This window comes from Heyndrickxia sp. FW510-T9, from assembly GCF_058781025.1.
Genome location: NZ_JBYSWK010000001.1, coordinates 115,344 through 173,014 on the forward strand (window position 1 = coordinate 115,344; position 57,671 = coordinate 173,014).

Here is a 57,671-nt window from a genome sequence, read left to right on the forward strand (position 1 = left end):
ATATGCTCAAACTATCGCTTTTGCGACTTTAGTGTTAGCCCAGCTTATTCATGTATTTGATTGCAGGAGTGAACGATCGATTTTTGCTAGGAATCCATTTGGTAATTTATTTCTTGTGGGAGCAGTTCTTTCGTCAGTGATATTAATGCTTGCTGTTATCTATATTCCATCCCTTCAACCGATTTTTCACACTATCCCAATCATTCCGAGGGATTGGTTATTAATCGTAGGAATGAGCTCGATACCAACATTTATGTTAGCAGGTTCACTTTTTATGAGAAAAAAAGAGTAAACTATGCTACAATAGTAGAAGTAATAGGATTATCCTGTTACTTCTTTTTTTCTACAGATTCGAAATTTACAATAGAATTGATTATTTCCTTTTTGATAAGGTCAAAATAGATTATTAGTTGTTGGGGGATTGTTATGTCTATTAAGCTAATTAATATTGGTTTTGGCAATATTGTATCAGCCAACAGGATGATTTCCATTGTAAGTCCGGAATCAGCACCAATAAAGCGTCTAGTTCAAGACGCAAGAGACCGCGGAAATCTAATTGATGCTACATATGGGAGAAGAACGAGAGCTGTTATTATAATGGATAGTGATCATGTTATACTGTCTGCGGTACAGCCTGAAACAGTAGCTCATCGGTTAAGTTATAAGGATGACAATGGAGAAGAAGGGTAGGATTTTTTTTGATGAAGGAAAAAGGTTTATTAATTGTTCTTTCCGGTCCGTCAGGCGTTGGAAAGGGAACTGTAAGAAAGGCAATATTTTCTCAAGGTAATACTCAGTTTGAATACTCTATTTCCATGACTACTCGAAAACCACGTATTGGGGAAGTAAATGGAGTAGATTATTTTTTTAAATCGAGGGCTGAATTCGAGGAATTAATTGCTCAAGATAAATTATTGGAGTATGCTGAATACGTTGGTAACTATTACGGAACCCCAGTTGATTATGTTAGAGAGACATTAGATGCTGGAAAGGATGTTTTCTTAGAAATTGAAGTACAAGGTGCGAAACAAGTAAGGGAAAAGTTTCCCGAAGGGCTTTTTATTTTCCTTGCACCACCAAGCTTAAATGAGTTACAATCTAGGATTGTAACGAGAGGTACTGAAACGGATGAGTTAATCCAAAATAGAATGAAAGAAGCAAGAAAAGAAATTGAACTCATGAGCCTATATGATTATGTTGTTGTAAATGATCAAGTAGAAGCTGCATGTAATCGAATTAACGAAATTGTGCAAGCGGAACATTGTAGAACCACCCGAGTAGCACCAAGATATCAAAAAATGCTGGAGGTAGAATAGTATGTTATATCCATCTATTGACGAATTGCTGAAAATTATTGATTCAAAGTATTCTTTAGTAACAGTTGCTGCAAAGCGTGCACGTAATCTTCAGGAAGTTGGCGGCGGCGGTTTATTAAATGACTTTGTTTCTCAAAAGTATGTGGGAAAAGCATTAGAAGAAATTTATGCGAAGAAATTGGTCATCAACACTAATGATGATAACATACAAGGTTAAGCTATGAAACAACCTATCAAATAATAGGTTGTTTTTTCTTTTAACATGATCATAAATACTTCATAATAGAAAGAAAAGCAGAATTGCCGTAGCCCTAGCTTATGAATGAGTGAACTTTCAAGTGTCAAATTCAACTTCATTGTCTTCGAGGAAAAATTAAAGGAAAACAGCGAGTTAGTTCACAAACGATGATCTTAACCGTAGAGAAAAGAAGTAGAAATCTGCTAGAAGATAGGTGCTGTAGCTGGACAGAAATTAAGAAATTTCGGAGGTTACCATGTTAAATAAAAATATATTATTATGTGTCACTGGTGGAATTGCCGTATATAAAGCAGCCGCATTGACAAGTAAATTAATTCAATCTGGAGCTAATGTGAAAGTAATTATGTCTAAGTCAGCATGTCAGTTTGTCACTCCATTAACATTCCAGGCACTATCTAGAAATGATGTTTATATTGATACTTTTGATGAAAAGCATCCGGAAGTGATCGCCCATATTGATTTAGCGGATTGGGCGGACTTAAGTATAGTTGCTCCTGCAACTGCGAATGTGATAGGAAAATTAGCAAATGGAATTGCAGATGACATGATCACCACAACTTTATTGGCGACAACTGCTTCTGTCTGGATTGCGCCTGCTATGAATGTACATATGTATAATCATCCCGCTGTAATCAATAATATTGAAACTCTTGCAGGTTTTGGATATCAATTTGTTGAACCGAATGAAGGTTTTTTAGCTTGTGGGTATGTCGGAAAAGGCAGATTGGAAGAACCCGAGAAGATTGTTTCTCTAATCACAAATTACTTTCACTCTAATAATAATTTGTTAGCCGGTCATACAATCCTCATAACTGCTGGACCGACAAAAGAAATGATTGACCCTGTCCGGTATTTAACGAATCGCTCCTCCGGCAAAATGGGGTATGCCCTTGCGGAAGAAGCTGTGAAAATGGGTGCAAATGTAATACTAATTACTAATGTTGAATTTACCTCTATACCAAGAGGTGTACAGGTTGAAAAAATTATTAGTGCTGAGGATATGTATCGCACGGTTATGGAGAATTATAAACAAGCAACCATTATTATAAAAAGTGCAGCCGTGGCAGATTACCGACCAAAGGAAGCTTCTAAACAAAAACTGAAGAAAAAAACTGGAAATTTATTCATTGAATTCGAAAGAACGAAAGATATTTTATTTGAACTTGGTAAGAAAGAGGACAAGCCGTTTTTAGTAGGTTTTGCAGCCGAAACTGAGAAACTGGATGAGTATGCTTGGGGTAAATTAGAACGAAAAAATGCAGATATGATCGTTGCTAATGATGTAAGCAAGGAAGGCGCTGGTTTTGAAGGGGACACAAATATTGTTACTATTTTTAAAAAGAATTATGAAAAGAAGGAACTGCCGCTATTAAGCAAAAACCAAACTGCTAGAGAAATTTTATTAGAGATACACAAGGATTTGAAAGAAGGAGTTAAGGGAAATGCAAATAGCTAGCGTAATTGTTGATGTTCCAACAATGCGTACGGATAAAACATATGATTATTTAATACCGGAACAATGGAAGGACAGTATTCAAGAAGGAACAAGGGTTACCGTACCATTTGGGCCTCGTTCCATTCAAGGGTTTGTTGTTGGTATTAAAAACCATTCTGAAACAAATAAATTAAAAGCAATCATAGAACCTCTGGATCTAGTACCGGTTTTAAATGAAGAATTATTACAGTTGGGACAATGGCTTACAGATAATACATTATGCTTGAAAGTTTCCGCATACCAAGCAATGCTCCCTTCAGCAATGAAGGCAAAGTATAAAAAAAGTCTTCACCTTATTAATCAAGATCCAAATTTACTTGAAATATTTGGACATAAAGATGAAATAACTTGGGAAGAAGCGGAAGAAAGAAATGTACTACAGCAGTTACAAAAAGAAGTGAAAAAAGGGAATGTTGAGGTTCGCTATATTGTCAAAAGCAAAGGGAATAAAAAATGGATTCGTTCGTTTCATCTTCTTATTTCATGGGATGAATTGACAAATCTTCTATCTAACTACCCAAATAACGCTGTTAAACAAAAAAGTATATTAGAATATTTTAAGACGACTGGCAAGGATCGTTTAACTATAAATGAAATTACTGAAGGAACTGGAGCTACACTACCAGCAGTACGCCCTTTAGTACAAAAAGGTTATTTATTGGAAAAAAACGAGGAAGTATATCGGGATCCATATCAAGATAGAGTGTTTAAACGGACGGAACCACTTAAGTTAACAGATGAACAGCAGCAAGTAATAGGTCCCATCATTCGTTCTATAGAAGAAAAACGTCACGAAACATTCCTCTTATATGGAGTTACAGGTAGCGGCAAAACGGAAGTTTACTTGCAATCAATTCAAAAGGTAATAGATAACGGTCAGGAAGCAATTGTTCTTGTTCCCGAAATTGCCTTAACTCCGCAAATGGTTCACCGTTTTAAAGGAAGATTTGGAGATGATGTAGCAGTCCTCCATAGTGGATTATCGGTGGGAGAGCATTATGATGAATGGAGAAAAATCCAAAGGAATGAAGTGAAAGTGGTTGTAGGCGCAAGGTCTGCGATTTATGCACCTTTTGAAAAGCTCGGAATCATTATTATTGACGAAGAACATGAAACGAGCTACAAACAAGAGGAGAATCCTAGGTACCACGCACGTGATGTCGCTATTTTTCGAGGGAACTACCATAGATGTCCTGTTATTCTTGGGAGTGCAACCCCTTCCCTTGAATCATTTGCTAGAGCGCAAAAAGGTGTATACACACTCCTATCTATGACTAGAAGGATGAATAATAAAGATTTGCCAAAGGTTTCAATCGTAGATATGAGAGAAGAGCTAAGGGAAGGGAATCGTTCTATTTTTTCACGTGAATTATTTTCAATGCTGCAAGATCGCCTTGAGAATAAACAGCAATCCGTTTTATTTTTAAATCGGCGTGGACATTCATCTTTTGTCATGTGCCGGGACTGCGGTTATGTAATGCAGTGCCCTAATTGTGATATTTCCTTGACTTATCATCGTCATTCAAACCAAATGAAATGTCATTACTGTGGATATGAAGCACTTGTACCAAAAACATGTCCAGACTGTAGTAGTGAGCATATTCGTTATTTTGGAACGGGTACACAAAAGGTAGAAGAGGAACTTGGCAAACTTATACCTGAGGCAAGAGTGATTCGAATGGATGTTGATACGACGAGCAGGAAAGGTGCGCATGAAAGATTGTTGCAGCAATTTCAAGAAGGAAAAGCAGATATATTATTAGGAACGCAAATGATTGCAAAGGGTCTTGACTTTCCTAACATCACTTTAGTAGGTGTGCTAAGTGCCGATACGATGTTACATTTACCAGATTTTCGCTCATCAGAAAAAACATTTCAACTATTAACCCAAGTGAGTGGGAGAGCTGGGCGGCATGAGCTTGAAGGGGAAGTCGTTATTCAAACGTACACTCCGGAGCATTATAGTATAGAATTAGCTGGGTTACAAGACTATAATCGCTTTTATAAGCAAGAAATGATAATGCGAAAAATCGGCTCATATCCACCATTCTATTATTTAGCATTAATAACTGTTAGTCATGAAGAACTAATGAAAGTTGTAGCGATTACGGAGAAGATAACTAAGTTTATTCGCTCGAAAATTTCCGAGGAATCGATTATTTTAGGTCCTGTTACTTCCCCTATTTCTCGATTAAATAATAGATATCGTTATCAATGTCTGATAAAATACAAGCGGGAACCAGACTTAGCCAAAAATCTTCGTTCAGTTCTCGAACATTTTAGCAATCAAAAACAATCGGAAGGACTAACAATCTCGATAGATGTCAATCCTTATATGATGATGTAATAATATATGGATCTTTTTTTAAATTTTGTTGCTTTTGTAAAGAAAATCTTAAAAAGCTTCTTCATTCGCCTAAAGAATAGGTTTCCTTTTTAAGAAAAGATGCCCCGAGACTAATTCTAAGTGAGGATTTAAACCAGATTACGAATAATAACAGGTTAGAATTGGGTTTTGAATTTTAATCACGTTATAATTTGCTTTTGAATTCTAACAATTTATTCGAAAACACCCAATATAGATTATACGAAAAGAGGAAGCAACTATGGCAATACTCCCAATTGTAAAACATCCTGCAGATATATTGGAGACAGAATGCAAACCGGTGAAACTGTTCGATCGCAATTTAAAAGCATTGGTGAAGAATATGTATGAAACCATGTTAGAGGCTGACGGTGTTGGCTTAGCTGCTCCGCAAATTGGCGTCGATCTCCAAATTGCTGTTGTAGATGTTGGTGATGAACTAGGAAGAATTGATTTAATAAATCCTGTTATTTTAGAGACAAAAGGTGAACAAACAGATGTAGAGGGCTGTTTAAGCTTTCCGGGTTTATATGGAACTGTTTCGCGCCCTTTTTATGTGAAGGTCCAAGCACAAGATGTAAAGGGTAGAACATTCATTATTGAGGCTGAAGAGTTTCTTGCACGCGCAATTCAACATGAAATTGATCATTTACACGGAATTTTATTCACAACAAAGATTTTGAATTATGTTAATGAAGAAGAGTTAGAGGAGATGGAAAACGGATGACAAAGATTATTTTTATGGGAACTCCCGACTTCTCAGTTCCTGTCTTGGAAAGATTAATAAGCGATAAATACGATGTAGCGGCTGTAGTTACACAGCCTGATCGTCCGGTTGGTAGAAAGCGTGTTTTAACGCCTCCACCAGTGAAGGCCGCTGCGCAAAAATATAATATTCCCGTTTACCAACCGGAGAAAATAAAAGATCCAGAAGAACTTGATAAAATACTTAACCTAAATCCTGACGTAATTGTCACTGCAGCATATGGCCAAATATTGCCTAAAAAGTTATTAGAAGCACCGAAATTCGGGTGTATTAATGTCCATGCATCTCTTTTACCAGAACTTCGCGGTGGTGCACCAATCCATTATGCTATTTTACAAGGAAAAGAGAAAACAGGCATAACCATTATGTATATGGTGGAGAAATTAGATGCCGGAGATATTATTAGTCATGTGGAAGTTCCAATACTTGAAACTGACCATGTCGGTAGTTTACATGAAAAGCTTAGTGTAGCTGGAGCTGACCTGTTATCGGAAACATTGCCAAAGCTATTAAAAAATGAAATCATACCTATTAAACAGGAGGAATCACTGGCTACCTTTGCCTCCAATATTAAACGAGATCAGGAAAAAATTAATTGGGACAGAAGTGGTGAAGAAATATATAATCAAATTCGCGGACTCCATCCTTGGCCAGTTGCTTATACCATGATGGAAGGTGAGGTTTTAAAGATATGGTGGGGGGAGAAGGTTTCGATTAAGAAAAAAACCCCGAATCTTCCAGGTACTATAATTGATATATTGAAAGACGGTTTCGTCGTTAGTACAGCAAATGATATTGCCATTAAAATTACGGAGCTACAGCCGTCAGGGAAAAAGAAAATTTACGCTGAAAGCTTTCTCAATGGAATAGATAAAGCCTATTTAGAAGGTAAAATTCTAGGAGACTAAATACAAATGCCAAAAAAAAATGTGAGAGAAGCAACATTAGACATCCTTGAATCAATTGAAAAACACCAATCATACAGTAATCTATTATTGAATCAAGTTATTGAGAAAAATGGTATAACTGGTCCAGATGTTGGATTACTTACTGAAATTACATATGGTACCTTGCAAAGGAAATACGCGTTAGATTTCTATTTGAAGCCATTTTTGCAAAAGAAAATAGAACCTTGGGTACAAAATCTTTTAAGGCTTTCTCTTTATCAAATGCTTTATTTAGACAAAATACCTGACCGTGCTGTTATATTTGAATCAGTTGAAATTGCAAAAAGACGTGGTCACCGTGGAATAGCAGGGATGGTCAATGGCGTATTAAGAGCTATTCAGAGAAAGGGTGTTCCTTCCCTTGATGATATTCTTGATCCTATGGAAAGACTTTCTATTGAAACGAGTCACCCAAAATGGTTGGTGGAAAGATGGACAAACCAATTTGGTTTTGATAAAACAAAGAAGATGTGTGAAACAAATTTAATTGCTCCACTGCAAACAGCAAGGGTAAATGTTACAAGAACAACACGTGAAGAAGTGATTGAGCTTTTAGAAAAAGAAGGTTTTCTTGTAGAAAAGAGCCCTTTGTTAAATGAAGCAATTAGATCATTAAAAGGAAATCTTGTCCATTCTAAATGTTTTAAAAATGGACTTATAACCATTCAGGATGAGAGTTCCATGCTTGTTGCTAATGTAATGGAAATTGAACCAAATCAAATGATTTTAGATTGTTGCGCAGCTCCAGGGGGAAAAACCACACATATAGCAGAAAAGTTAAATGGAACTGGTAAAGTAATCGCACATGATCTTCATGCGCATAAAATAAAACTCATAAAGGAAAATGCAGAACGACTAGGTTTAAGCAATGTCGATAGCATCGCAATGGACAGCCGTAAAATTAGTGAAAATTATCAAAAAGGTACATTTGATCGAGTTTTAGTAGATGCACCTTGTTCAGGTCTCGGTGTTTTAAGAAGAAAACCAGATATAAAATATGTAAAGTCTCTGCATGATATTGAAACTTTACAGACGATTCAGCATTCTATATTAACAGAAGCTGCACAATTAGTTAAGTCTGGCGGCATACTTACATATAGCACTTGTACAGTAGACAAAGAAGAAAACGAAGGTACTGTACAATATTTTCTAGAAAATTATCCTGAATTCGAGGCTTATACTATCCAAGTCCCTACCGTAATCAAGCCGTTTGTTCGAGATAATTACCTGCAAATATTCCCGCAAGATTTTGGAAGTGACGGATTTTTTATTGCATGTTTCAAAAAGAAATAACATGAAAGATATTTTAAACTTTAATAGGAATATCCACAGAATTTTGCAGGAAAAATTATTATTCTAGTCGTAAATGTAAAGCAAGTACTTTGGCAATACAAAAGGCCCTATATGGATTCATGATCACGAAATGAGGTGAGCGGACAATGGGATATGTTGTAAAGACAGACGCTGGGAGAGTTCGTCAGAATAATGAGGATAATGCTGAAGTTATTATAAGTGACTCTGGTATTTTTCTTGCCATCGTTGCAGATGGTATGGGTGGACATAATGCAGGAGATATTGCTAGTGAAATGACAGTGAATGAATTAAAAAAGAGCTGGAAAAAAACTTTCCCAGTAGCGGAAGTAGATGCAGCGGTTTCAGAAAAATGGCTCCGTAACACGATTGCTGAGGTAAACACCAAAATATATCTACACGCTAAAACTGACAGTAGTCTTGAAGGAATGGGGACAACATTAGTAGTTGCGATTTGTACTAATGAATTTATTACAATTGCTAATATTGGTGATAGTCGCGGTTATCTTTTAAATGAAACTGGATTTCAACAATTGACGGAAGACCACACACTCGTAAATGAATTAGTTAAAACAGGACAAATATCAAAGGAAGATGCTCAACATCATCCAAGGAAAAACTGGATATTAAAGGCAATTGGCACAGATTTAAAAGTTGATGTCGATATAAAAACAATATTAGTAGATAATGGTGACTGCTTATTGTTATGTTCTGATGGATTATATGATAAAGTAACAGACTTAGAAATAAAAAACATGTTATGTAAGGAAGTCCATACCATGGATGAGAAAGCACAAGCTATGATCAACTTAGCAAACGAAAACGGTGGAGAGGATAATATTACAATAGTTATGATTGATTTCCCCTTACCCGATGAAAGCGGGGTGTAATGAATGCTGATTGGTAAAAGAATTAATGACCGCTATAAAATCATGGATATGATTGGCGGCGGCGGTATGGCAAACGTTTATTTAGCACGTGATATGATACTAGACCGAGATGTAGCACTTAAAATCCTACGTTTAGATTTTGCAAATGAACAGGAATTTATTCATCGTTTTCAAAGAGAGGCACAATCTGCCACAAGTTTGGCACATCCAAACATAGTAAATATATATGATATTGGTGAGGAAGACGATATATATTATATAGTAATGGAATTTGTTGATGGTATGACTTTGAAGCAATACATACAGCAACATTACCCCATTTCTGTGGAAAAAGCACTAGACATAATGCAGCAGCTTACGTCTGCAATATCTCATGCACATCAACATCACATTATTCATCGTGATATTAAGCCGCAAAATATCTTAATTGATCACTCTGGGGTTGTGAAAATTACAGATTTTGGCATTGCGATGGCATTATCTGCTACTTCGATAACTCAAACTAATTCTGTTTTAGGTTCCGTACATTATTTATCTCCTGAACAAGCAAGAGGTGGTATGGCTACCCGTAAATCAGATATATATTCTCTTGGAATCGTAATGTTTGAATTGCTAACAGGAAGACTACCTTTTTCGGGGGAATCAGCAGTTTCTATTGCACTTAAACATTTGCAATCAGAAACACCTTCACCTAGAAGATGGAATTCAGCCATTCCTCAAAGTGTAGAAAATATTATTCTAAAAGCTACGGCAAAGGATCCGTTTCATCGTTATAAAAATGTCGAGGAAATGGAAGATGATATTAGAACTGCTTTATATCCAGATCGAGTAAATGAAGCTAAATTTTCTATCCCTGAAGATAATGATGCAACAAAAGTAATCCCTATTATTACAGATTTAAATTCTGTTCCTAATCGCAATGATGAAAAAACAAAGATTCATGGAAATGGTATTATCAATCAAGAAAATGATGATGAAGATGATGCAATTAATGATAAGAAAAAAGGAAAGAATAAAAAGCAAAAGAAGAAAAGAAGAAAATGGCCATGGATTATTAGTTCTGTTATTATTTTGCTGCTCTTATTTGCAGGATTAGTTTTTGCCTTTTTACCGGGAATACTAGGACCAAAAGAAATAGATGTACCAGATGTAACAGATAAACCAATTGATGATGCTATTGCCATTTTAAAGGACAAGGGCTTTGAGATTGGTCAAACAATAAAAACCCCTAATGAAGATATTGCTGAAGATCATATTATTAAAACAGATCCGAAATTTGGACAATCAGTTAAGGAAGGATCTACCATTAATCTTTTTGTGAGTACGGGTAAAGAAAAATACTCGCTTGTGGATTATAAAGGGCAGCAATATGATTCGGTATTCCAAATATTAAATGAACAAGGTTTTAAAAATATCATCAAGAATGAAGTATACGATGATAATACAGAAGGAACCATCATTGACCAAGACCCAACTCCTGGGTCAGAAGTAGTACCTGGAGATACAGTTATTACTTTTACGGTTAGCAAAGGTCAAGAAAAAATTACTTTAAAAGATTTAACCGATTATAACGAAAAAAGCTTAAAGGATTATGCAGATGAAACAGGTTTAAAAATAGATATGTCACAGCAGGATTATTCCGATTCCGCACCGGAAGGTACTGTAATAAGCCAGTCTCCTGATGCCGGAACAGAGTTGGTAAAAGGAGATAAAGTGAAAGTGGTTATTTCGAAAGGTCCAAAACCAATCCCGCCGAAAACTGTTGAAGTGGAGATCGACATTCCGTATGAACCTACAGAGGAAGGCAAGCCACAAACAGTGCAAATTTATATTGAAGACATGGACCATACAATGTTAGAACCTGCCGATACATTTGATATTACCGAAAACACGAAGAAAGTCTATGAAGTTAGAATTGAAAAAGGAAAACAAGCAGCTTACAGGGTTGTACGTGATGGTACGACCATAAAGACAGCTCCTGTTCTATATCCTGGAGATTAACCCATAGGTGCTGAAGATAAATGTAACTAGTTAAAGGAGTGATGCAATGCCGAGGGGAAAAATCATTAAGGCATTAAGCGGTTTTTATTATGTCCTTAACGAAGGAAATTTGATTCAATGTCGCGGAAGAGGGGTTTTTCGGAAAAATAAAATAACCCCTTTAGTTGGTGACTATGTAGAATATCAAGCGGAAAATGACCGTGAAGGATATATTATGGAAATATTTCCAAGAGAAAATGAACTAATACGTCCGCCAATATCTAATGTGGATCAAGCAATTTTATTGTTTTCCGCAAAAGAGCCGGATTTCAGTACAGCTTTATTAGACCGTTTTTTGGTGTTAGTGGAGGCGAGTGAAATCACGCCAATCATATGTATTTCCAAAATGGACCTTTTACAGGATAACGAAATGGAAGCAATTGAATCTTATGTAAACGAATATAGAACTATTGGATACGATGTGTTTCTTACATCTTCGAAAATGAATGAAGGTGTAAATCTAATCCTTGAAAAATTAAAAGGGAAAACAAGTGTTTTTGCCGGCCAATCAGGTGTTGGAAAATCCTCTCTTTTAAATGCCCTTAATCCAAATTTATCTATAAAAACGGATGATATATCCACTCATTTAGGACGAGGGAAACATACTACTAGGCATGTTGAATTAATAGAAATTGCAGATGGGGAAGGTCTAGTCGCTGATACTCCTGGATTCAGTTCTCTTGATTTTGACGAGCTTGAAGCTGAACATTTAGATAATTGTTTTCCAGAGATGGAATCACGTAAGTCTGAATGTAAGTTTCGCGGCTGTCTCCACCTTAATGAGCCTAAATGTGCAGTGAAGACTGCAGTAGAAGAGAAAGAAATACCGGAATATCGTTATCAGCATTATTTGCAGTTCTTACAAGAAATAAAAGATAGAAAGCCGAGGTATTAATAATGTTTAAAATTGCTCCATCTATTCTATCTGCTAACTTTTCTAAATTAGCTGAGGAAATTAAGGATGTTGAAATTGGTGGTGCAGATTATATTCATATTGATGTGATGGATGGACATTTTGTTCCGAATATTACGATGGGTCCAATCGTAGTAGAGGCTATTCGCCCGATTACTAATCTCCCACTAGATGTTCATTTAATGATTCAGAATCCCGATCAATATATCGAAGCGTTTGCAAAGGCTGGCGCAGATTATATTTCTGTCCATGTAGAAGCTTGCAAGCATCTTCACCGAACCATTCAACATATTAAATCTCTAGGAGTGAAAGCGGGTGTAGTTTTAAATCCAGCCACTCCAATTGAAATGATACAACATGTGATAAAAGATGTAGATATGGTGCTGCTAATGACGGTCAATCCGGGATTCGGTGGACAAAGTTTTATTTCATCAGTATTACCAAAAATAAAAATGGTAAAGGAATTAGCGAATCAACATGGGTTAAACTTAGAGATTGAGGTCGATGGTGGGATCAATCCTGAAACTGCTAAGCAATGTGTTGCTGCAGGAGCAAATGTACTAGTAGCTGGATCGGCTATATATAATCATGTAAATAGAGAAGAAGCCATAAATAATTTAAAAAATATAAATTAAAAAGTCAGCTTATTGCTGACTTTTTTTATAAAATTTAAGGTGGTAAACTGATGAATAAAATTATCCATATAGTTGCAGGCGGACCAGTTGAAAATATCCCTAATCTTTCTGAATTTCAACAATCAGAGTCCATTTGGGTCGGAGTTGATTACGGAGTATTTCATTTGATTAAGAATGGGATAATTCCTGACATAGCATTCGGTGATTTTGATTCTGTTTCGGAAAAGGAATGGGAAATCATAAAAGCAAATACTAAGAAAATTATGGAGTATATTCCTGAGAAGGATGAAACAGATTTAGAATTAGCATTAGAGTGGGCATTGCAGAGTCTTCCATCCAAAATTAATATATTTGGTGCAACAGGTGGAAGAGCAGATCATTATTTTGCGAATGTATTCATGTTAATTCGTGAAGAGTGCTTACATGCAAACTGTGAAATTGAAATAATTGACTGTCAAAATAGGGTCAGTGCCTATTTACCAGGATCATACATTGTTAAGAAAAGGAATGATTTAAAGTACATATCTTTTCTTCCTTTAACAACTGAAATAAAGGACATAACTTTATTAGGTTTTAAATATCCCCTCCTAAATAGAACTGTAAAACAAGGCACTACATTATGTATTAGTAATGAACTTCTTAAAGATTCCGGTACTTTTTCTTTTCGTTCGGGCATATTATTGATGGTAAGAAGTAAAGACAATTAATCGCCGAGCCCGATTTTTAATGGGTACCGTACTTATTCTTTTATTATTGAATATAATAGTACCGAAATCTTGAGAATGTTTAAATTCAATCCCTTGATACACGAATGATATTCTTTATCAAAGAAATTGGAAACATTAATCCTAGGGATCTAAGCGTTTTCTTAGAATCAGTGTTTGCTTTTAGATTGACGAGGAGGGAAATAAATGAAATTTTATACGATTAAACTGCCTAGATTTATTGGTGGCATTGTTCGTGCCATGTTAGGAACTTTTAAAAAAGGCTAGAAAACAGTTAAATAAAAAAGGAATTTATTAGCACCCATATTGGGTGCGTTTATTTTGTATAGGAGGATAGTAGTAAGTAAAGAGAAAAGAAAAACATCCATGAAGTCCATGGATGTTTTTACATTTTTTTATTAAACGCGCTCTACTTTTCCTGATCTTAATGCTCTAGCAGAAACCCAAACACGCTTAGGCTTACCATCAATAAGAATACGAACTTTTTGAAGATTTGCACCCCAAGTACGTTTATTAGCATTCATCGCATGTGAGCGAGAATTTCCAGAAGTAGTCTTACGTCCAGTGATTACACATTTTTTTGGCATATAATTCCCCTCCTTACTACTGAAGTAAACATATCATTTGTTTCATCACTTCAATATTCATCATAAAAGATACCTTAATAATTTATCATACAACCTATAATAATGCAATACGCAAGCAATATACTTTCAAGGAATTAATCTTGACAAAACGAAAAGCGGAGGCGACTGTCCATCGACGTACAAACTGTAGGGCTTCGACGCAAGATTTAGGAAACACGACGAGGGACGAGTCGATGTTGACTTATCGTAGGGAGGAGACCGGAAGTTTGCTAGTCGATAGGAGCCGGAGCTAGACAAAAAGAGATTCGACTTTAAAAAACAGCTATAGTATAGTAAAATGACGATAGCTTCTTATATTCCGCAATATTAACTAGGGGGAACGGATAATGTCCATTGAAATGAAAACGGCTTATGGTCAAATAGATATTTCAAATGATGTAATTGCAACAATTGCCGGAGGTGCGGCAGTGGATTGCTATGGTATCGTTGGGATGGCCTCTAAGAATCAAATCAAAGATGGCATTACAGACATTTTACGCAAGGATAATTTCTCACGTGGTGTCATTGTTCGCCAAGAAAACAATGAAGTACATATTGAAATGTATATAATAGTAAGCTATGGAACGAAAATTTCCGAAATAGCTCACAATGTACAATCAAAAGTTAAATATATATTAAATAAGACGGTAGGCTTATCAGTCGACTCAATTAATATTTTTGTTCAAGGAGTTCGGGTTTCAAACCCGTAATAAGGGAGGATACATTAGTGGCAATTACATCATTGGATGGAAAACGTTTTGCAGAAATGGTCATTAGCGGAGCCAATAACTTATCCGCAAATGCAATTAAAGTGGATGCATTGAACGTATTTCCCGTTCCTGACGGTGATACTGGAACGAATATGAATTTATCAATGACCTCTGGTGCAAAAGAAGTCCAAAAAAATGTACAAGACCATATAGGAATTGTTGCAGCTGCTCTTTCGAAAGGTTTATTAATGGGGGCACGTGGGAATTCTGGTGTAATACTTTCACAGCTATTTCGTGGTTTTGGAAAATATATTGAAACTAAGGACTCTATAACGAGTGTTGAATTTGCTTCAGCTCTCGAAGCAGGTGTTAATTCTGCATATAAAGCCGTCATGAAACCAGTAGAGGGGACTATTTTAACAGTAGCGAAAGATGCTGCAAAAAAAGCTTTACAAGTTGCAAAAAAGCAAAACGATATTGTAATAGTAATGGAAGAAACAGTACAAGAAGCAAAGGCGTCTTTAAATCGAACCCCAGATTTGCTTCCAGTCTTAAAGGAAGTTGGAGTGGTAGACAGCGGTGGTCAAGGACTTGTTTGTGTATATGACGGATTTCTTGCGGAATTAAAGGGGGAGTCCATTCATTCAACTACTACCGTAAATTCTTCCATGACAGAATTAGTAAGTGCAGAACACCATAAAAATGTGCAAGGTTTTATGAATACCGAAGATATTAAATATGGGTATTGTACGGAGATAATGGTAAAATTAGACGAAGAAAAACTTCGAAAACATCCATTTTCAGAGGAGGAATTTCGTAATGATTTAAATCATTATGGGGATTCTTTGTTAGTTATTTCCGATGATGAACTTGTGAAAGTTCATATTCATTCAGAAACTCCCGGTGATGTTTTAACTTATGGTCAGAAATACGGTAGCTTAATAAAAATAAAAATTGAAAATATGCGGGAACAACATAGTTCAATAGTTGAAAAGACACAAAATACTTTAAATACCACACAAGCTCTAACAGAAAAAAAAGAATTCGGTATTGTGACCGTTTCAATGGGTGAAGGAATAGCCCAAGTTTTTCAAAGCATTGGTGCCAATGCAGTTATTGAAGGTGGACAAACAATGAATCCAAGTACGGAGGATTTGTTAAAAGCTATCAAAGAAGCAAATGGAAAGAAAGTATTTATACTGCCTAATAACAAGAATATTATCATGGCTGCTGAACAAGCCGCTCAAGTTGCTGAGGAAGAAGTTGTCGTAATCCCGTCCAAAACGGTACCACAAGGAATGTCTGCGTTATTAGCGTTTAATCCATCTGCGGATATGGAAGACAATAAAAAATCGATGATAGATGCAATGCAGCATGTGAAGACCGGCCAAATTACGTATGCTGTTCGTGATACAACCATTGACGGTATATCTATAAATAAAAATGACTTCATGGGAATCGATGAAGGAAAAATTGTGGAAACCAATCAAGATTTATTTTTAACCGCAAAAGGATTATTACAACAAATGTTGGATGAAGATAGTGAAATTCTTACCGTTATGTACGGTGAAGATGTGGGCGAAGAACAGATTAACATACTTGTCGCATTTATAAATGAAAATTATGAAGATATAGAAGTAGAGGTTCATAATGGAAAACAACCAATTTATTCTTATATCTTTGCAGTAGAATAAGTGGTTAAATAGATATGTAGCCAGTATACCCTTTAGTGACAAGATGCATAAAATAAAGAAGAATAATTCTTCCTTATATATGAGGGGAGTAATGTTTAATGAAGTACAAAAGCGTATTTGATATAATTGGTCCTGTAATGATTGGACCTTCCAGTTCCCATACTGCTGGTGCGGCAAGAATCGGAAGAGTAGCACGGAATCTTTTTGGAAAAGAGCCAAAATGGGTAAAAATATATTTGTATGGTTCATTTGCTAAAACATATAAAGGTCATGGTACAGATGTTGCGATCATTGGAGGTCTCTTAGATTTCGATACTTTTGATGAGCGAATAATCTCTGCTATTGATATTGCAAAAGAAAAAAATATGGCGATTGAATTTATCGAATCAGATGCGGTCCCTGAACATCCTAATACAGCGAAAGTTCAAATTGGTGATGATTCCAATGAATTAGAGCTTGTCGGAATTTCGATTGGTGGCGGGAAGATTGAGATTACTGAATTAAATGGATTTCCACTAAAATTATCAGGTCATCATCCAGCAATTTTGGTTGTCCACAATGACCGATATGGTGCAATTGCTTCAGTTGCCAACATCATTTCTAAATATGAAATCAATATTGGTTATATGGACGTTTCTCGAAAAGAGAAGGGGAAAATGGCATTAATGACCATTGAAGTAGATCAAAATATTAGTCAAGAATTAATTGATGAAATTCAAGCATTGCCAATTGTTACTCAAGTTGCAAGAATTGTAGAATAGGCTGCTAATTTCATATAAGTATATTTATGGTAGCGTTTGCAAAGGCTCTTTTCTTAAACTTTGTTGTTTTTGTATACGAAATTCAAAGTAATAACCTTACTTGGATTAAAAATAATTAAACGCGGAAAGAAAAGATGCCCCGAAACCAAGCTTACTAAGGATTTATAGCCAATGGCGAAAGGCAATAATTATTGCGGAAGCAGCCTTATATAATGAATAAAAAGGGGGTTCTCCCATGTTTCGAAATGTTGCAGAATTAATTGAGTTAGCCGAATCCCAAAATAAAAAAATTTCCGAAATTATGATTGAACAAGAAATGGAAATTACGGGAAGAACACGTGAAGAAATATTTAATCAAATGGAAAAAAGTTTGCAAGTAATGGAAGAAGCAATTGAACGCGGAATTCGCGGAGTTACTTCACATTCCGGTTTAACAGGCGGGGATGCTGTCTTGCTTCAAAAATATATTGAAAAAGGTAATTTCTTATCTGGTGAGACTATTCTTGACGCTGTTAGTAAAGCGGTTGCAACCAATGAAGTAAATGCTGCAATGGGGACTATTTGTGCTACTCCTACTGCCGGATCGGCAGGGGTTGTACCTGGGACTTTATTTGCAGTAAAAAACAAGCTTAATCCGACCAGAGAGCAAATGGTTCACTTCTTATTTACATCCGGTGCATTTGGTTTTGTCGTAGCGAACAATGCCTTTATATCTGGTGCTGCAGGAGGGTGTCAAGCAGAGGTCGGTTCTGCGGCTGGAATGGCTGCAGCTGCTATAGTGGAAATGGCTGGCGGTACACCTTTCCAATGTGCCCATGCTATGGCAATAACTTTAAAGAATATGTTAGGTCTAGTTTGTGATCCGGTTGCTGGGCTAGTTGAAGTACCATGTATTAAACGAAATGCAATGGGAGCTGCGAATGCAATGGTTGCAGCAGATATGGCATTAGCGGGTGTGACTAGCAGAATTCCTTGTGATGAAGTAATTGATGCTATGTTTAAAATTGGGCAAAGAATGCCTACAGCGTTTAAGGAAACGGCTGAAGGAGGATTAGCGGATACACCAACAGGTCGAAAATTAGAAGCAAAAATCTTTGGGATGCCGCTGCAGTATGATGAATAAATCATTACAAGACTCTGTTTCTGTAATAAAAGGTGTAGGTGAAGAAGCTGAAAGTAACTTAGCAGTTATGGGGATATTTACTGTTAAGGACTTACTTGAGCATTTCCCATATCGCTATGAAGACTATCGTTTGCGCGAATTACAAGAGGTAAAACACGAAGAAAAAATAACGGTAGAAGGGAAGGTTCATAGTGAGCCTTCTCTTGTCTTTTATAATCGAAAGCGTTCAAGATTAACAGTCCATTTATTAGTAGAAAGATATTTAATTAAAGTTATCTTTTTTAATCAAGCATACTTAAAAAAGAAAATAATTATCCAGGATACAATTACCGTCACAGGGAAATGGGATCAACATCGGCAAACAATAACAGCCGGGGAAATGAAAAATGGTCCATATCAAATGACAACTGAATTTGAGCCTGTATATGCTGTCAGGGGTAATCTTTCTGTAAAACAATTGCGAAAGTTTATCAAAATTGCTTATCAATCATATAGCAATGAAATAGAAGAAAATATTCCGGAATTTCTCAGACAAAAATATAAACTTCTTGATAGGAAGGAAACCATTTTTTCGTTACATTTCCCTAAATCGCAAGCAGAAATGAAGCAAGCACGGAGAAGGATGGTATATGAAGAATTTTTGTTTTTTCAACTAAAAATGCAGGCTTTACGCAAGTTTGAAAGAGAAAATTCCGGTGGGGATTCTCAACATTATGATTTATCAAAGGTAAAAGGTTTTATTTCATCTTTACCGTTTAAATTAACAAATGCCCAAAAACGTGTCGTAAATGAAATTTGTACAGACTTAAAATCCTCTATCAGGATGAATCGCTTACTACAAGGGGACGTAGGCTCTGGAAAGACGGCTGTCGCAGCTATCGTACTTTATGCCACTGTCACTGCTGGTTACCAAGGCGCATTAATGGTGCCAACCGAAATTTTAGCCGAACAGCATGCAGATTCATTATTTCAACTATTAGAGCCAATGGGTGTAAAATTAGCTTTGCTAACTAGCTCTGTAAAAGGAAAGAAAAGAAAAGTAATCCTCGAACGATTAAATAATGGGGAAATTGATATCCTAATAGGAACACATGCATTAATCCAACACGATGTTTCCTTTCAAAAACTAGGTCTTGTAATTACCGATGAACAACATCGTTTTGGAGTTGAGCAACGAAGAATTTTAAGGGAAAAAGGGGAAACTCCTGATGTTCTCTTTATGACAGCTACTCCAATACCGCGAACTTTAGCGATCACGGCATTTGGTGAAATGGATGTTTCAACCATCGACGAAATGCCCGCGGGTAGGAAAACAATTGAAACTTATTGGGTGAAGCATGAAGTTTTAGAACGAGTGTTAGGATTTGTTGAAAAAGAATTATCACAAGGCAGACAAGCTTATATTATTTGTCCTTTAATTGAAGAATCCGAAAAGTTAGATGTTCAAAATGCAATTGACGTATATGATATGCTTTCCAATTACTATAGAAATCGCTACCAAGTTGGTCTTATGCACGGGAGACTTCCTGCTCAGGAAAAAGATGAAGTAATGAATTTATTTAGTAAAAATGAGGTGCAAATTCTTGTTTCCACAACTGTAGTGGAGGTTGGAGTAAATGTTCCCAATGCTACCATAATGGTCATATATGATGCAGAGAGATTTGGGTTATCCCAGCTTCATCAGCTTCGCGGACGTGTTGGGAGAGGAAACGAACAATCATATTGCATTTTATTAGCAGATCCAAAATCAGATGTTGGCAAAGAAAGAATGAAAATCATGACCGAAACAAATGATGGTTTTGTATTAAGTGAAAAAGATCTTGAGCTAAGAGGACCTGGTGATTTTTTTGGGAAAAAGCAAAGCGGTTTGCCAGAGTTTAAAGTAGCTGATATGGTTCATGATTATCGAACATTAGAAACGGCTAGAAAAGATGCGATGGAATTAATTCATTTTAACGATTTTTGGACAAATCCAGAATATAAAGGCTTAAGAAGCTTTTTAGAACACTCGGGAATAATGGATGGCGAAAAACTAGATTAATAGGGAGAGAGGGGATGAGGTGAATCTTGCATTCTTCTCTTCCTTTTTATATACTACTATTAGTACCAAGTCCTAATATCGTGTGGTGTTAAAAATGAGAATGGCAAAAAAAGAACGGCAAAAGCAATTACAAATAACTATTAAGGAAAATCCCTTTATTACAGATGAAGAGTTGTCGGAAAAATTTAACGTAAGTGTGCAAACTATTCGACTAGATCGCTTGGAATTATCGATTCCTGAGCTTCGGGAAAGAATAAAAAATGTTGCGGAGAAACAATTTGGTGATGAAGTTAAAGCTCTTCCAATCGACGAGGTAATTGGAGAAATCATCGATATTGAACTGGATAAGAGTGCAATTTCTATTTTTGACGTTCGAAAAGAACATGTTTTTAAACGAAATTCCATCGCCCGTGGCCACCATCTTTTTGCCCAGGCTAATTCTTTAGCGGTTGCAGTAATAAATGATGAATTAGCCTTAACAAGTAAAGCAAATATTTATTTTACCCATTCTGTAAAAGAAGGGGAGAGGGTCATTGCAAAGGCAAAAGTGCTAGAACCAAAGGGGAACGATCGGTCTATCGTTGAAGTGAAAAGCTATGTGGGAAATAGACTAGTGTTTACAGGTGATTTTGAAATGTATCGAAACAGTAAATATGATGATTCGCATGTGAAATCGAACTAAAAAGGATGAATATACAATGAAAATTGCAATAGACGCTATGGGTGGAGACCACGCTCCAAAAGAGATTATTTTGGGCGTTAATAAAGCAATCCAAGAATTTAAAGATGTTGAAATCCTTTTATACGGGGATGAATCTCAAATAAATCAATACTTACAATCAAATGAGAGAGTACAAATTATACATACTGAGGAAGTAATATCAGGTACAGATGAACCAGTTAAAGCAGTAAGAAGAAAAAAGAATGCGTCTATGGTATTAATGGCACAAGCTGTTGCAAATGGTGAGGCAGATGCTTGTATTTCAGCTGGGAATACCGGTGCATTAATGGCTTCCGGGCTTTTTATTGTGGGAAGAATCGAAGGGATTGAACGCCCTGCGCTTGCTCCAACCTTGCCTACTATTGATGGGAAAGGTTTTGTTATGCTAGACCTTGGAGCAAATGCTGAAGCGAAACCAGAACATCTTGTTCAGTATGCTATTATGGGTTCTATTTATGCAAATAAGGTACGGGGAATAAATAATCCGAGAGTTGGCCTTCTTAATATTGGAACGGAAGAAAAGAAGGGGAATGAGCTAACAAAAACAGCTTTTGAATTATTAAAGGAAGTTGACATAAATTTTGTTGGAAACATTGAATCTCGTGATTTGCTAAATGGTCCTGCAGATGTTGTGGTAACAGATGGGTTTACAGGCAATATGGTTTTGAAATCCATTGAAGGTACTGCCTCTTCCGTCTTCTCGTTATTAAAGCAGACACTAACAAGCAGTTTCAAAAGCAAAATTGCAGCCCTTTTGGTAAAATCAGATTTGCTTGAGCTAAAAAATATGATGGATTATTCGGAGTATGGAGGAGCTGGGTTATTCGGAATTAAAGCCCCTGTCATTAAAGCACATGGGTCATCTAATGCAAATGCTTTATATAATGCAGTTCGCCAAGCTCGTGAAATGGTTCTTCATGATGTTTCAAAAACGATAAAAGATGCTATTAATTAAGGTTCTTTTCTTAAACTTTGTTGCTTTTATATATGAAATTTAGCTAACAAAGTTAATAGCTTTGAAAATGAATAGTTTTGTAAGAAAAGATGCCTCGAAACCAAGCCCGCTTAGGCTTTAAATCAAATTACTACACGTAAAAATTTATGCGAAAACCGACTTTATTAAGAACTTTTTAAGGAGTGTTGAACAATGAAAAAGATAGCTTATGTATTTCCAGGACAAGGATCCCAATCAGTAGGGATGGGACAATCTGTTGCAGAGGCAGATGCTAACGCAAAAACAATATTTGAAAAAGCTGACAGTCGTTTAGGATATTCTCTTTCCGATATTATTTTTAACGGCCCAATTGAAACTCTCACTTTAACTTCAAATGCACAACCAGCGTTGTTAACAACTAGCATTGCTATCATGCAATGTTTGCAAACTTCTGGTATTAAGCCAGACTATACTGCTGGACATAGTTTAGGAGAATATACAGCATTAGTAGCAGCTGGAGCTATTTCTTTTGAAGATGCCGTTTATGCTGTACATAAGCGTGGAGAGTATATGGAAGAAGCAGTTCCGAATGGGGAAGGAACAATGGCTGCTGTATTAGGCTTAGATCGACAAATATTAAAAGAAGTGACTGAGGAAGTTACGGAAAAAGGAAACTCTGTACAGCTAGCAAATCTTAATTGCCCTGGACAAATCGTTATTTCTGGTACTGTCAAAGGTGTTGAGGAAGCATCCGCATTGGCGAAGGAAAAAGGAGCAAAGCGTGCACTTCCATTGCAAGTAAGTGGTCCTTTTCATTCTCAATTAATGAAGCCTGCTGCTGAAAAATTTAAACAAGTGCTACAGGAGATAAATGTTGAAGATGCACAAATACCTGTCATTGCTAATGTTACAGCAGAACCAATGACAAATTCGGAAGAAATCAAAGTGAAACTTATAGAGCAATTATACTCTCCTGTTCAATGGGAAGATTCAGTACGAAAAATGATAGAACTTGGTGTAGATACATTTGTTGAAATAGGTCAAGGAAAAGTGTTATCAGGACTAATTAAAAAGATTAACAAAGATGTAAAGGTATACTCCATTCAAGATATGGAAAGTTGTGCCCAAGTAGTAGAAGAATTGAAAGCTTAACAAAAGGAGGAGAATATGAATGAAATTAGAAGGTAAAGTAGCATTAGTTACAGGTGCTTCACGTGGTATCGGACGAGAGATTGCTTTAGAATTTGCAAAAGAAGGTGCAGATGTTGTTGTCAATTATGCCGGTAGTGAAGCTAAGGCAAAGGAAGTTGCAGAAGAAATTCAAGCAATGGGTCGCAAGTCTCTCGTTTATCAATGTAATGTAGCAAATAGTGAAGAAGTTCAAAATATGGTGAAGGATACGATCCAACATTTTGGGAAATTGGATATACTCGTGAATAATGCGGGGATAACAAGAGATAATTTGCTAATGAGGATGAAAGATGATGAGTGGGATGATGTTATCAATACGAATTTGAAAAGTGTATTTTTAACAACAAAGGCTGTTACACGTCAAATGATGAAACAGCGCTCTGGAAAAATCGTTAATGTTGCTTCTATTGTTGCTATTAGCGGTAATCCGGGTCAAGCTAATTATGTTGCCGCTAAATCTGGAGTTATTGGCCTAACAAAGACTACTGCTAAAGAACTTGCATCAAGGGGAATTACCGCAAATGCAATTGCACCAGGCTTTATTACAACTGATATGACAGAAAAGCTTCCAGAGGATGTGAAGGCTGAAATGCTAAAACAAATTCCTTTAGCGCGTTTAGGACAACCGCAGGAAGTTGCAAAAGTAGCAGTTTTTCTAGCTTCAGAAGATTCGAATTATGTAACTGGTCAAACGATCCATGTAGACGGCGGAATGGTAATGTAGCTTAACAGCCATTTAAAGAAAAATTGTTCCAAATGGAAGTTTCACTTTATTATTAGGACAAAATCCACTATAATGTCTTGAGGGGAGGTGAACCAAATGTCAGATGTTTTAGAACGTGTAACAAAAATTATTATTGATCGTCTTGGTGTGGAAGAATCTCAAGTTAAACTAGAAGCTTCTTTCAAGGATGATCTTGGAGCAGATTCCCTAGATGTTGTGGAACTTGTAATGGAACTTGAGGATGAATTTGATATGGAAATTTCTGACGATGATGCTGAGAAAATTGCAACAGTTGGAGACGCTGTTAATTACATACAAAGTCAGCAATAATCGTTCACATGACTACAGTGTCCCGTTTATTATAAACGGGGCTTTTCTATTAGAAAAACGGAAACGACTTGATCATTGACTTACGGACAATTGAAATTAAAGTGCAAATTTCACCTATTGAAATTAAAGTGCCAATTTCACATGATGAGGGCTTAGGCTGAGATAAAGGAAACTTGGTAAGCCTAAAGGTGAGAAGCTGTTTACTTATCGTAGGGAGGACACGGAAGTCCACTTGTGGATAGCAGTTGTAGCTAGACAATTAAAGGACAAACACATTATGTACCGCGAGATCAAATAGCGCTTCTAAACAAACCGAAAAGTTTAGAGGCGGCATTTGCTTATCGGGATACGACAGCTGCTCGTAAAGTGTTATTTTCGATGTGTAACAATTACTATAATGTAATATTTGGAGACAAAGTATTTTGAAAATCTTGAGCACTTTTTGCACTTCCCTAAATTTTTTAATAAAATTTAAATGTAGTTTTGATAATTGACTTTTATATCAAGGTGGAGAATATATGCGTAAGACAAATAGAGAAAAAGAAAAAATTGATTTTTTAATAACAACTGAAAAATTCAAGCAGCTCCAAGAAAAAATTAAAATCCAATTTTCTAATACTAAGTTATTAATGCAAGCCTTTACTCATTCATCATATGTGAATGAGCACCGTAAAAAAACACATCAGGATAATGAGAGATTAGAATTTCTAGGTGATGCTGTTTTAGAATTAACCGTTTCACAGTACCTTTTTAACCACTTTCCAACAATGAGCGAAGGAAAGTTAACGAAGCTTCGTGCAGCCATTGTTTGTGAACCTGCCCTTGTAACTTTCGCCAATGACTTAAATTTTGGTGAATATATTCTGCTCGGTAAAGGCGAGGAAATGACAGGCGGTCGTAGCAGGCCAGCCCTTTTGGCAGATGTGTTTGAAGCTTTTATCGGCGCATTATTCCTTGATCAAGGACTTGAAACAGTGATTCAGTTTTTGGAAAAAATTATTTTTCCGAAAGTAAATGAAGGTGCTTTTTCTCATGTGATGGATTTTAAAAGTCAATTACAAGAAATTGTACAAAAAGATTCTTCAGGCTTGTTAGAGTATACCGTATTAGATGAGAGAGGTCCTGCACATAATAGAGAATTTGTTTCAAGAGTTTCCTTAAATAATCTTGAACTCGGAATTGGAACTGGCAGATCAAAAAAAGAAGCAGAACAACATGCTGCTCAAATTGCTCTTAGCACACTAAATAAAATTTAAGCTGAACAAATTTTGTCATGTAATAAAAAGATAATAGCAAACTTAAGGAGGGAAAACATTGTTCCTCAAACGTTTAGATATAATTGGTTTTAAATCGTTTGCTGAAAGAATTTCTGTTGATTTTGTAACAGGTGTGACAGCAGTCGTTGGACCGAATGGTAGTGGTAAAAGTAATATAATTGATGCCATTAGATGGGTATTAGGAGAACAGTCAGCAAAATCTCTTCGTGGAGGAAAGATGGAAGATGTCATCTTTGCAGGCAGTGATACTAGAAAATCGCTAAATTTCGCGGAGGTTTCCCTTACTTTAGATAACGAGGATCATCAACTACCACTAGAATACAATGAGGTTAGTGTTACGAGAAGAGTTTATCGAACTGGAGACAGTGAGTTTTATATTAATAAACAAAACTGTCGTTTAAAGGATATCATTGATTTATTTATGGATTCTGGATTGGGACGTGAGGCTTTTTCCATCATTAGTCAGGGGAAGGTAGAAGAAATCCTGAATAGTAAACCGGAAGAACGCCGTACGATTTTTGAAGAAGCTGCAGGTGTTTTAAAATATAAAAATCGTAAAAAAAAGGCTGAATCCAAACTTAACGAAACCCAGGAAAATTTAAACAGAGTAAACGATATTCTTCATGAACTCGAGAATCAAGTTGAACCATTAAAAATTCAAGCATCATTAGCGAGAGATTATCTGGATAAAAAAGAAGAGCTTAAAAATGTAGAGGTAGCCCTTACGGTTAAAGAAATAGAATCCCTTCATGAAAATTGGGATACATTAAACAAACAACAGGAGAAATATCAAGATCAAGAGATGGCGATGTCTACTAAACTTCAAAAGGAAGAAGCCAATCTGATGGAAATGCGTGACCATCTTTCTGCACTTGATGAATCTATAAGTGATCTCCAAAATGTTTTAGTAACAGCTACAGAAGAACTTGAAAAATTAGAAGGGCGTAAGGAAGTTTTAAAAGAAAGAAAGAAGAATGCTACTCATAATAAAGATCAATTGCAAAAAAATATTTTAGAAACAACTGACAAAATAAAAAAATTAGAAGAACAAACCACTCTTCTAAAAAAAGAATATGATAAAAATGTTCAAGAAGCTGCACAAATTAAACGTAATTTGAAAGAAAAAAATGATCAATTAAACACATTCAATATTAATATTGAGGAAACGATTGAGTCATTAAAAGGGGATTACATTGAATTATTAAATGAACAAGCTTCAGGGAAAAACGAACTGTCATTATTAGGACAACAATTAAAGATTCAATCAACTAAAAAAAGTAAATTAGACGAAGATAATCAAAAATATATACAACAACGCAAATTAATTCAAGAAGAAAAGCAGGATGTAGAAAAGCGACTGAATGATGTAGTTGTACAATTAGAAGAGCATGTACATAAATATCGGGAAAAACAAAAGACAGTGGAAGAGCTTAAAAATCAATATCAAAAACAAGAAACAACTCTTTATCAAGCGTATCAATTTTTACAAAAAGCAAAATCAAGAAAAGAAACATTAGAGGAAATGGAAGAGGATTATACTGGCTTTTTCCAAGGTGTTCGCGAGGTGCTTAAGGCAAAGAATTCTAAGCTTGAAGGTATTGAAGGAGCGGTTGCGGAATTAATACAGGTTCCAAAAGAATTTGAGTCTGCAATTGACACTGCACTTGGTGGTGCAATGCAGAACATCGTTGTATTAACTGAAGAAAATGGGCGGGGGGCGATTCAGTATTTAAAGAATAATCGCTTTGGTCGTGCGACTTTCTTACCGCTTAATATCATTAAAGGTAAATCAGTTCCATCTCCACAAGTTGAGATCATTAGCAAACATACAGATTTTGTAGGGATTGCTTCAGAATTAATCTCTACAGATGAAAAATACCAATCTATTGTATCGAACCTTCTGGGGAATGTCGTTATAACAAAGACTCTACATGGTGCTAATCAAATCGCAAAGCTTCTCCAATATCGATACCGGCTTGTTACTCTAGATGGAGATGTAGTAAATCCAGGTGGGTCAATGACCGGAGGAACGACGAAGCAAACAAATAATTCCTTAATAAGTAGAAAAGGAGAACTAGAGGAATTAAAAAAGAAGCTTCATTCGATGGAGGAAAAAACTTCTCAGCTTGAGCAAATTGTCAAAACTATTAAGCATGATGTTTCAGTAGAAGAAAACTCGCTAGAAGAAATAAGAAAGCATGGAGAACAGCTTCGGTTTACTGAGCAAGAATGGAAGTCAGAACTAAGGCAAATAGAATTAGCGGAAAAAAATATGAATGAACGATTGATGATTTATGATATGGAAAAATCTGAGTCGTTAATGACAACGGAGTCTGTTGAGGCGCGAATATTAGAGTTAGAAGAACACCTGCAGAAAGTTTCCGAAAATATTGCTGGGTTAGAAAAAGAAATAGAAGAGTTAACACTTAAGAAGAATAACGATATCTCATCGAAGGATGAATTATTAAGTGAAATTAGTGATCTAAAAGCAAACCTTGCTGTAAAAAATGAGCAGCTTGTAATGAGTAGAGAGAATCTTGAACGCATACAAACAGAATACGTTGAAATTGTAAAGAAAAATACTTCATATACAGATGAATTAAATTGGATAGAAAACGAAATGTCCAATAACAATTTCGGTGAAGAAGAACTATCGATTGCGGCTGAAATGAAAAGGATGGACAAGCTTGAAACAACAAAGTTCATCTCTATAAGAAGAGAAGAACGAGTGCAAATGCAAACGAAGTTAGAGGATTTGGAACTTAATTTGAAAGAATTAAAGCGTCAGCATAAAGGGCTTATAGAGGTTTTAAAAGACGTAGAAGTAAAAATTAATCGCCTCGATGTTGACTTGGAAAATCGCCTTGCACGCCTTCGAGAAGAGTATTTATTAAGCTTTGAAGCTGCCAAACAGGATTTCTCACTAGATTTATCTTTGGAGGATGCTAGGAAAAAGGTAAAACTAATAAAGCTTGCTATAGATGAGCTTGGTACTGTTAATATTGGTGCTATTGAAGAATATGACCGAGTATCGGAAAGATATAACTTTCTGATGGAGCAGCAAGCAGATTTACTAGAGGCAAAAGAAACGCTTTTCCAAGTGATAGATGAAATGGACGAAGAGATGAAGCGTAGGTTTGAAGAAACGTTCGCAGCTATCCGTATTCATTTTGAACCAACTTTTCAAGCTCTTTTTGGAGGAGGACGTGCTGAGCTAAAACTCACTGAACCGAATGATTTATTAAATACAGGTGTGGATATTGTGGCACAGCCACCTGGTAAAAAACTGCAAAACTTAGGATTATTATCTGGAGGAGAGCGGGCACTTACTGCGATTGCGCTTTTATTTTCAATATTAAAAGTTCGCCCTGTACCATTTTGTATTCTTGATGAGGTTGAGGCTGCGCTAGATGAAGCAAATGTATTTCGCTTTAGTAAATATTTAAAACAATTTAGCCAGGAAACTCAGTTTATCGTGATTACACATCGGAAAGGGACAATGGAGGAAGCGGATGTTCTTTATGGAATTACCATGCAAGAATCTGGTGTCTCGAAGCTTGTATCAGTTAGGTTAGAAGATACGAATGAACTTGAGAGTCCAGTTGTTCCTGTATAATTAAGACCCTCCAAATGATACTGCTCTTTCAATTTTTTATTAACTAGTGATTGGAAGTTAGGTAAGGTTAAGATTTATATGATTATTCGTTATTAATTTGCTAAAATATACTATATTTTATAAAGTAATTTCTCACATAATGAGGGAGTGAGTCTAGTTGAGTTTTTTTCAAAAATTAAAAGACAAGTTTTCGAAATCAACGGATACAGTTACAGAAAAATTTAAAGATGGTTTATCCAAAACAAGAAATAATTTTGCGAATAAGGTAAATGATCTGGTCGCACGCTATCGAAAAGTTGATGAAGATTTTTTTGAAGAGCTAGAAGAAATTTTAATACAAGCTGATGTAGGTTTTAACACAGTTATGGAATTAATAGATGAATTAAAGATGGAAGTGAAAAGAAAGAATATTTCAAACCCATCAGAGGTTCAGTCCGTTATTTCTGAAAAACTTGTGGAAATATATGAAGGTGGAGAAAAAGCATCTAACCATATTAACCTACAAGAGAACGATCTTACTGTTATTCTTTTTGTTGGTGTCAACGGAGTTGGAAAGACAACAACAATTGGCAAGCTTGCCCATATGTATAAGCAGCAAGGAAAGAATGTTATTTTAGCTGCAGGGGACACTTTCCGAGCAGGAGCGATTGATCAGCTGGAGGTTTGGGGAAATCGCGTTGGCGTGGATGTAGTAAAACATAGCGAAGGATCCGATCCTGCCGCTGTTATGTTTGATGCTATTCAATCTGCTCGTGCAAAGAAAGCGGATATCTTGCTATGTGATACAGCAGGACGTCTGCAAAATAAAGTGAATTTGATGAATGAATTAGAAAAAGTAAAGCGTGTCATTGAAAGAGAAATCCCTGGAGCACCACATGAAGTGTTGCTAGTATTAGATGCGACTACTGGTCAAAATGCATTGCTTCAAGCAAAAACATTTAAAGAAGTCACGAATGTAACCGGAATTGTGCTAAGTAAACTAGATGGAACAGCAAAAGGTGGAATTGTTCTTGCTATCCGCAATGAACTAAATATTCCAGTTAAATTTGTAGGTCTTGGTGAAAAAATGGATGACTTACAAGAATTTGATCCAGAAAAATATGTGTATGGATTATTCTCGACAATTATTGAAAATGAAGTAGAATAATCACCGTTTTTTTCATATGTAAAGTTTTTGTCTTGACAAACGTTGAAAAAATATGTATTCTTCATATGTAAAGCTTTTTCACTTAACAAGGGGAGGATAATCATGCTTGAAAAAACAACAAGAATGAATTACTTGTTTGATTTTTATCAATCGCTGTTGACTCCAAAGCAGCGAAGCTATATGTCCTTCTACTATTTAGATGATTTTTCCCTTGGTGAAATTGCCGAAGAATTTGAGGTTAGCCGGCAAGCGGTTTTCGATAATATCAAACGTACTGAAAACATGCTCGAGGAATATGAAGAAAAGCTATTATTATTCCAAAAGTTCAAAGAGCGCACGAAAATATTAAATACTTTAAGAGATATTCTTGGTAAAGACGAATTATCAAATAAACTATTACCTTTTATTGATGCGCTAGAGAAATTAGATTAGGAGGCGGCATGTATGGCATTTGAGGGATTAGCCGACCGACTGCAGAATACGATACAGAAAATACGCGGCAAGGGAAAAGTTTCGGAAAGCGATGTAAAGGAAATGATGCGTGAAGTACGTCTTGCATTATTAGAGGCAGACGTAAACTTCAAAGTCGTGAAAGAATTTATTAAAAAAGTAAGTGAACGTTCTGTTGGTCAAGAGGTAATGAAAAGCCTAACTCCTGGTCAACAAGTCATTAAAGTGGTAAAGGAAGAACTTACCAACTTAATGGGCGGAGAACAAAGTCAAATAGCTGTTTCTAAGCGCCCTCCAACTGTTATTATGATGGTTGGTTTGCAAGGTGCCGGTAAAACAACGACCACTGGTAAGCTTGCGAATCTTTTAAGAAAAAAGCATAATCGTAATCCTTTACTAGTAGCAGCTGACATTTATCGTCCTGCAGCTATAAAACAATTAGAGACACTTGGTAAACAACTAGGTATGCCTGTTTTTTCACTTGGTGATCAAGTAAGTCCTGTCGAAATTGCAAGACAAGCTATCGAAAAAGCAAAAGTGGACCATAATGATTATGTACTCATTGATACAGCTGGGCGTCTGCATATAGATGGCGAGCTAATGAATGAGTTGAAGGAAATTAAAGAGTTATCGACTCCAGAAGAAATCTTTCTAGTTGTCGATGCTATGACAGGTCAAGATGCAGTAAATGTTGCTGATAGTTTCAATGAACAATTAGGTATTACAGGAGTCGTCTTAACAAAATTAGATGGCGATACTCGTGGTGGTGCAGCACTTTCCATTCGCTCTGTTACTGGAAAACCGATTAAATTTGTCGGTATGGGGGAAAAACTGGATGCTTTAGAAGCCTTTCATCCAGAAAGAATGGCTTCCAGAATCCTTGGAATGGGCGATGTTCTTACTTTAATTGAAAAAGCTCAAGCTAATGTTGATGAAGAAAAAGCAAAAGAACTTGAGCAAAAAATGCGAACAGCATCGTTTACCTTTGATGACTTCTTAGATCAGTTAAGCCAGGTAAGAAAAATGGGTCCATTGGATGAACTATTAAAAATGATGCCTGGTGCTAATAAAATTAAAGGATTGAATAATCTTCAAATTGATGACAAACAAATTAGTCATGTTGAAGCCATTATAAAATCCATGACAAAAGCGGAAAAAATCAATCCTGAAATTATTAATTCTGGCCGCAGGAAACGAATAGCGAAAGGGAGCGGAAGAACCGTACAAGAGGTAAACCGTCTTTTAAAGCAATTCGAAGAAATGAAAAAAATGATGAAGCAAATGACTAGTATGCAAAAAGGGAAAAAGAAAGGTTTTAAATTCCCGTTTATGTAAGTCTTAAAGTTAGTAATAAGGAAACCAAGGCATTGCTATCATAAGTAACAAAGATAGTAATATGTTTGTTCCCTTTTACCTATAAATAAAAAGTGTTAAGAAAAAACACTTTACAAACAAAATACTTTTTTGATATCATATTATCTTGTGTAAAACTATTCGGAGGTGCTATTTAAAATGGCAGTAAAAATTCGTTTAAAACGTATGGGAGCAAACAAATCTCCTTTCTATCGTATTGTAGTTGCAGATTCTCGTTCACCACGTGATGGACGTTTCATCGAAACAGTAGGTACTTACAATCCAGTTGCTCAACCAGCTGAAGTGAAAATTGATGAAGAATTAGCGCTTAAATGGTTACAAACTGGTGCAAAACCATCTGATACAGTACGTAACTTATTCTCTAAACAAGGCATCATGGAAAAATTCCACAACGCGAAATACAGCAAGTAACTGTGTGAATCAACATGCAAAATTTGATTATTCAAATTGTTAAGCCCTTAGTCGATCACCCGGATGCTGTTCGGGTAGAATTGGTCGAGGATCCCAACCAAATAACTTATAATCTTTCTGTTCATCAGGAGGATATCGGTAAAGTGATTGGGAAAAAGGGCCGTGTTGCAAAAGCAATACGAACTGTTGTCTATGCCGGTGCTGGTTTACAACAACATAAGAAAATTTATTTGGAAATTGTAGAGTGATTTTTTTGATGATTGTACATTCCAAATAGATTAAGACAGCAATGAATAGATGTTTTGAAACATCATGAAAAGGGAGGAGAAATTAGCCTCCCTTTTTACATATCTGAAAATCTTATGGCCAATATAATAAATTAAAGTATAGTCTACTAATTGGAGGTAGATGATGAAGATATTGCAATCGGTAATTGTAAAACAAGTTTTGACGGAAACTAGTAAAAATAAATTATTCCATTCATATCAAGAGAAAAAATTATTGTTTCAAAAAGAATGCGACCAGCTGCGTTTTGAATTAAAAAAACTGGAAAAAACAAAAAAATTCCCTCCAACTAGTTTAAAAAATCACTTTGAAAAGGAAATTAATATTAGACAAGAAAAAGTAAAGTTGGTCGAGTTTCAAATGGAACAACTGAGTATCCTACCACTAGGAAGTGAAGTGACTGAACAAAATATCCAATCTGTTATTGATATAGAAATCGGAGATGATTGGAATCAAATTTGTACTGAGAAAATGATTATTGTGAAAGATGGGTACATCACAGAAATACGATAGAGGTGAAAAAGATGTGGTTTAATGTTGGAAAAATCGTTAATACACATGGATTAAATGGTGAAGTTCGTGTTATTTCGATTACAGATTTCAAGGAAGAAAGATTTAAAATCGGAAACACTCTTTCTTTATTTATGAACGAACAATCGAAACCGATTAATTTAGTTGTAAAAAGCCATCGTATACATAAAAATTTTGACCTGCTTACCTTTGAAGGTTACGGAAATATTAATGAGGTTGAAAAATGGAAAAATGGTATTTTGAAAATATCTCAAGAGCATTTAGGAACGTTGAATGAAGGAGAATTTTATTTTCATGAAATAGTTGGGTGTCAAGTGATGACAACAGGTAATGAAATTGTTGGTGTAGTGAAGGAAATTCTTACTCCAGGGGCTAACGATGTGTGGGTAGTAAAAGGGGAAAAAGGAAAGGAATATCTAATACCTTACATTGAACCTATTGTTAAACAAATAAATGTACAGGAAAAGCGAATTATCATTGAGCCAATGGAAGGGCTATTATCATGAAGATAGATATTTTGACTTTATTTCCTGAGATGTTTAATGGAGTACTCGGAACGTCGATCTTAAAAAAAGCAAGGGAAAAAAACATTGTCAAATATAATGTTATCAACTATAGAGAATTTGCTGATAACAAGCATCAAACAGTGGATGATTACCCATATGGTGGTGGAGCAGGTATGGTTCTAAAACCACAACCAATATTTGATGCGGTGGAAAGCCTTAAGCAAGGAGAAAAAAAACCTCGAATTATATTGCTGTGTCCTCAAGGTGAGACTTTTAAGCAATCAAAGGCGGAAGAATTGTCACACGAAGATCATTTAATTTTTATTTGCGGACACTATGAGGGCTATGATGAAAGAATAAGGGAATATGTAGTAACAGATGAGATTTCCATAGGTGATTTTGTATTAACTGGCGGTGAGCTTGGCGCAATGGTATTAGTGGATAGCATTGTTCGCTTATTGCCTGGCGCACTTGGAAATGATGATTCGCCTGTATTAGATTCTTTTTCGACTGGATTACTAGAGCATCCTCATTATACAAGGCCAGCAGATTTTAGAGGAATGAAAGTGCCTGATATTCTATTGTCAGGTGACCATCGGAAAATAGAGAAATGGCGTGAAAAAGCATCATTAAAACGTACATATTTGAGAAGGAAAGATTTACTAGAAGGATATTCCTTGACCGATGAACAACAAAAATGGATAGACGAATGGGAAGAAGAAAATAAATAATAAACTAGTTTGTCCAGTTCCAGCGCCAATCAACTAGCGTATTTCTATGTTTTCTATCTATGTAAGCTGGAATCGGTCGTGGACTACTTCGTCTTATATCCTAAATCTTGCGTCGAAGACTACGAATTTCGTACGTTAGTTCGGTGGTGCTACTACATTTCTTATTGCATTATATCTATTGATATGTTAATATTACTTTTGTGATTTAAGACCAAATCACGTTAAAACGATGTTCCGCTACAATGATTGATATGTATGAGCATCTGTTGGAAGGAGTTGAAATCGATGCACAAAATTATTGAAGAAATTACAAAAGATCAACTTCGCAGTGATGTTCCTGCATTCCGTCCTGGGGATACAGTACGTGTTCATGTTAAGGTTATTGAGGGTACTCGTGAACGTGTACAGTTATTTGAAGGTGTTGTTATCAAGCGCCGCGGTGGTGGAATCAGCGAAACTTTCACAGTTCGTAAAATTTCTTATGGTGTAGGTGTTGAGCGTACGTTCCCAGTACACACTCCTAAGATTGCGAAACTAGAAGTAGTGCGTCGCGGTAAAGTTCGTCGTGCGAAACTTTACTATCTACGTAGTTTACGTGGTAAAGCCGCTCGTATTAAAGAAATCCGCTAATTGTAAGTGTAGGTGGCTATTAGTAGAATTTAATCTACAATCGTTATCATACTTATCAATGAAAAACGTTTTGAAAAGGGGCTTGGAGACAAGTCCCTTTTCGTTCATATAAATACATATAGATAACAGTGTTTCTTCTTTTTATACTAGATTATTTCAATTAAAAAATGGTTATATAATAATAGAGAGTTTTAAATAATTTGCATAACCAAATTCATATTCAAAATTACATATCATATAAAAATTCTGGGTGGTGGAGATATGGCAAAACGAAAAAATGAATTATGGGAGTGGACAAAAGCACTTCTAATAGCAGTAGGTCTTGCAGTAATTATACGATATTTTTTATTTGCACCAATTGTTGTGGATGGTTTATCGATGATGCCAACCTTACATGATGGGGATCGAATGATTGTGAATAAGCTCGGTAATCCTAGTCGGTTCGATATCGTAGTATTTCACGCACCAGAAAAAAAAGATTACATCAAAAGGGTTATTGGTCTCCCAGGTGATCGAATCGAATATAAGGATGATGTATTATACATTAATGGGAAAGCCTATAAGGAACCTTATTTAGATAAATATAAAAAAATAACGCAAGGACCATTGACAGAGGATTTCACCTTAAAGGAACTAATTGGTCGAGATACTGTTCCAAAGGGAGAGATTTTTGTCATGGGGGATAATCGTAGACAGAGTAAGGATAGCAGAAGTATTGGCCCTATTCCTATATCAAAAGTAATTGGAAATACAAAATTAATATACTGGCCAATTAAAGATATCCGATTTGCAAAATAAATGTTTTTGGAGTTGAAAATAAATGACCATTCAATGGTTCCCTGGTCATATGGCAAAGGCTCGCAGGGAAGTAACCGAAAAATTAAAACTGGTTGATATAATATTTGAATTAGTGGACGCGAGAATTCCAATTTCATCCGCAAATCCAATGCTAGATGATATTGTTCAGCAAAAACCAAGGTTAATTTTATTAAATAAAGCAGATATGGCTGATTCCGATATGACGAAACAATGGATCCAGTATTATGCAGATAATGGACAAAAGGCGTTGTCTATCAATTCGCAGGCTGGTAGCGGTATGGAGACAATCGTGAAAGCTTCTCAGCAAATTTTAAAATCGAAATTTGATCGGATGCAAGCAAGAGGAATAAAGCCACGGGCTATACGTGCGATGATCATTGGTATTCCAAATGTCGGTAAATCTACTTTGATTAATAGGCTAGCGGGTAAGAATATTGCAAAGACGGGTAATACCCCTGGTGTGACAAGATCACAACAATGGATTAAAGTCGGTAAACAATTAGAATTACTTGATACGCCTGGAATCTTATGGCCTAAATTTGAGGATGAGATTGTTGGGTATAAATTAGCGCTCACTGGAGCAATTAAAGATACAATCTTAAACCTACAGGATATTGCTGTTTTTGGGCTTCGATTTTTAGAGGAACATTATCCTAACCAATTAAAGGAACGCTATCAGTATGATCAAATACCTCTTGAAATATTAAATATATTTAATCACATTGGAAAATTGCGCGGCTGTCTAATGTCAGGTGGAGAAGTGAATTATGATAAGACAGCTGAAACGATCATTCGTGATCTTCGTTCTTTAAAAATCGGTAGATTAACTTTTGATTTTCCTGAAGAAAACTTGAAGTATCATGATGAGTGAGGAAGTACATGAGGACTTTTACGATAAAAGAAATTGCTGATCAATTGCAAAATGTAGATTCACTTGAAAATCCTTTTCTTAAACAAATAGAACAAGATACAAGAAAAGGTGTACAAAATCTTATTCGAAAAAAGTATGAAGCAATAAAAAAGACTGAAGCGGAACGTGTGTATTTTTATGAAAAGATGAAGTATGAAAATGAGTTGAAGATGCAGGGATTTCAGCTTATTGCTGGTATAGATGAAGTCGGCAGAGGTCCATTAGCGGGACCAGTTGTAGCTGGTGCAGTAATATTATCAGATGATTTTTATTTAGGCGGAATTAATGATTCGAAACAATTAACCGAGCAAAAGCGTGAAGAATATTTTAATATTATTATGAATGAAGCTGTTTCCGTTGGAATTGGTATTATTTATCCAGAGGAAATAGATAAAATCAATATTTACGAGGCAACCAAGAAGGCAATGTATGCAGCAATAGATAATTTAAGTAATTATCCCGAATACTGCTTGATTGATGCAATGAAACTAACTTTGCCGATAGCGCAAAGTTCTATTATAAAAGGCGATACAAAGAGTGTTTCAATTGCTGCAGCATCTATTGTTGCAAAAGTTACACGTGACCGAATGATGGTGGAATATAGTAAGCAATTTCCTGATTATTATTTTGACAAGAATATGGGATATGGAACGAAAGAGCATTTACATGCACTGAATAAATATGGACCTTGTCCTATCCACAGAAAATCGTTTGCACCAATTAAAGATATGAACTAAAAAACTCAACCTTTTAAGGTTGAGTTTTTTTATTATAAAGAAGCACGATAGATGGCTAATACATCTTCACGATTTAATTTAGTGAAATTACCAAACGCACCATTAGCCATTGCTCTATCTGCCATTACATCCATTTTATTGTCATCAATATCATAATCCGCTAAACGAGATGGTGCACCGATACTGTTCCAAAAATCACGAAGTTTTTGGATTCCTTCTAGTCCTATTTCTTCATCTGTTTTTCCATCTGGAGTTACATCAAATACACGTACAGCTAATTGTTTGAAACGAGAAGGTAAAACATGTAAATTATGCTTCATCCAGTTAGGGAATAGAATCGCTAAACCACCGCCATGTGGAATATCATATACAGCAGATACAGCATGCTCAAGATTATGGGTTGCCCAATCTCCTCGATATCCCATATTTAAAATACCGTTTAAAGCCATTGTTCCACAGTAAAGGATAGTAGAACGGTATTCAAAGTTCTCCAAATCAGCTAAAAGCTTTGGAGCTGTCTCCATTACGGTTTTTAATAAACTCTCGCACATACGGTCTTGAAACTCAGTATTTTCCGTAAGATGAAAAAAGTGTTCTAATACATGGGACATAATATCTACCATTCCATAAACGGTTTGATCCCTAGGAACAGTATATGTATTTACTGGATCAAGAATAGAAAACTTAGGGAATGTTGCAGGGCTTCCCCATCCGTATTTTTCATTTGTTTCCCAATTGGTAATAACAGATCCTGAATTCATTTCAGAGCCAGTAGCTGCAAGGGTAAGAACCGTTCCAAATGGAAGTGCTTCCTCCGCGAACGCTTTTTTAATAACAAGATCCCATGCATCACCATTATATTTGGATGCAGCTGCAATAAGCTTTGTACAGTCAATAACACTGCCGCCTCCAACTGCTAATAGAAACTCTATACCTTCTTTTTTACAAATGTCTACCCCTTTACGGACAGTTGAGACACGAGGATTTGGCTCTACTCCGGAAAGTTCAAACAGGTGCGCATTTATTTCGTTTAATTGATGTAAAACCTTATCATATAAGCCGCTTCTTTTAATACTTCCGCCACCGTAGACAAGTAACACTTTGTTTCCTAACGGAGGTATTTCCGTCTTTAGTTGTTCAAGTTGATCTTTACCAAAAATTAATTTAGTTGGGTTTAGGAAAGTAAAGTTATCCATTTTACCTCAGCCTCCTTCAGATTGTATTATGATGGAAAGGAATATAAAAAGCAAAAATGATGCCCACTTCTTTTTTATGTAATTATTATAAATTAACCATACTCCTTTTAAATAAAGAATATGAATAAGACATAAGTTCTTGAAAAAGGAGTGAGCTCATATGGCATTAAGACAACAAGCTTTACATGAAATGTATAGGATAGTTGAAAAATTGAAACAAGAACAATTACCTGATGGATCCTGGGATTATCCTTTTGAAACCGGGATTAAGACGGATGCCTATATGATTATTTTATTAAGAATGTTAGAGATGGATGAGGAGGCTTTAATTAAAGGTTTAGTAAAACGGATTTTAAGTAAACAAGAAGGAGATGGTTCTTGGAAACTTTTTTATGATGAAGAATCAGGAAACTTAACAGCAACAATTGAAGCTTTGTATGCACTGAGATTTTCCGGATATGTTTCTAATGAGGAGAACTTCATGAAAGCAGCAAAGAGATATATTTTGGAGCATGGTGGTTTGGAACAGTCGCAATTGTTCACCCAAATATTATTAGCAATAGGTGGACATATTCCTTGGTCAAATCAGTTTCTAATACCTGTAGAGGCTGTTCTTCTTCCAAATCAATTTCCCATTAATTTTTATGATATTTCTGTTTTTGGAAGGTCAAATATTGCACCCATCATAATTCTTAGCGAGGCAAAATTTATTAGAAAAACAGCTAAAAGTCCAAATCTTTCTGATCTTTTTACTGACAGAGCAATAAATAACTTTAAAATCAGACAAACAGTAGAATATCGTTCCTTACTGGACTACATAAAAAAAGGTGTTGATAGTTTAGTAGGAGTGAAGGAGGATATTCATGAAAAGGCATTAAAACAATTGGAAACTTATATGATTAATAGAATAGAACCCGATGGAACTTTTTATAGTTATTTTAGTGCTACCTTTTTAATGATATTTGCTCTTATGGCAAGAGGAAGATCAAAGTCAGATAAAATTATTGTTAAAGCAGTAAATGCTCTAAAATCTATGATTTGTGATATTGATGGTCTCCCACATTGCCAATATACTACTGCAAATGTTTGGAATACGACATTAATCAGCTATGTTCTTCAGGAGGCAGGAGTTTCCAAAAGCACAAATACTGTTCAGAAAGCTAATCAATATCTTTTGTCTAGACAGCATCATAAATACGGAGACTGGGTTATTCATAATCCCCGTGGTAAACCAGGAGGTTGGGGCTTTTCTAATATCAACACGAAAAATCCCGATGTAGATGATACTACAGCTGCTTTAAGGGCTATTCGAATACAATCACTCGAACAAGACCAATTCCGTGCGTCTTGGGACCGTGGTATCCAGTGGGTATTGTCGATGCAAAATGATGATGGAGGTTGGCCAGCTTTTGAACGAAATATTGATAACCAGCTTTTAACTATTTTTCCTGGTGGAGAGGATTTATTATTAGATGCATCATCGTCAGATTTAACTGGAAGAACATTAGAATTTTTAGGAAAACATACGAACTTAAATAACAGTCATTCAACTATCAAAAAAGGAATAAAGTGGCTGTGGAAGAATCAAGAGAAGGATGGTTCTTGGAATAGCAGATGGGGAATTTGCTATATAAATGGTACTTGGGCGGCACTTACTGGATTGAGTGCAACAGGGATAGAACCGGATCATCCGTCTATTCAAAAAGCTGTAAATTGGCTAAATAATATACAAAATGAAGATGGAGGCTGGGGAGAATCGTGTAATAGTGATATTATGGAAGAATATGTTCCTTTAGGTTTAAGCACTCTAACACACACTGCTTGGGCAGTGGATGCGCTTATTGCAGTTTCAGATAAAATGACACCGCATATCCAAAATGGAATAAACTTTTTATGCAATAATGCCGATACAAATAATTGGAGGAACAGTTACCCGATGGGACAGGGAGCGGCTAGAATATTTTATATTCATTATCATAGTTACAACTATATATGGCCGTTGCTGACACATGCGCATTTCATTAATAAATATTACAAAGACTAATATGTAAAGAGGAATAATAAAATGTTGTCTTCGATATTAAATGGATTACAACAATTAAATACGAGTGATGAGGCTAATACCCTTTCCTTTCAAAAAGGCAAGATTTTTTTTGGTACCGTAAGAAATATTTATCCAAATAATTTTGCCCTTTTGCAGATTGGAAATCAAAATCTAATTGCAAAACTTGAGGTTGCACTGACAAATGGGGAAGCATATTGGTTTCAAGTGGATTCGGATGAGGGAGACATTCAGTTAAAGTTATTTACCGATAAACATCCAAGTGGGAATGATATATCTCCTATATTAAAGCAGCTTTCACTACCTTCTACGAAAGAAAATATGGAGTTGATACATTTTCTTTCAAAGGAACAAATTCCCTTTACAAAGGAATCTGTTACAAAAATGAGTGGGTGGATATCTCATGAACCGAATATAAAGCAAAATTTTAATATAATCAAACAAATGGTGGATAATAAATTTCCTCTAACCGAATCGATATTCAAATCATTAATAACAGCAAAAAATAAGGAACCTATTCATAATCAAATTCAGCTTCTTGAATCATCGTTGTTGGAAGAGGAGCAGACGAATACAGTGAAAGAAATACAATCTGCCATCCATTCCATTAATAACATTCAAAATAAACAATTGGCAGCAAATTTAATCCAAACGTTAATAGATGGAAAATCCTCCAATAATAATAATCAAATGTTAATAGATGGGAAACGTTCCAATAAAAATAATAATAATCAAATGTTATTAAAATCGATTTTACAAAAACTCAGTGAAGAAAAGGAGCCTCATTCCACCGATAGTAAACTTAAAAACCAATTCGATAAAATTCAAATCCAACATGAACATGAGGTTTTTAAAGGGGAAGCATTTTTAAAAAATCCTTCCATTTCACAAAAGGTAATAAATAATACTGTAAAGTTTATAGAACATTACTTTTCAAAAGAACTTCCACATGAATTTTTATCATTGAATCAAAAAGAAAAAGACTTTTTGATTGAAAACTTGAAAACTATGAAACAATCAATAAATGGACAGGATTTCTTGCACCAATTTAAGGAAGCAACAAAGTCATTAGGATTATTTTATGAATATCAAATTGCGGCTAATCCTGAAGAAAGTCATGTAGTGGAATCTTTAAAGCCTTTGCTTGTTAAAATGTTGCAGGAATCCGGGCTTACAACAGAAGTACGAGAGATAGTAGAAGGATTAGTTAATAAAATGAATGGCCAGCAAATACAAATGTATGAGAATGGCCCTCTACAACAATTATTCTATGAAATTCCAATTCAATTATTTGGTTTTAAAACAAATTTAACCATGCAGTGGTCAGGAAAGAAAAACGAAGATGGGAAAATTGACCCAAACTACTGTCATATTCTTTTTTATTTAAATCTGCAACATCTCCACGAAACTATTGTGGAAATGAAAATTCAAAACCGAGTAATCAATGTAAACGTATACAGTGAATCAACAGGAGTAAAGGAAGTGGCAGCGGGAATTATCCCTAATTTAAAAAATAAATTAGAAGAATTAAATTATCACTTATCCGCAGTTCATTTCATGGAAAAACAATCCAGTCTTGATAAGAAAATGATGACAAATCAAAAGACTCATCTTAAGTCATACAGCGGGGTGGACTTACGAGTATGAATAAAAAGCAGTCAAAGCGAAGAGAAGCGATTGCACTAACATATCACTCCGAAAATCAAGTTGCACCACTTATAACAGCTAAAGGGAAAGGCTTTGTTGCAGATAATATTATTGAAAAGGCAAAAGAACATAAAATCCCGATACAAGAGGATCCTAATTTAATTCAATTGCTTGGCACGCTTGATATTAATGAAACTATTCCTGAAGAACTATATGAGGCAGTTGCTGAGGTTTTTGCATTTATTTACAGAGTGGATCAACAAGTAGGCAAAGGACATTAGAAATGACAACATAAATCTAATGTCTCTTTAATTTTTATTAGGAAAATGGAATAAACAAATAATTTGGATAGTTTTAAATACATTGCAAACTCATCTAATTTGTTCATAAAGCTAGACATATTTTCTGCCTTTCTATACAATGAAAGCGCAGTTAATTTTTGATGATGTTTAAATAGGAGGATGGAAAATGAATATCCATGAGTATCAAGGTAAAGAAATCCTCAGAAAATACGGGGTTGCGGTACCAAGTGGAAAGGTTGCTTTCACAGTTGAAGAAGCAGTAGAAGCTGCGAAAGAACTTGGAACTCAAGTTTGTGTAGTAAAAGCACAAATTCATGCCGGCGGTCGCGGAAAAGCTGGCGGTGTAAAGGTTGCTAAGAATTTGGACGAAGTACGTACATATGCAAACGAAATCTTAGGAAAAACTTTAGTAACACACCAAACTGGCCCAGAAGGTAAAGAAGTAAAACGTCTTCTTATCGAAGAAGGTTGCGACATTAAAAAAGAATACTATGTTGGTCTAGTATTAGATCGCGCAACATCACGTGTTACCTTAATGGCTTCAGAAGAAGGCGGTACGGAAATTGAAGAGGTGGCAGAACAAACACCTGAAAAAATCTTCAAAGAAATTATCGATCCAATCGTTGGCTTGACTGCATTCCAAGCTCGCCGTATTGCATTCAATATTAATATTCCAGCTGCTCTTGTTAATAAAGCAGTAAAATTCATGATGGGCTTGTATACAGCATTTGTCGAAAAAGACTGTTCTATCGCTGAAATTAACCCACTTGTTGTAACAGGTGATGGAAATGTAATGGCACTTGATGCAAAGTTAAACTTTGATTCAAATGCATTATACCGTCAAAAAGATGTAGTAGAATATCGTGATCTTGAAGAAGAAGATCCAAAAGAAATCGAAGCTTCTAAGTATGATCTTAGCTATATCGCTTTAGATGGTAAAATCGGTTGTATGGTTAATGGTGCAGGACTAGCAATGGCTACAATGGATATCATTAAGCATTACGGTGGCGATCCTGCTAACTTCTTGGATGTTGGTGGCGGTGCGACTGCTGAGAAAGTTACAGAAGCATTCAAAATAATCCTTTCTGACAAACATGTAAAAGGAATCTTCGTAAATATTTTCGGTGGAATTATGAAGTGCGACATTATTGCAGAAGGTGTTGTGGAAGCAACAAAACAAGTTGGTCTTGAATTACCACTAGTAGTTCGCTTAGAAGGAACGAATGTTGAATTAGGTAAGAAAATTCTTAATGAATCAGGATTAAACATCGTTGCTGCTGAGTCAATGGCAGACGGCGCACAAAAAATCGTTGAATTAGTAGGATAAGAAAGGCAGGGGAACATAGTGAGCGTTTTTGTTAATAAAGACACAAAAGTAATCGTACAAGGTATTACTGGTAAAACAGCTCTTTTCCATACAAAGCAAATGTTAGAATATGGCACAAAAATCGTTGGTGGTACTTCTCCTGGTAAAGGCGGTACTGAGGTGGAAGGTGTACCTGTATTCAATACTGTTTCAGATGCAGTAAAGACAACGGGTGCTAATGCTTCTGTAATTTATGTACCAGCTCCATTCGCTGCTGATGCAATTTTAGAAGCAGTAGATGCTGAACTAGATTTAGTAATTTGTATTACTGAGCATATTCCAGTATTGGATATGGTAAAAGTAAAACGTTACATGGAAGGGAAGAAAACTCGCCTAGTTGGCCCTAACTGTCCAGGTGTTATTACTCCTGGCGAATGTAAAATTGGTATTATGCCAGGCTACATTCATACAAAAGGCCATGTAGGTGTTGTTTCTCGTTCCGGAACTTTAACATATGAAGCGGTTCACCAACTTTCACAAGCAGGTGTTGGTCAAACAACTGCTGTTGGTATCGGTGGAGACCCAGTTAACGGAACTGACTTTATTGACGTTCTTAAAGCATTTAACGAAGACCCAGAAACAGAAGCTGTTATTATGATTGGTGAAATCGGAGGAACAGCGGAAGAAGAAGCGGCACTTTGGGTTAAAGCAAATATGACAAAACCAGTTGTAGGCTTTATCGGTGGTGTAACGGCACCTCCAGGAAAACGTATGGGTCATGCTGGTGCGATTATTTCTGGAGGAAAAGGTACTGCTGCGGAAAAAATTCGTGTCATGAATGAATGTGGAATTAAAGTTGCTGAAACTCCATCCGTTATGGGTGAAACATTAATCAGTGTATTGAAAGAAAAAGGCTTGTACGAAAAGTGTAAAACACATTAATTTTCTGGTATAAAAAGAATAGTCCCTCTCTAAATGGAGGGACTATTTGCCATATAATAAATTTTCAGGAGGACTTTATGGACGAATTCAAAAAAAGACTTATCCATCTCCATCATTGCCAAGGAATCACATCATCTATCATATTACAACTCCTCAAAAAAGATCCCCATTTACAATCACTATATAAGTATTCTTTCACGACATTAAACTCCATTACTCATGGTAAAGCAAGTCAACTGAAAAATATTTACTATGACCTTCATCAAATAAACATCGATCGATTACTTTTAAACTATCAAAAACATCAAATAAAATGTATTACTATATTTGATAATGACTATCCAATTTTGTTGAAACAAATTTATAACCCTCCATTAGTCCTCTACACAATCGGAAACGAACAACTTCTTCATTTTCCTTCCATTGCAATGGTTGGTTCTAGAAAAGCAGATATATATGCACGGAAGGCAATTAACCAAATTATGCCAGCGCTTATTCAAAAGAAGTTTGTCATAATAAGCGGGGTTGCAAAAGGAGTAGATACAATCGCTCATAAAAATGCCATTCATTGTAAAGGAAAAACAATTGGTGTATTAGGAAGCGGATTTTTTCATATTTATCCGCAGGAAAACATTGGATTAGTAGAGAATATGAAACAAGAGCATTTAATTATTTCTGAATACCCTCCATATACAAAACCGCAAAAATGGCATTTCCCAATGAGAAATCGCATAATCAGCGGATTAGCCAAAGGAACAGTCATTATTCAGGCAGAACAAAAAAGTGGTTCTCTTATAACGGCGGATTTTGCTCTTCAAGAGGGAAGAGAAGTATTTGCGGTACCTGGTAACATTTATGAATCTCTTTCACAAGGCACTAATAAACTGATACAACAAGGAGCTAAGCTTGTTCAAACCGGTGAGGATATTTTAGAAGAATTAATATATATTAGTGATGGTTTGAATAAGAATGAGTAAATGAAAAAGTGAAATGGAACTTTATTTTACATTATATTGATGATATGTTTTGGAAATGATTAAAATTCAGGGAGGAAATTGAAACAAAGGATAAAAATTGATAGTGTTGTTTATATGAATAATTGACAAATATGAAAATCAAGTCTATCATGTACACTTGATTTCTATGCATGGAAAAATAACGTATGTTATGAACTTCATGGTGAAAATATTTATAACACCTCTGGGGAGGATTATTGATGTCAGAGTACTTAGTAATTGTGGAATCGCCAGCTAAGGCGAAGACCATAGAACGATATCTTGGAAAAAAATATAAAGTGAAAGCATCGATGGGACATATTAGGGATTTGCCTAGAAGTCAAACAGGTGTTGATACTGAACATAATTATGAACCAAAATATATTACGATTAGAGGCAAAGGGCCGATTTTAAAAGATTTAAAAACCGCCGCGAAAAAAGCGAAAAAAGTCTATCTTGCGGCTGACCCCGATAGAGAAGGGGAGGCAATTGCTTGGCATTTAGCACATAGTTTGGATGTGGATATTTCTTCTGATTGCAGGGTTGTCTTTAATGAAATAACGAAGGATGCTATTAAGGAGTCCTTTAAACATCCCCGTCCCATAAATATGGATCTAGTGGATTCTCAGCAAGCAAGAAGGATTTTAGACCGATTAGTGGGTTATAATATCAGCCCACTGCTTTGGAAAAAAGTAAAAAAGGGCTTGAGTGCCGGTCGTGTTCAGTCAGTTGCAGTTCGTTTAATAATTGACCGTGAAAATGAAATTAAGAATTTTATTCCTGAAGAATATTGGACAATTACAGCTAATTTCGAATTTGGCAAAGAAACTTTTCAAGCATCTTTTTATGGTGTTAATGCAAAAAAATTAGAATTAACTTCCGAATCAGATGTTAAAGAAGTATTGTCTAAATTAAATGATGTGTATACGGTCTCTTCGGTTACCAAAAAGGAAAGAAAACGAAATCCATCACCGCCATTTACTACTTCATCTTTACAACAAGAAGCTGCAAGGAAGCTGAATTTTAGGGCAAAGAAAACAATGATGCTGGCACAACAGCTTTATGAAGGAATTGATCTTGGCAAAGAAGGCGGTGTCGGGTTAATTACGTATATGAGAACAGATTCAACACGTATTTCTGATGTTGCCAAGTCAGAAGCAGAATCATTCATCAAGGAAAACTATGGTGAACAATATGCTAGAACAGAGGAAAGAAAAGATAAAAAGCAAGCGAAAGCACAGGATGCTCACGAAGCAGTAAGACCAACCAGCACATTCCGAGAACCTAACTCTTTAAAAGAATACCTAAGTAAAGATCAGCTTCGTTTATACAAGCTTATTTGGGATCGGTTTTTAGCAAGCCAAATGGCTCCTGCGGTAATGGACACAATGAGTGTAGATATTTTAAATGGTGATGTTATTTTTAGGGCGACTGGTTCAAAAATTAAATTTCCGGGCTTTATGAAGGTTTATGTGGAAGGAACGGATGACGGACAAGAGGAGAAGGAAAATATATTGCCGGAGCTTAAGACTGGAGATAATGTTAAACAGTCGAATATTGAGCCTAAACAGCATTTTACACAGCCTCCTCCGCGTTATACCGAAGCAAGACTTGTCAAAACATTAGAGGAACTAGGTATAGGGAGGCCATCAACTTATGCGCCAACCCTTGATACGATTCAAAAGCGAGGGTATGTCGCGTTAGATAATAAACGCTTTGTTCCAACTGAACTTGGTGAAATAGTTATAGAGCTCATGTTTGAGTTTTTCCCGGAAATTCTCGACGTAGAGTTTACAGCAAGGCTGGAAAACAATTTAGATGAAATTGAAGACGGTAAAGTAGAATGGGTTAAAATTATTGATGAGTTTTACCAAGATTTCGAAGTTAAATTGAAAAAAGCGGAAGAAGAAATGGAAAAGATTGAAATTAAAGATGAGTTAGCCGGTGAGGATTGTGAGAATTGCGGCAGTCCAATGGTCTTTAAAATGGGACGTTTCGGTAAATTTATGGCATGCAGTAATTTTCCGGATTGCCGAAATACAAAACCAATTGTAAAAGAAATTGGAGTAAAATGCCCTAGCTGTGAAAAAGGAAATATCATCGAACGTAAAACGAAGAAAAAAAGATTATTCTACGGATGTGATCGCTATCCAGAATGTGATTTTATTTCCTGGGATAAACCAATCGAAAGAAAATGTCCTAAATGTGATCATGTACTGGTTGAGAAAAAATTGAAAAAGGGAATTCAAGTTCAATGTACGAATTGCGATTATAAAGAAAAAGCTGAAAGTTAAAGAGTAAGCAACTGCTTACTCTTTAACTATTTTATTTACATTTAAAGTAAAAAAAATGAGGGTTTTGTGAACATAATAAATAATAGCCTGTTTTTCTTTCTTTATTTCCCGTAGTATTGTAAAATGCTAAAGGATGCGAATATAGCATGCAATCGAATGAAATTCAGAAACAATTCGAAACTTTACGAAAAATTTGTAATATTCGTTGCAAGGGTTACTAATGTATGTTACTATTTAGTAGCCCTTGTGAGGTGTTAAACATGAATGAGGTCTTGGAAGGATATTTAATTTCATATATCGAGTATATTCAAATTGAAAAAAATTACTCTGAGTATACCATTAAGTTTTATCGTCAAGATATTGAACACTTCTTTATGTTCATGTCTGAGCAAAGTATATTTACATTGGAAAATGTAGAATACTTTGATGCGAGACTCTATTTAACACGGTTATATTCGAGTAAGTATAGTAGAGCTAGTTTGGCTCGGAAAATATCTTCCTTGCGCAGCTTTTACAAATTTTTGATGAGGGAAAAAATTGTATCAGAAAATCCATTTGCACTACTAACACAACCGAAGAAGGAGCTTCGAATCCCCAAATTCTTTTACGAAGAAGAGGTGGAAAAGCTATTTCAAGTTTGTGAAGGTAATAGCCCTTTAGATCTTAGGAACAAAGCATTGCTTGAAATATTATATTCTACAGGGATTCGTGTAAGTGAGTGTGCAAACATTCAATTAAAAGATATAGATTTCGATTTTGATGCTATCCTTGTGAAAGGAAAGGGCAAAAAGGAACGTATCGTTTTGTTTGGATCATTTGCGCATAATTCTCTTGAACAATACATAAATAATGCTAGAAACAAATTGATTCAAGTATCAGGACCCCATCAATATTTATTTGTAAATTATAAAGGAACTCCATTAACAGTACGAGGAATAAGACATATACTAAACAGTCTAATCGAAAAGGGAGCACTTACTGGAAAAATGCACCCTCATATGCTTAGACATACTTTTGCTACTCATTTACTAAATAATGGCGCAGACATTAGAACGGTACAAGAGTTGTTAGGCCATGAGTATCTATCTTCAACACAAGTTTATACGCATGTAACAAAAGAGCATCTTAGAAAAACGTATATTGCACATCATCCAAGAGCGTAATTTTATTTTGCTAATCAAAAGTTTTAATTCAGGTATAAAACCATTAAGAAATATGTATAATTTATGGGAATAAAAAGATATTTGCTTCCACATATATCTCATATTTGAAGTTTCTAAATGGTTAATTCAATGCGGTAGACATTCTGGAGGTGAGCTAAATTGGGTGATTTTCATGCAACCACTATATTTGCTGTTCAACATAAAGGCATGAGTGCTATGGCTGGAGATGGCCAAGTTACATTTGGGAATGCAGTAGTCATGAAGCATACAGCTAAAAAAGTTCGCAAGTTATTTAGTGGTAAGGTACTTGCTGGATTTGCAGGCTCTGTGGCAGACGCTTTTACCCTATCGGAAATGTTCGAAGGGAAGCTTCAAGAGTATAATGGTAATCTTACACGTGCAGCTGTTGAGCTAGCAAAGCAATGGAGAAGTGACAAGGTTTTACGAAAATTAGAAGCAATGCTAATAGTGATGGATGAAAAAAATCTTTTACTTGTTTCTGGTACTGGCGAGGTTATTGAGCCAGATGATGGGATTTTAGCGATAGGCTCTGGTGGGAATTATGCTTTGGCTGCAGGACGCGCTCTTAAACAATTTAGCGGCGAACATTTGACGGCGAAAGAAATTGCCGAGTCATCATTAAAAATAGCATCTGATATTTGTGTATATACGAACTCGAATATTATTGTTGAAGAACTTTAATACTTATCTTTTTTAAAATTTAGGGACTTCTAAAAAACTTGATTCTCAAATTTAAGTTTATTTATGCCGAAAGTTTGTCTCATTTTTATAAAAAGAAGGAGTGAGGATATCTTGGCTTATAAAATAAATAAAGCAATGAATTTAACGCCTAGACAAATCGTTGAACGTCTCGATCAATATATCATCGGGCAAAAAGATGCAAAAAAGGCAGTTTCAGTTGCTTTAAGAAATCGATATAGAAGAAGTCTTTTAACAGAAGGTCTTCGTGAAGAAATTATTCCTAAAAATATATTAATGATCGGGCCTACTGGGGTTGGAAAAACGGAAATTGCCAGACGTATGGCAAAACTAGTTGGAGCCCCTTTTGTAAAGATTGAAGCAACAAAGTTTACAGAAGTAGGTTATGTTGGCCGAGATGTAGAATCAATGGTTCGTGATTTAGTAGAGACCTCTGTAAGACTTGTAAAAGAAGAGAGAATTAACGAAGTAAAAGAACGTGCGGAAGAAAATGCTAATCGTCGCTTAGTGGATCTTCTAGTACCCTCTAAAAAGAAAGCAAGTAATTATAAAAACCCATTTGAAATGCTATTTGGCGGTGGCAACGAGCAGGACACTGAATCTGAGGAAGATTCAACAGAAGATGTATCAATGAAGGAAAGAAAGAAAATCATTGATACAAAGCTTGCAAACAAAGAATTGGAAGATGAGCTTGTGTCGGTTGAAGTGGATGAACAAGCTCCTTCTATGTTTGATATGCTACAAGGGTCAGGCATGGAGCAAATGGGGATGAATATGCAGGACGCACTTAGCAATCTTATGCCTAAGAAAAAGAAAAAGAGAAAGCTATCTGTTAGTGAAGCCCGTAAAGTATTAACAAATGATGAAGCTCAAAAGCTAATCGATATGGATGACGTTACTCAAGAGGCAGTTTATCGTGCAGAACAGACGGGTATAATTTTTATAGATGAAATTGATAAAATCGTCAGCAAAAGTGGGAATTCTTCATCAGGAGAAGTATCACGCGAAGGTGTTCAAAGAGATATTTTGCCGATTGTAGAAGGATCAACAGTAGTAACCAAGTATGGATCTGTAAAAACAGACCATATCTTGTTCATTGCTGCCGGCGCATTTCATATGGCGAAGCCTTCCGAGTTAATACCAGAATTGCAAGGGCGTTTTCCAATTAGAGTTGAGCTAACAAAACTTTCTGTGGATGATTTCTATCGTATATTGGTAGAGCCTGATAATGCTCTAATTAAACAATATATAGCATTATTAGAAACAGAAGGTATACAAATTGAATTTTCTGACGAAGCTATTGTTAGAATTGCCGAAATTGCTTTTGAAGTAAATCAAAATACGGATAATATTGGTGCAAGAAGACTGCATACGATTATGGAGAAACTCCTTGAGGATTTATCTTTTGAAGCACCTGATATCACATTGGAGAAAATTACTATAACACCTCAATATGTAGATGAGAAACTTAGTGCTATTTCGCAAAATAAGGACTTAAGTCAATTTATTTTATAATAGCGAGAAAATTTCCGACAGTTGTGTTTGGTAAAATATAAAGTAATTGATCCTGAAAAATTCGTTAACTATTTTTTAAAAAATCTTTAGTAATGTAATTAAAAACACTAGGAGGAAAAATCATGAATTTATTAGACAGAACAAGAAAGATTAATGCAATGTTACAAAAGGCTGCAGGTAAACCTGTTAATTTCAAAGAAATGGCACAAACACTTAGCGATGTTATTGAAGCGAACATCTTTGTTTTAAGTCGTCGTGGAAAATTACTTGGATTCGCTATTAACCAACAAATTGAAAATGAGCGTATGTCCCAAATGTTGGAAGATCGCCAATTTCCTGAAGAATATACAAACAGTTTATTTAACATAAATGAAACATCTTCAAATATAGGTGTTGAAAGTGCCTACACAGCATTTCCTGTCGAAAATAAAGACCTATTTACAAGTGGATTAACAACTATCGTTCCAATCATTGGTGGTGGGGAAAGATTAGGTACTCTAATTCTTGCGAGGTTACAAGAAAAATTCCATGATGATGACTTAATCCTTGGCGAATATGGTGCAACTGTTGTAGGTATGGAAATTTTACGTGAGAAGTCTGAAGAAATTGAAGAGGAAGCAAGAAGTAAAGCTGTTGTGCAAATGGCGATTAGTTCTCTATCCTACAGTGAATTAGAAGCTATTGAACATATATTTGAAGAACTTAACGGAAAAGAAGGATTGCTTGTTGCTTCTAAAATTGCAGATCGCGTAGGTATTACACGCTCTGTAATCGTAAATGCACTAAGAAAGCTTGAAAGTGCAGGAGTCATTGAATCCCGTTCTTTAGGTATGAAAGGTACTTATATCAAAGTGTTAAATAATAAATTCTTATTAGAACTTGAAAAATTAAAATCCAACTAATTTTTCGAAGAAAAAGGAAATCACCAATATTCGACTAAATAAACCCGTCAATTGTTGATAATTGACGGGTTTTCTTTATGTTAAATATATCTCAAAAATTCAAACCAATAACCTCCACTAGTTTGCTATATTTCGCTTTGATAATATATGCTCATTAAATGGCTTCGCTAAATATGTTGTATTTTTGAATTATTGTCGTAATTTCGAAAAAATTATAATCCAAAAGAACTAATTTTAATAAATTTACTAGTAAATATATAAATTTCAAAATATGTGCATGGACACTAACATATTTAAACATTAAAATAGTCAATAGAATATTATGTCGTAATTACTAAAAATATGTCATATATTAATTAGAGGTGTAGAAATTTGAAGTTATTCAATAATACATTTTCTACTGTAGAAAATGCCTTAAATTATTCCTCACTAAAACAAAAGGTTATAGCTGACAACATTGCAAATGTAGATACTCCTAATTACAAAGCAAAAGATGTTTCTTTTAAGTCAATGTTGGATGACTCTATTAGCCAATCGTTCGCGGCGAAAATGTCAGATCCTAGACATATACCATTTCAAGCAGAAACGGATAATTCAGCAATAATAACTCAACAAAATGTCGAATATAACGATAATGGCAATAGTGTTGATATCGATAAAGAAATGTCAAATTTAGCGACAAATCAAATTTATTACAGTGCATTAACCGATCGCATTAATGGAATGTTTTCCACATTACAAACAGTAATTAAAGGTGGCAAATAAATATGTCAATATTTAACAGTATGAATATCACAGCATCTGCTCTGACAGCTCAGCGTGTTCGAATGGATGTTATTTCATCCAATATGGCTAATGTAGATACAACTAGAGGAAAATTAGTAAAAGGTAAATGGGAGCCTTACAAGCGTAAAGAGGTCGTTCTTGAACCTATGTCTTCCTCATTTTCCTCATTTTTGCAGAAAGCTTCTGGTAATACAAACGGAAATGGTGTTAAGGTTGCGAAAATTGTAGATGATCAGACGCCATTTAAGCTCGTATACGATCCAGAAAATCCAGATGCTAATGCGAATGGTTACGTTCAAATGCCAAATGTTGATCCATTAAAGGAAATGGTAGATCTTATGAGTTCAACAAGATCTTATGAAGCGAATGTCACAGTTTTTAATTCAAATAAAGCTATGTTAATGAAAGCATTAGAAATCGGTAAATAGAAAACGGAGGTATTTTTATGGCTCTTCAAAATATTAATTCGGTTGCGGCGAATATTTTACGTCCGTCAGACCAAATAAATTTTGGACAAAATAATATTGGACAAACTATATCATCCAATCAACCTAAGACAAGCTTTGCAGATATGCTGAAACAGTCTATTTCAGATGTTAATAATGATCAAATTAAATCAGAAGTATTAACGCAGAAGTTGGCAAATGGTGAAAATGTTGATTTGCATCAAGTTATGATAGCTGCTCAAGAAGCGAATGTTACATTACAAGCGGCTATTGAAATTCGTAACAAGGTTATTGATGCATATCAAGAAACAATGAGAATGCAAGTTTAATATTCTGTAATAGCTAGAACTTTGAAACTATTAACTTTAATTTAGACGATAAGATAATAGTGATATGTGACTCGGGGGAAAGCAATGAATGAAAATGTGAAAAAATATTTTAATAGAATGAAAGATTACTGGAATAGTCGCACGAAAAAACAAAAGAACATTGGTATCTCAGCAATTATTATTTTTCTTTTATTTATTTCAATTATTACATATTTTACTACCCGTACAACAATGGTACCTTTATACAGCAACCTACAGCCATCTGAAACAGGGTCAATCAAGCAAAGTCTTGATGCAAAAGGGATTAAATCGGAAATTAGTGATAATGGAAAAACTATAAGCGTTCCAAAACAGGATGTAGATAATCTTAAAGTAGAACTAGCCTCCGAAGGTATTCCGAAGTCAGGTAGTATAGATTATTCATTTTTTAGTCAAAATGCTAGCTTTGGGATGACTGACAATGAGTTTAATGTTATTAAATTAGATGCGATGCAAACAGAGTTATCAAATCTAATCAAACAAGTTGACGGTGTAGAGGCTGCAAAGGTTATGATCAATATGCCTGATAAAGGGATTTTTGTAAATGATCCTAATCAGCAAGCGTCTGCATCTATCGTATTAACGACAAAACCTGGCTATGAATTTAGTGATAAGCAAATAAATGCACTATATAACTTAGTATCCAAAAGTGTACCGAATCTACCTACAGATAATATCGTCATCATGAATCAAAATTTTGAGTATTTTGATTTAAATAATGATAAAAATTCTACAGGAAGCACTTTTGCTGAACAAATGGATATAAAACATCAAATTGAGAGAGATATTCAAAGACAAGTACAAACAATGCTCGGTACTTTAATGGGTTATGACAAGGTTGTAACAAGTGTGACCGCAGATGTTGATTTTACCCAAGAAAACACAGATGAGGTTTTAGTACAGCCAGTTGACAAGCAAAACATGAAGGGAATTGCTGTCAGTGCACAAAAAATTACGGAAACTTATTCCGGAAATGGTGCTGCCGCAGCTGGTGGAGTACCAGGTACTGATTCATCAGATACCGGATCAGGGACAACCTATGTTCAAAATAGCTCGGATGGCAATGGAGACTACGAAAAAATTCAAGAAACAATGAATTATGAAGTGAATAAAATCCATAATCAAATTGTGCAAAGTCCATACAAGATACGAGATTTAGGGATTCAAGTTATGGTTGAACCTCCGAATCCAAAAAATCCAAATTCATTGCCACAAGGCAGGATTAACGATATTAACAAAATTCTATCTACTATTATTAGTACTTCTATCGATAAGAATAGTGGTACAAATCTTTCTAATCAAGCCATACAAAATAAAATTGCTGTTTCTGTACAACAATTTAATGGAAAGATGGCAGCGACGCAAGTTAATCAAAAGGGTATTCCATGGTGGGTTTATGTTATTGGCGGAGTTCTTCTTTTAATAATAGGGCTATTAATTTTCTTTATGCTTCGTTCGAAACGAAAAGATGGGATTGAAGAGGACTCTTTCGATGAACCTGAACCAATTTATATAGCGGATGTTAATGAAGAACAAGTAACAGAAACTACACTTCGTAAAAAACAATTAGAAAAAATGGCAAAAGATAAACCAGATGAATTTGCTAAATTATTGCGTACATGGTTGTCTGAAGAATAGGAGGGGAAGGTAATGGCAATTAGAGAAAAAGGTTTGTCAGGGAAACAAAAAGCTGCTATCCTTCTTATTTCTTTGGGCCCAGATGTATCGGCATCTGTTTATAAGCATTTAACTGAAGAAGAGATAGAAAAGCTAACCTTAGAAATTTCCGGTGTTAAAAAAGTTGCATCGGAAACTAAAGAAGAAATATTAGATGAGTTTCATAATATTGCTTTAGCGCAGGATTACATCTCACAGGGCGGGATTGGTTATGCAAAAACAGTACTAGAGAAGGCGTTAGGTACAGAACAAGCAGCTACAATTATTAATCGTTTAACATCATCATTACAAGTAAAACCGTTTGATTTCGCTAGAAGGGCGGATCCATCACAAATATTGAATTTTATTCAAAATGAGCATCCGCAAACTATTGCACTGATTCTATCTTATTTAGAACCTGAAAAGGCAGGTCAAATATTATCGGAGTTACAACAAGATGTACAAGCAGATATTGCAAGGCGAATAGCTATTATGGACCGCACATCTCCTGAAATAATTAGTGAAGTAGAAGTAATTTTAGAACAGAAATTATCTTCAACGGTAACGCAAGACTATACTCAAACCGGAGGTATCGAAGCTGTAGTAGAAGTATTAAACGGCGTCGATCGTTCTACGGAAAAGACTATCCTAGATTCGTTGGAGATTCAAGATCCAGAACTTGCAGAGGAAATTAAAAAGCGGATGTTCGTATTCGAAGATATTGTTACACTCGATAATCGTTCTATTCAAAGAGTTATCCGCGAATCTGATAATGAAGACCTATTATTATCACTTAAAGTTTCAAGTGAAGAAGTTAAGGATATCGTATTTCGAAATATGTCAGCACGAATGGTCGAATCTTTTAAAGATGAAATGCAATATATGGGTCCAGTACGTTTAAGAGACGTGGAAGAGGCACAATCACGTATTGTAACTATTATTAGGAGATTAGAAGATTCAGGTGAAATCATCATTGCTCGTGGTGGAGGGGATGACATCATTGTCTAAAGTCATTAAATCTTTTAGTAAAGATGAACTTCCTGGAAAAATAATTGGTGTGAAAGAAATTTATATAGCAGATAATACAGACCAAAATGAGCAAAATTCCATTTTGGAAATAGAAAAGCAAAAATTTCTTACTCAATTTCAACATAAAGGCGAAGAAATTATTCAAAATGCTGAATTACAAGCTAAATCTTTACGAGAACAAATAGAACAAGAAAGATCAAGTTGGGTTCAGGAAAAGCAACTTTTAGTTGAAAATGCAAAAAAATCCGGATTTGAAGAAGGGCTTCTTGAGGGGAGAAACCAAGGTTATGAAGAATATCGATCCTTGATCAATGAGGCAAATCAAATGGTTGAAAGTACGAAACATGAATATGTAAAGCATATTGAGGAATCCGAAAAAGTGATATTAGATTTAGGAGTTG

The 57,671-nt window shown here is 35.5% G+C and carries 58 protein-coding genes (2 of these 58 cut by a window edge); 56 read left to right on the plus strand and 2 right to left on the minus strand.

Annotation, left to right across the window (positions count from 1 at the left end; translation table 11 throughout):
• The 15 genes from AC3WJF_RS00560 to spoVM all read left to right on the plus strand — a co-directional run.
• Positions 1-292: the 3' portion of a cation-translocating P-type ATPase gene (locus AC3WJF_RS00560; RefSeq protein WP_492449096.1), read on the plus strand. 2,387 nt of this gene lie to the left of the window's left edge; only the last 292 of its 2,679 coding nucleotides appear in the window; its start codon lies beyond the left edge, outside the window; its stop codon occupies positions 290-292.
• Positions 293-426: 134 nt separating this feature from the next.
• Positions 427-690 (plus strand): extracellular matrix/biofilm regulator RemA, encoded by a 264-nt coding sequence (remA, locus tag AC3WJF_RS00565; RefSeq protein ID WP_492449097.1) that lies wholly within the window; start codon positions 427-429, stop codon positions 688-690.
• A gap of 11 nt (positions 691-701) precedes the next feature.
• On the plus strand, positions 702-1,316 hold the full coding sequence (gmk, locus tag AC3WJF_RS00570) for a guanylate kinase (protein WP_492449286.1): 615 nt from the start codon (positions 702-704) through the stop codon (positions 1,314-1,316).
• Between the two features lies 1 nt (position 1,317).
• Positions 1,318-1,533 (plus strand): DNA-directed RNA polymerase subunit omega, encoded by a 216-nt coding sequence (gene rpoZ / locus AC3WJF_RS00575; protein WP_492449099.1) that lies wholly within the window; start codon positions 1,318-1,320, stop codon positions 1,531-1,533.
• A 277-nt stretch (positions 1,534-1,810) separates the two neighbouring features.
• Entirely contained in the window at positions 1,811-3,031 is a 1,221-nt protein-coding gene (gene coaBC, locus AC3WJF_RS00580; protein WP_492449100.1) for a bifunctional phosphopantothenoylcysteine decarboxylase/phosphopantothenate--cysteine ligase CoaBC, read from the plus strand.
• Positions 3,018-5,417: a primosomal protein N' gene (gene priA / locus AC3WJF_RS00585; RefSeq protein ID WP_492449102.1), complete on the plus strand. Its 2,400-nt coding sequence runs from the start codon at positions 3,018-3,020 to the stop codon at positions 5,415-5,417. Before coaBC ends, priA begins: the two co-directional genes overlap by 14 nt.
• Positions 5,418-5,676: 259 nt before the next feature.
• Positions 5,677-6,162 (plus strand): peptide deformylase, encoded by a 486-nt coding sequence (gene def / locus AC3WJF_RS00590; RefSeq protein WP_492449103.1) that lies wholly within the window; start codon positions 5,677-5,679, stop codon positions 6,160-6,162.
• Positions 6,159-7,109 carry a methionyl-tRNA formyltransferase gene (fmt, locus tag AC3WJF_RS00595; protein ID WP_492449105.1) on the plus strand — a complete coding sequence of 317 codons (951 nt, stop codon included), beginning with the start codon at positions 6,159-6,161 and terminating at the stop codon, positions 7,107-7,109. The genes def and fmt overlap by 4 nt, the downstream gene beginning before the upstream one ends.
• Positions 7,110-8,441, plus strand: a complete 1,332-nt coding sequence (rsmB, locus tag AC3WJF_RS00600; RefSeq protein ID WP_492449287.1) for a 16S rRNA (cytosine(967)-C(5))-methyltransferase RsmB — start codon at positions 7,110-7,112, stop codon at positions 8,439-8,441.
• Positions 8,442-8,587: 146 nt separating this feature from the next.
• On the plus strand, positions 8,588-9,349 hold the full coding sequence (locus AC3WJF_RS00605) for a Stp1/IreP family PP2C-type Ser/Thr phosphatase (RefSeq protein WP_492449106.1): 762 nt from the start codon (positions 8,588-8,590) through the stop codon (positions 9,347-9,349).
• Positions 9,350-9,352: 3 nt separating this feature from the next.
• Entirely contained in the window at positions 9,353-11,350 is a 1,998-nt protein-coding gene (gene pknB / locus AC3WJF_RS00610; RefSeq protein WP_492449108.1) for a Stk1 family PASTA domain-containing Ser/Thr kinase, read from the plus strand.
• A gap of 46 nt (positions 11,351-11,396) precedes the next feature.
• On the plus strand, positions 11,397-12,284 hold the full coding sequence (rsgA, locus tag AC3WJF_RS00615) for a ribosome small subunit-dependent GTPase A (protein ID WP_492449109.1): 888 nt from the start codon (positions 11,397-11,399) through the stop codon (positions 12,282-12,284).
• Positions 12,285-12,286: 2 nt separating this feature from the next.
• On the plus strand, positions 12,287-12,937 hold the full coding sequence (rpe, locus tag AC3WJF_RS00620; RefSeq protein WP_492449110.1) for a ribulose-phosphate 3-epimerase: 651 nt from the start codon (positions 12,287-12,289) through the stop codon (positions 12,935-12,937).
• Positions 12,938-12,987: 50 nt separating this feature from the next.
• Positions 12,988-13,644: a thiamine diphosphokinase gene (locus AC3WJF_RS00625; protein ID WP_492449111.1), complete on the plus strand. Its 657-nt coding sequence runs from the start codon at positions 12,988-12,990 to the stop codon at positions 13,642-13,644.
• Between the two features lie 204 nt (positions 13,645-13,848).
• Positions 13,849-13,929: a stage V sporulation protein SpoVM gene (gene spoVM, locus AC3WJF_RS00630; protein ID WP_055740456.1), complete on the plus strand. Its 81-nt coding sequence runs from the start codon at positions 13,849-13,851 to the stop codon at positions 13,927-13,929.
• A gap of 131 nt (positions 13,930-14,060) precedes the next feature.
• On the opposite strand, the gene rpmB is transcribed toward spoVM, so the two are convergent.
• Entirely contained in the window at positions 14,061-14,249 is a 189-nt protein-coding gene (gene rpmB, locus AC3WJF_RS00635) for a 50S ribosomal protein L28 (protein WP_492449113.1), read from the minus strand.
• 386 nt (positions 14,250-14,635) lie between these two features.
• On the opposite strand from rpmB, the gene AC3WJF_RS00640 reads away from it, so the two are divergent.
• The 24 genes from AC3WJF_RS00640 to rnhB all read left to right on the plus strand — a co-directional run bounded on the left by AC3WJF_RS00640 (position 14,636) and on the right by rnhB (position 37,941).
• The gene (locus AC3WJF_RS00640; RefSeq protein WP_492449114.1) at positions 14,636-14,998 is read left to right on the plus strand and encodes an Asp23/Gls24 family envelope stress response protein; all 363 of its coding nucleotides are present in this window, start codon (positions 14,636-14,638) and stop codon (positions 14,996-14,998) included.
• A gap of 17 nt (positions 14,999-15,015) precedes the next feature.
• Entirely contained in the window at positions 15,016-16,692 is a 1,677-nt protein-coding gene (locus AC3WJF_RS00645) for a DAK2 domain-containing protein (RefSeq protein ID WP_492449116.1), read from the plus strand.
• A gap of 98 nt (positions 16,693-16,790) precedes the next feature.
• A complete protein-coding gene (sdaAB, locus tag AC3WJF_RS00650) occupies positions 16,791-17,453 on the plus strand; it encodes an L-serine ammonia-lyase, iron-sulfur-dependent subunit beta (RefSeq protein WP_492449117.1) in 663 nt (220 codons plus the stop codon).
• 235 nt (positions 17,454-17,688) lie between these two features.
• On the plus strand, positions 17,689-18,576 hold the full coding sequence (gene sdaAA, locus AC3WJF_RS00655) for an L-serine ammonia-lyase, iron-sulfur-dependent, subunit alpha (protein ID WP_492449118.1): 888 nt from the start codon (positions 17,689-17,691) through the stop codon (positions 18,574-18,576).
• Positions 18,569-20,617, plus strand: coding sequence for an ATP-dependent DNA helicase RecG (gene recG, locus AC3WJF_RS00660; protein WP_492449288.1), 2,049 nt, complete (start codon positions 18,569-18,571; stop codon positions 20,615-20,617). The genes sdaAA and recG overlap by 8 nt, the downstream gene beginning before the upstream one ends.
• A gap of 94 nt (positions 20,618-20,711) precedes the next feature.
• The gene (gene fapR / locus AC3WJF_RS00665) at positions 20,712-21,299 is read left to right on the plus strand and encodes a transcription factor FapR (RefSeq protein ID WP_492449120.1); all 588 of its coding nucleotides are present in this window, start codon (positions 20,712-20,714) and stop codon (positions 21,297-21,299) included.
• Between the two features lie 16 nt (positions 21,300-21,315).
• A complete protein-coding gene (gene plsX / locus AC3WJF_RS00670; protein ID WP_492449121.1) occupies positions 21,316-22,293 on the plus strand; it encodes a phosphate acyltransferase PlsX in 978 nt (325 codons plus the stop codon).
• Between the two features lie 192 nt (positions 22,294-22,485).
• Positions 22,486-23,424 (plus strand): ACP S-malonyltransferase, encoded by a 939-nt coding sequence (gene fabD, locus AC3WJF_RS00675; RefSeq protein WP_492449123.1) that lies wholly within the window; start codon positions 22,486-22,488, stop codon positions 23,422-23,424.
• Between the two features lie 19 nt (positions 23,425-23,443).
• Positions 23,444-24,187 carry a 3-oxoacyl-[acyl-carrier-protein] reductase gene (gene fabG / locus AC3WJF_RS00680; RefSeq protein ID WP_492449124.1) on the plus strand — a complete coding sequence of 248 codons (744 nt, stop codon included), beginning with the start codon at positions 23,444-23,446 and terminating at the stop codon, positions 24,185-24,187.
• Positions 24,188-24,283: 96 nt separating this feature from the next.
• A complete protein-coding gene (locus AC3WJF_RS00685) occupies positions 24,284-24,517 on the plus strand; it encodes an acyl carrier protein (protein ID WP_492449126.1) in 234 nt (77 codons plus the stop codon).
• Positions 24,518-25,035: 518 nt separating this feature from the next.
• Complete coding sequence (rnc, locus tag AC3WJF_RS00690) at positions 25,036-25,773, plus strand: ribonuclease III (RefSeq protein ID WP_492449127.1); 738 nt, start codon at positions 25,036-25,038, stop codon at positions 25,771-25,773.
• A gap of 58 nt (positions 25,774-25,831) precedes the next feature.
• Positions 25,832-29,410, plus strand: coding sequence for a chromosome segregation protein SMC (gene smc, locus AC3WJF_RS00695; RefSeq protein WP_492449128.1), 3,579 nt, complete (start codon positions 25,832-25,834; stop codon positions 29,408-29,410).
• A gap of 157 nt (positions 29,411-29,567) precedes the next feature.
• Entirely contained in the window at positions 29,568-30,557 is a 990-nt protein-coding gene (gene ftsY / locus AC3WJF_RS00700) for a signal recognition particle-docking protein FtsY (protein WP_492449130.1), read from the plus strand.
• A 99-nt stretch (positions 30,558-30,656) separates the two neighbouring features.
• Complete coding sequence (locus AC3WJF_RS00705) at positions 30,657-30,989, plus strand: putative DNA-binding protein (RefSeq protein ID WP_492449289.1); 333 nt, start codon at positions 30,657-30,659, stop codon at positions 30,987-30,989.
• Between the two features lie 12 nt (positions 30,990-31,001).
• On the plus strand, positions 31,002-32,342 hold the full coding sequence (ffh, locus tag AC3WJF_RS00710) for a signal recognition particle protein (protein WP_492449132.1): 1,341 nt from the start codon (positions 31,002-31,004) through the stop codon (positions 32,340-32,342).
• 177 nt (positions 32,343-32,519) lie between these two features.
• Positions 32,520-32,792, plus strand: coding sequence for a 30S ribosomal protein S16 (rpsP, locus tag AC3WJF_RS00715; RefSeq protein ID WP_492449133.1), 273 nt, complete (start codon positions 32,520-32,522; stop codon positions 32,790-32,792).
• A 14-nt stretch (positions 32,793-32,806) separates the two neighbouring features.
• Positions 32,807-33,040, plus strand: coding sequence for a KH domain-containing protein (locus tag AC3WJF_RS00720; RefSeq protein ID WP_492449135.1), 234 nt, complete (start codon positions 32,807-32,809; stop codon positions 33,038-33,040).
• Positions 33,041-33,203: 163 nt separating this feature from the next.
• Positions 33,204-33,590, plus strand: coding sequence for a YlqD family protein (locus AC3WJF_RS00725; RefSeq protein WP_492449136.1), 387 nt, complete (start codon positions 33,204-33,206; stop codon positions 33,588-33,590).
• An 11-nt stretch (positions 33,591-33,601) separates the two neighbouring features.
• Entirely contained in the window at positions 33,602-34,114 is a 513-nt protein-coding gene (gene rimM, locus AC3WJF_RS00730; RefSeq protein ID WP_492449138.1) for a ribosome maturation factor RimM, read from the plus strand.
• Positions 34,111-34,845 (plus strand): tRNA (guanosine(37)-N1)-methyltransferase TrmD, encoded by a 735-nt coding sequence (gene trmD, locus AC3WJF_RS00735; RefSeq protein WP_492449139.1) that lies wholly within the window; start codon positions 34,111-34,113, stop codon positions 34,843-34,845. The genes rimM and trmD overlap by 4 nt, the downstream gene beginning before the upstream one ends.
• A 285-nt stretch (positions 34,846-35,130) precedes the next feature.
• Entirely contained in the window at positions 35,131-35,475 is a 345-nt protein-coding gene (rplS, locus tag AC3WJF_RS00740; protein ID WP_492449140.1) for a 50S ribosomal protein L19, read from the plus strand.
• A 261-nt stretch (positions 35,476-35,736) separates the two neighbouring features.
• Positions 35,737-36,273 (plus strand): signal peptidase I, encoded by a 537-nt coding sequence (gene lepB, locus AC3WJF_RS00745; protein ID WP_492449141.1) that lies wholly within the window; start codon positions 35,737-35,739, stop codon positions 36,271-36,273.
• Positions 36,274-36,295: 22 nt separating this feature from the next.
• Positions 36,296-37,165 carry a ribosome biogenesis GTPase YlqF gene (gene ylqF / locus AC3WJF_RS00750; RefSeq protein ID WP_492449142.1) on the plus strand — a complete coding sequence of 290 codons (870 nt, stop codon included), beginning with the start codon at positions 36,296-36,298 and terminating at the stop codon, positions 37,163-37,165.
• A gap of 8 nt (positions 37,166-37,173) precedes the next feature.
• Positions 37,174-37,941, plus strand: coding sequence for a ribonuclease HII (gene rnhB / locus AC3WJF_RS00755; protein ID WP_492449143.1), 768 nt, complete (start codon positions 37,174-37,176; stop codon positions 37,939-37,941).
• A gap of 32 nt (positions 37,942-37,973) precedes the next feature.
• Here rnhB and AC3WJF_RS00760 read toward each other — a convergent pair whose 3' ends face one another.
• On the minus strand, positions 37,974-39,137 hold the full coding sequence (locus tag AC3WJF_RS00760; RefSeq protein ID WP_492449145.1) for an iron-containing alcohol dehydrogenase: 1,164 nt from the start codon (positions 39,135-39,137) through the stop codon (positions 37,974-37,976).
• A gap of 160 nt (positions 39,138-39,297) precedes the next feature.
• Between AC3WJF_RS00760 and AC3WJF_RS00765 the strand changes: the two genes are divergently transcribed.
• From AC3WJF_RS00765 to fliH, 17 genes are all read left to right on the plus strand, one after another.
• Positions 39,298-41,181 carry a terpene cyclase/mutase family protein gene (locus AC3WJF_RS00765; RefSeq protein ID WP_492449146.1) on the plus strand — a complete coding sequence of 628 codons (1,884 nt, stop codon included), beginning with the start codon at positions 39,298-39,300 and terminating at the stop codon, positions 41,179-41,181.
• 21 nt (positions 41,182-41,202) lie between these two features.
• Positions 41,203-42,846: a TP0910 N-terminal domain-containing protein gene (locus AC3WJF_RS00770; protein WP_492449148.1), complete on the plus strand. Its 1,644-nt coding sequence runs from the start codon at positions 41,203-41,205 to the stop codon at positions 42,844-42,846.
• Positions 42,843-43,127 (plus strand): EscU/YscU/HrcU family type III secretion system export apparatus switch protein, encoded by a 285-nt coding sequence (locus AC3WJF_RS00775; RefSeq protein ID WP_492449149.1) that lies wholly within the window; start codon positions 42,843-42,845, stop codon positions 43,125-43,127. The genes AC3WJF_RS00770 and AC3WJF_RS00775 overlap by 4 nt, the downstream gene beginning before the upstream one ends.
• A 187-nt stretch (positions 43,128-43,314) precedes the next feature.
• A complete protein-coding gene (gene sucC, locus AC3WJF_RS00780; protein ID WP_492449151.1) occupies positions 43,315-44,475 on the plus strand; it encodes an ADP-forming succinate--CoA ligase subunit beta in 1,161 nt (386 codons plus the stop codon).
• A gap of 18 nt (positions 44,476-44,493) precedes the next feature.
• The gene (gene sucD / locus AC3WJF_RS00785; RefSeq protein WP_492449152.1) at positions 44,494-45,396 is read left to right on the plus strand and encodes a succinate--CoA ligase subunit alpha; all 903 of its coding nucleotides are present in this window, start codon (positions 44,494-44,496) and stop codon (positions 45,394-45,396) included.
• Positions 45,397-45,473: 77 nt separating this feature from the next.
• Positions 45,474-46,373: a DNA-processing protein DprA gene (dprA, locus tag AC3WJF_RS00790; RefSeq protein WP_492449154.1), complete on the plus strand. Its 900-nt coding sequence runs from the start codon at positions 45,474-45,476 to the stop codon at positions 46,371-46,373.
• A 239-nt stretch (positions 46,374-46,612) separates the two neighbouring features.
• Positions 46,613-48,685: a type I DNA topoisomerase gene (topA, locus tag AC3WJF_RS00795; protein ID WP_492449156.1), complete on the plus strand. Its 2,073-nt coding sequence runs from the start codon at positions 46,613-46,615 to the stop codon at positions 48,683-48,685.
• A 260-nt stretch (positions 48,686-48,945) separates the two neighbouring features.
• Positions 48,946-49,848 (plus strand): tyrosine recombinase XerC, encoded by a 903-nt coding sequence (gene xerC, locus AC3WJF_RS00800; protein ID WP_492449157.1) that lies wholly within the window; start codon positions 48,946-48,948, stop codon positions 49,846-49,848.
• A 159-nt stretch (positions 49,849-50,007) separates the two neighbouring features.
• Positions 50,008-50,550 carry an ATP-dependent protease subunit HslV gene (gene hslV, locus AC3WJF_RS00805; protein WP_492449159.1) on the plus strand — a complete coding sequence of 181 codons (543 nt, stop codon included), beginning with the start codon at positions 50,008-50,010 and terminating at the stop codon, positions 50,548-50,550.
• Positions 50,551-50,685: 135 nt separating this feature from the next.
• A complete protein-coding gene (gene hslU / locus AC3WJF_RS00810) occupies positions 50,686-52,083 on the plus strand; it encodes an ATP-dependent protease ATPase subunit HslU (protein ID WP_492449290.1) in 1,398 nt (465 codons plus the stop codon).
• 122 nt (positions 52,084-52,205) lie between these two features.
• Entirely contained in the window at positions 52,206-52,985 is a 780-nt protein-coding gene (codY, locus tag AC3WJF_RS00815) for a GTP-sensing pleiotropic transcriptional regulator CodY (protein ID WP_492449160.1), read from the plus strand.
• Between the two features lie 372 nt (positions 52,986-53,357).
• Positions 53,358-53,750: a flagellar basal body rod protein FlgB gene (flgB, locus tag AC3WJF_RS00820; RefSeq protein ID WP_492449161.1), complete on the plus strand. Its 393-nt coding sequence runs from the start codon at positions 53,358-53,360 to the stop codon at positions 53,748-53,750.
• Positions 53,751-53,752: 2 nt separating this feature from the next.
• Positions 53,753-54,199, plus strand: a complete 447-nt coding sequence (gene flgC, locus AC3WJF_RS00825; protein ID WP_492449162.1) for a flagellar basal body rod protein FlgC — start codon at positions 53,753-53,755, stop codon at positions 54,197-54,199.
• A gap of 17 nt (positions 54,200-54,216) precedes the next feature.
• Complete coding sequence (gene fliE, locus AC3WJF_RS00830) at positions 54,217-54,546, plus strand: flagellar hook-basal body complex protein FliE (RefSeq protein ID WP_492449164.1); 330 nt, start codon at positions 54,217-54,219, stop codon at positions 54,544-54,546.
• Positions 54,547-54,630: 84 nt separating this feature from the next.
• A complete protein-coding gene (fliF, locus tag AC3WJF_RS00835; protein ID WP_492449165.1) occupies positions 54,631-56,223 on the plus strand; it encodes a flagellar basal-body MS-ring/collar protein FliF in 1,593 nt (530 codons plus the stop codon).
• A 12-nt stretch (positions 56,224-56,235) separates the two neighbouring features.
• Positions 56,236-57,249 carry a flagellar motor switch protein FliG gene (fliG, locus tag AC3WJF_RS00840; RefSeq protein WP_492449167.1) on the plus strand — a complete coding sequence of 338 codons (1,014 nt, stop codon included), beginning with the start codon at positions 56,236-56,238 and terminating at the stop codon, positions 57,247-57,249.
• On the plus strand, positions 57,242-57,671 hold the 5' portion of the coding sequence (gene fliH, locus AC3WJF_RS00845) for a flagellar assembly protein FliH (RefSeq protein WP_492449168.1). It continues 332 nt past the right edge of the window; the window shows 430 of its 762 coding nt (coding positions 1-430); it begins with the start codon at positions 57,242-57,244; the stop codon falls past the right edge of the window. The genes fliG and fliH overlap by 8 nt, the downstream gene beginning before the upstream one ends.

What these genes read in the sequence shown, in the direction of transcription:
- remA (WP_492449097.1), top strand. Translation starts at nt 427, where the DNA reads ATGTCTATTAAGCTAATTAATATTGGTTTTGGCAATATTGTATCAGCC.
- gmk (WP_492449286.1), top strand. Translation starts at nt 702, where the DNA reads ATGAAGGAAAAAGGTTTATTAATTGTTCTTTCCGGTCCGTCAGGCGTT.
- rpoZ (WP_492449099.1), top strand. Translation starts at nt 1,318, where the DNA reads ATGTTATATCCATCTATTGACGAATTGCTGAAAATTATTGATTCAAAG.
- coaBC (WP_492449100.1), top strand. Translation starts at nt 1,811, where the DNA reads ATGTTAAATAAAAATATATTATTATGTGTCACTGGTGGAATTGCCGTA.
- priA (WP_492449102.1), top strand. Translation starts at nt 3,018, where the DNA reads ATGCAAATAGCTAGCGTAATTGTTGATGTTCCAACAATGCGTACGGAT.
- def (WP_492449103.1), top strand. Translation starts at nt 5,677, where the DNA reads ATGGCAATACTCCCAATTGTAAAACATCCTGCAGATATATTGGAGACA.
- fmt (WP_492449105.1), top strand. Translation starts at nt 6,159, where the DNA reads ATGACAAAGATTATTTTTATGGGAACTCCCGACTTCTCAGTTCCTGTC.
- AC3WJF_RS00605 (WP_492449106.1), top strand. Translation starts at nt 8,588, where the DNA reads ATGGGATATGTTGTAAAGACAGACGCTGGGAGAGTTCGTCAGAATAAT.
- pknB (WP_492449108.1), top strand. Translation starts at nt 9,353, where the DNA reads ATGCTGATTGGTAAAAGAATTAATGACCGCTATAAAATCATGGATATG.
- rsgA (WP_492449109.1), top strand. Translation starts at nt 11,397, where the DNA reads ATGCCGAGGGGAAAAATCATTAAGGCATTAAGCGGTTTTTATTATGTC.
- rpe (WP_492449110.1), top strand. Translation starts at nt 12,287, where the DNA reads ATGTTTAAAATTGCTCCATCTATTCTATCTGCTAACTTTTCTAAATTA.
- AC3WJF_RS00625 (WP_492449111.1), top strand. Translation starts at nt 12,988, where the DNA reads ATGAATAAAATTATCCATATAGTTGCAGGCGGACCAGTTGAAAATATC.
- spoVM (WP_055740456.1), top strand. Translation starts at nt 13,849, where the DNA reads ATGAAATTTTATACGATTAAACTGCCTAGATTTATTGGTGGCATTGTT.
- rpmB (WP_492449113.1), bottom strand. Translation starts at nt 14,249, where the DNA reads ATGCCAAAAAAATGTGTAATCACTGGACGTAAGACTACTTCTGGAAAT.
- AC3WJF_RS00640 (WP_492449114.1), top strand. Translation starts at nt 14,636, where the DNA reads ATGTCCATTGAAATGAAAACGGCTTATGGTCAAATAGATATTTCAAAT.
- sdaAB (WP_492449117.1), top strand. Translation starts at nt 16,791, where the DNA reads ATGAAGTACAAAAGCGTATTTGATATAATTGGTCCTGTAATGATTGGA.
- sdaAA (WP_492449118.1), top strand. Translation starts at nt 17,689, where the DNA reads ATGTTTCGAAATGTTGCAGAATTAATTGAGTTAGCCGAATCCCAAAAT.
- recG (WP_492449288.1), top strand. Translation starts at nt 18,569, where the DNA reads ATGAATAAATCATTACAAGACTCTGTTTCTGTAATAAAAGGTGTAGGT.
- fapR (WP_492449120.1), top strand. Translation starts at nt 20,712, where the DNA reads ATGAGAATGGCAAAAAAAGAACGGCAAAAGCAATTACAAATAACTATT.
- plsX (WP_492449121.1), top strand. Translation starts at nt 21,316, where the DNA reads ATGAAAATTGCAATAGACGCTATGGGTGGAGACCACGCTCCAAAAGAG.
- fabD (WP_492449123.1), top strand. Translation starts at nt 22,486, where the DNA reads ATGAAAAAGATAGCTTATGTATTTCCAGGACAAGGATCCCAATCAGTA.
- fabG (WP_492449124.1), top strand. Translation starts at nt 23,444, where the DNA reads ATGAAATTAGAAGGTAAAGTAGCATTAGTTACAGGTGCTTCACGTGGT.
- AC3WJF_RS00685 (WP_492449126.1), top strand. Translation starts at nt 24,284, where the DNA reads ATGTCAGATGTTTTAGAACGTGTAACAAAAATTATTATTGATCGTCTT.
- rnc (WP_492449127.1), top strand. Translation starts at nt 25,036, where the DNA reads ATGCGTAAGACAAATAGAGAAAAAGAAAAAATTGATTTTTTAATAACA.
- ffh (WP_492449132.1), top strand. Translation starts at nt 31,002, where the DNA reads ATGGCATTTGAGGGATTAGCCGACCGACTGCAGAATACGATACAGAAA.
- rpsP (WP_492449133.1), top strand. Translation starts at nt 32,520, where the DNA reads ATGGCAGTAAAAATTCGTTTAAAACGTATGGGAGCAAACAAATCTCCT.
- AC3WJF_RS00720 (WP_492449135.1), top strand. Translation starts at nt 32,807, where the DNA reads ATGCAAAATTTGATTATTCAAATTGTTAAGCCCTTAGTCGATCACCCG.
- AC3WJF_RS00725 (WP_492449136.1), top strand. Translation starts at nt 33,204, where the DNA reads ATGAAGATATTGCAATCGGTAATTGTAAAACAAGTTTTGACGGAAACT.
- rimM (WP_492449138.1), top strand. Translation starts at nt 33,602, where the DNA reads ATGTGGTTTAATGTTGGAAAAATCGTTAATACACATGGATTAAATGGT.
- trmD (WP_492449139.1), top strand. Translation starts at nt 34,111, where the DNA reads ATGAAGATAGATATTTTGACTTTATTTCCTGAGATGTTTAATGGAGTA.
- rplS (WP_492449140.1), top strand. Translation starts at nt 35,131, where the DNA reads ATGCACAAAATTATTGAAGAAATTACAAAAGATCAACTTCGCAGTGAT.
- lepB (WP_492449141.1), top strand. Translation starts at nt 35,737, where the DNA reads ATGGCAAAACGAAAAAATGAATTATGGGAGTGGACAAAAGCACTTCTA.
- ylqF (WP_492449142.1), top strand. Translation starts at nt 36,296, where the DNA reads ATGACCATTCAATGGTTCCCTGGTCATATGGCAAAGGCTCGCAGGGAA.
- rnhB (WP_492449143.1), top strand. Translation starts at nt 37,174, where the DNA reads ATGAGGACTTTTACGATAAAAGAAATTGCTGATCAATTGCAAAATGTA.
- AC3WJF_RS00760 (WP_492449145.1), bottom strand. Translation starts at nt 39,137, where the DNA reads ATGGATAACTTTACTTTCCTAAACCCAACTAAATTAATTTTTGGTAAA.
- AC3WJF_RS00765 (WP_492449146.1), top strand. Translation starts at nt 39,298, where the DNA reads ATGGCATTAAGACAACAAGCTTTACATGAAATGTATAGGATAGTTGAA.
- AC3WJF_RS00770 (WP_492449148.1), top strand. Translation starts at nt 41,203, where the DNA reads ATGTTGTCTTCGATATTAAATGGATTACAACAATTAAATACGAGTGAT.
- AC3WJF_RS00775 (WP_492449149.1), top strand. Translation starts at nt 42,843, where the DNA reads ATGAATAAAAAGCAGTCAAAGCGAAGAGAAGCGATTGCACTAACATAT.
- sucC (WP_492449151.1), top strand. Translation starts at nt 43,315, where the DNA reads ATGAATATCCATGAGTATCAAGGTAAAGAAATCCTCAGAAAATACGGG.
- dprA (WP_492449154.1), top strand. Translation starts at nt 45,474, where the DNA reads ATGGACGAATTCAAAAAAAGACTTATCCATCTCCATCATTGCCAAGGA.
- topA (WP_492449156.1), top strand. Translation starts at nt 46,613, where the DNA reads ATGTCAGAGTACTTAGTAATTGTGGAATCGCCAGCTAAGGCGAAGACC.
- xerC (WP_492449157.1), top strand. Translation starts at nt 48,946, where the DNA reads ATGAATGAGGTCTTGGAAGGATATTTAATTTCATATATCGAGTATATT.
- hslU (WP_492449290.1), top strand. Translation starts at nt 50,686, where the DNA reads ATGAATTTAACGCCTAGACAAATCGTTGAACGTCTCGATCAATATATC.
- codY (WP_492449160.1), top strand. Translation starts at nt 52,206, where the DNA reads ATGAATTTATTAGACAGAACAAGAAAGATTAATGCAATGTTACAAAAG.
- flgC (WP_492449162.1), top strand. Translation starts at nt 53,753, where the DNA reads ATGTCAATATTTAACAGTATGAATATCACAGCATCTGCTCTGACAGCT.
- fliE (WP_492449164.1), top strand. Translation starts at nt 54,217, where the DNA reads ATGGCTCTTCAAAATATTAATTCGGTTGCGGCGAATATTTTACGTCCG.
- fliF (WP_492449165.1), top strand. Translation starts at nt 54,631, where the DNA reads ATGAATGAAAATGTGAAAAAATATTTTAATAGAATGAAAGATTACTGG.
- fliG (WP_492449167.1), top strand. Translation starts at nt 56,236, where the DNA reads ATGGCAATTAGAGAAAAAGGTTTGTCAGGGAAACAAAAAGCTGCTATC.